Consider the following 55,303-nt stretch of genomic DNA (forward strand, 5'->3'; position numbering starts at 1 on the left):
GCAGCAGCATCGCCGCGAGGAACAGGTTCAGGTAGCCGAAGAAGCGGCGGCGCCGCTCGTCGTGCTCCATGTACCCGACCGAGTAGAGGTGGATCAGCGAGCCGACACCGGTGATCAGCAGGACGAACGTCATGGACAGCTGGTCGAGGCGGAAGGCGACGTCCGCCTGGAAGCCCTCGACCGGGATCCAGCTGAACAGGTGCGAGGTGAGGGTGCGGTGCTCGGCGTCCTTGCCCAGCAGGTCCGCGAAGAGGACCGCGCCGAGGGCGAAGGAGACGAACGCCAGCACCGTGCCGATCCAGTGGCCGACGGCGTCCAGCCGCCGGCCGCCGCACAGCAGGACGGCCGCTCCGAGCAGGGGCGCCGCGATCAGCAGCGCAATCAGGTTCTCCACTTCAGCGACCCCTTAGAGCTTCATCAGACTGGCGTCGTCGACCGAGGCCGAGTGGCGGGCACGGAACAGCGACACGATGATCGCGAGCCCGACCACGACCTCCGCGGCGGCGACGACCATCGTGAAGAAGGCGATGATCTGTCCGTCGAGGTTGCCGTGCATCCGGGAGAACGCGACGAAGGCGAGGTTGCAGGCGTTGAGCATCAGCTCCACGCACATGAACAGCACGATCGCGTTCCGCCGGATCAGCACGCCGGTGGCGCCGATCGCGAACAACAGAGCCGCGAGATACAGGTAGTTGACCGGGTTCACTTCGACGCCTCCTCGGTCCGCTTGAAGGTCGCCGGCTCGATCCCGGTCCGCTCCAGGCGCTCCTCCGCGCGCTGTTCCAGCGCCCGCAGGTCGTTGAGCGCCTCCGCCGAGACGTCCCTGATCTGGCCGCGCTCGCGCAACGTCTTGTTGACGGTGAGCTCCGACGGGGTGCCGTCGGGCAGCAGACCCGCGATGTCCACGGCGTTGTGCCGGGCGTAGACACCCGGCGCGGGCAGCGGCGGGAGGTGCTTGCCCTCGCGGACGCGCTGCTCAGCCAGCTCCCGCTGGGTCCTGGCGCGCTCGGTGCGCTCGCGGTGGGTGAGCACCATGGCGCCGACGGCGGCCGTGATCAGCAGGGCGCCGGTGAGTTCGAAGGCGAAGACGTACTTGGTGAAGATCAGGGCCGCCAGGCCCTCGACGTTGCCGCCCGCGTTGGCCGTTCCGAGGCCGTTGAATTCCTGCAGCGAGGCGTTGCCGATGCCGCCGATCAGCAGGATGCCGAAGCCGAGGCCGCACAGCAGGGCCAGCCAGCGCTGGCCCTTGATGGTCTCCTTCAGGGAGTCCGCCGCGGTGACACCGACGAGCATCACCACGAACAGGAACAGCATCATGATCGCGCCGGTGTAGACGACGATCTGCACGATGCCCAGGAAGTAGGCGCCGTTGGCGAGGTAGAACACCGCCAGGACGATCATCGTGCCGGCCAGGCAGAGCGCGCTGTGCACGGCCTTCTTCATGAAGACGGTGCACAGGGCGCCGATCACCGCGACCGTGCCGAGGATCCAGAACTGGACGGCCTCTCCGGTGGAGGTGGAGTAGGCGGCGAGCTGCTCGGTCATCGCCCGATCACCTTCTCCGACGCCGGTTCCGTCCCTCCGAAGGTGGAGTCGGCCTCCTGGACGACCTCGCCCTTGGAGTGGGCGACCTGGCGCTCGGTGCCGGGCGCGGCCTCCGTCACCAGGCCCCGGTAGTAGTCCTGCTCGTCCATCCCCGGGTAGATGGCGTGCGGGGTGTCGACCATGCCCTCTTCGAGGCCGGCCAGCAGCTGTTCCTTGGTGTAGATCAGGTTGGCGCGGCTGGAGTCGGCCAGGTCGAAGTCGTTGGTCATGGTCAGCGCGCGGGTGGGGCACGCCTCGATGCACAGGCCGCACAGGATGCAGCGGGCGTAGTTGATCTGGTACACCCTCCCGTACCGCTCGCCCGGGCTGTAGCGCTCCTCGTCGGTGTTGTCCGCGCCCTCCACATAGATGGCGTCGGCGGGGCAGGCCCAGGCGCACAGCTCGCAGCCGACGCACTTCTCCAGACCGTCCGGATGGCGGTTGAGCTGGTGCCGTCCGTGGAAGCGCGGAGCGGTGGTCTTCTTCTGCTCCGGGTACTGCTCGGTGAGCCGCTTCTTGAACATGGCCTTGAAGGTCACGCCGAAGCCGGCCACGGGGTTCTGGAAACCGGGCGACGTGTGCCCGGCCTCCTTCGGCTCCTCAGCCATCGGACGCCTCCTTTCCATCCAGAGATCCGTCACTCTGAGTATCGGGGCCACCACTGACAATCAGCTCCCGCTCGCGGCGCGAGCGGCGCCGCGGCACCGGCGGCAGTTCCTGTCCCGGCAGCGGCGGCACGGGGAACCCGCCCGCCATCGGGTCGAAGGCGGGGGCGGCCTTGGCGGGTGCCTCGGCCGGCCTGACGCGGTCGCGGAAGAAGTCCGCGACGAAGGAGAGCAGCAGCAGGGCGAGGACGCCGCCGCCCACGTACAGGGCGATGTCGGCGAAGTCGTAGTTCTCGTTCCGCAGCGTCCGCACGGTGGCGACGAGCATCAGCCAGACCACGGAGACCGGGATGAGGACCTTCCAGCCGAGCTTCATCAGCTGGTCGTAGCGGACCCGTGGGAGCGTGCCGCGCAGCCAGATGAAGAAGAACAGCAGCAGCTGCACCTTGACGACGAACCAGAGCATCGGCCACCAGCCGTGGTTCGCGCCCTCCCAGAAGGTGCTGACCGGCCACGGGGCCCGCCAGCCGCCGAGGAAGAGCGTCACGGACACGGCCGAGACCGTCACCATGTTCACGTACTCGGCGAGCATGAACATCGCGAACTTGATCGACGAGTACTCGGTGTTGAAGCCGCCGACCAGGTCGCCCTCGGACTCCGGCATGTCGAAGGGGGCACGGTTGGTCTCGCCGACCATCGTGACGATGTAGATGATGAAGGAGACCGGCAGCAGGATGATGTACCAGCGGTCCTGCTGGGCCTCGACGATCGCCGAGGTCGACATCGACCCGGAGTAGAGGAACACCGAGGCGAACGCGGCGCCCATGGCGATCTCGTACGAGATCATCTGCGCGCAGGAGCGCAGTCCGCCGAGGAGCGGATACGTCGATCCGGAACTCCAGCCCGCCAGCACGATGCCGTAGATGCCGACCGAGGCGACCGCGAGGATGTAGAGCATCGCGATGGGCAGGTCGGTCAGCTGCATCGTGGTCCGCTGGCCGAAGATCGAGATCTCGTTGCCGGCCGGGCCGAAGGGGATCACCGCGATCGCCATGAACGCCGGGATGGCCGCGACGATCGGCGCGAGGACGTAGACCACCTTGTCCGCGCGCTTGACGACGATGTCCTCCTTGAGCATCAGCTTGATGCCGTCGGCGAGCGACTGGAGCATGCCCCAGGGGCCGTGCCGGTTGGGCCCGATGCGCAGCTGCATCCAGGCGACGACCTTGCGCTCCCAGACGATGGAGAACAGCACGGTCACCATCAGGAAGGCGAAGCAGAAGACCGCCTTGATGACGACCAGCCACCAGGGGTCGTGGCCGAACATCGAGAGGTCTTCAGCGGCGAGGTACGGGCTCATGCCTCCACCTCCTGGGGGGCGTCGGCGGTCATCGTCGCCGGGCCGATGCGGACGAGGGAGCCGGGCAGCGCCCCGGTGTCGGAGGCGACGCCGCCGCCGGTGGAGTTCAGCGGCAGCCACACCACGCGGTCGGGCATCTCGGTGATCTCCAGCGGCAGTTCGACGGTTCCGGCGGGGCCGGTCACCGCGAGCGCGTCGCCGTTCTCGACGCCGGCCTCGGCGGCCGTGGCGGCCGACAGGCGCGCGTGTGCGGCGTGCCGGGTACCGGCCAGGGCCTCGTCGCCCTCCTGGAGGACGCCCTGGTCGAGCAGCAGCCGGTGCCCGGCGAGCACCGCCTCCCCGGCGGCGGGCCGGGGCAGGGGGGCCGCGGTCTCCAGCGGCTCGGTGGCCCGCGGGCCGTCCCAGGCGCCGAGCCGGTCCAGTTCCGCGCGGACCGTGCGCAGATCGGGCAGGCCCAGGTGGACGTCCATGGCGTCGGCGAGCATCTGGAGCACGCGCGCGTCGGTGGGCGCGAGGCGCCGGATCATCTGGTCGGGTTTGAGCGCGGCCTCGAAGAACCGCACCCGGCCCTCCCAGTTGAGGAAGGTGCCCGCCTTCTCGGCGACCGCGGCGACCGGCAGGACGACGTCCGCGTGCCGGGTCACCTCGCTGGGCCGCAGTTCGAGCGAGACCAGGAAGCCGACCTCGGCGAGCGCCTCACGCGCGCGTGCCGGATCCGGCAGGTCCGCGACCTCCACGCCCGCGACGACCAGCGCGCCCAGCTCTCCGATGGCGGCCGCCTCCACGATCTGGCCGGTGTCGCGGCCGTAGCGGTGCGGGAGTTCGGCGACGCCCCAGGCGGCGGCGACCTCCTCCCGCGCGCGCGGGTCGGTGGCCGGACGCCCGCCCGGCAGCAGCGACGGCAGCGCACCGGCCTCGACGGCCCCGCGCTCCCCCGCCCGCCGCGGGATCCACGCCAGCCGCGCGCCGGTCGCCGAGGCGGCCCGTACGGCGGCGGTGAGGCCTCCGGCGACTCCGGCGAGCCGCTCGCCGACGACGATCACCGCGCCCTCGGTGCGCAGCGCCTCGGCGGCCCGGGCACCGTCGCCCTCCAGGCCGACGCCGCTCGCGAGCGCGTCCAGCCACTCGGTCTCGGTGCCGGGCGCGGCCGGCAGCAGCGTGCCGCCCGCCTTCTCCAGGCCCCGGGTGGCGTGGGTGGCCAGCGAGAACACCTTCTGGCCGTGCTTGCGCCAGGCCTTGCGCAGCCGCAGGAAGACGCCGGGCGCCTCCTCCTCGGACTCGAACCCGGCCAGCAGCACCGCCGGGGCCTTCTCCAGGGAGGTGTACGTGACGCCCGTACCGTCCAGGTCGCGGCCGCGGCCCGCGACCCGCGCGGCGAGGAAGTCGGCCTCCTCGCCGCTGTGCACGCGCGCGCGGAAGTCGATGTCGTTGGTGTCGAGCGCCACGCGCGCGAACTTGCTGTACGCGTACGCGTCCTCGACGGTGAGCCGGCCGCCGGTCAGCACTCCGGTCCGGCCGCGCGCGGCCAGCAGCCCCTGCGCCGCCGCCTCCAGGGCCTCCGGCCAGGACGCGGGCTCGAGGACACCGTCGGCGTTGCGAACCAGCGGCGTCTCCAGGCGGTCGCGCTGCTGGGCGTAGCGGAACGCGAAGCGCCCCTTGTCGCAGATCCACTCCTCGTTGACCTCGGGGTCCGGTGCGGCCAGCCGCCGCATGACCTTGCCGCGCCGGTGGTCGGTGCGGGTGGCGCAACCGCCGGCGCAGTGCTCGCACACGGAGTGCGAGGAGACCAGGTCGAAGGGGCGGGAGCGGAACCGGTACGCCGCCGAGGTGAGCGCGCCGACCGGGCAGATCTGGATGGTGTTGCCGGAGAAGTACGACTCGAAGGGGTCGCCCTCGCCGGTGCCGACCTGCTGGAGGGCGCCCCGCTCGATCAGCTCGATCATCGGGTCGCCCGCCACCTGGTTGGAGAACCGGGTGCAGCGCGCGCACAGCACGCACCGCTCACGGTCGAGCAGCACCTGTGTGGAGATCGGCACCGGCTTCTCGTACGTCCGCTTCTTGCCCTCGAAACGGGAGTCGGCCTGCCCGTGCGACATGGCCTGGTTCTGCAGCGGGCACTCGCCGCCCTTGTCGCAGACCGGGCAGTCCAGCGGGTGGTTGATGAGCAGCAGCTCCATCACACCGTACTGGGCCTTCTCGGCGACCGGCGAGGTCAGCTGGGTCTTCACCACCATGCCGTCGGTGCAGGTGATGGTGCAGGACGCCATCGGCTTGCGCTGGCCCTCGACCTCGACGATGCACTGGCGGCAGGCGCCGGCCGGGTCGAGGAGGGGATGGTCGCAGAACCGCGGGATCTCGATGCCGAGCTGCTCGGCGGCGCGGATGACCAGGGTGCCCTTGGGCACGCTGATCTCGACGCCGTCGATGGTCAGCGTCACGAGCTCTTCCGGCGGGACCGCCGCCTCTCCCCCGTCGGTGGGAGCGCTGGTGGTCACGGTCATGCGTTCACCTCCGTGCGGTGATCGGCCCAGGCCGTCGACTTGGCCGGGTCGAAGGGGCAGCCGCGGCCCGTGATGTGCTGCTCGTACTCCTCGCGGAAGTACTTCAGCGAGGAGAAGATCGGCGAGGCGGCACCGTCACCGAGGGCGCAGAAGGACTTGCCGTTGATGTTGTCGGCGATGTCGGCCAGCTTGTCGAGGTCGCTCATCGCGCCCTTGCCGGCCTCGATGTCCCGCAGCAACTGCACCAGCCAGTAGGTGCCTTCGCGGCACGGGGTGCACTTGCCGCAGGACTCGTGGGCGTAGAACTCGGTCCAGCGGGTGACGGCGCGGACGACGCAGGTCGTCTCGTCGAAGCACTGCAGGGCCTTGGTGCCGAGCATGGAACCGGCGGCGCCGACGCCTTCGTAGTCGAGCGGGACGTCGAGGTGCTCGTCGGTGAACATCGGCGTCGAGGAGCCGCCGGGCGTCCAGAACTTCAGCCGGTGCCCGGGCCGCATCCCGCCGCTCATGTCGAGCAGCTGGCGCAGGGTGATGCCGAGCGGGGCCTCGTACTGGCCGGGGTTCGCCACGTGGCCGCTGAGCGAGTAGAGCGTGAAGCCCGGGGACTTCTCGCTGCCCATCGACCTGAACCAGTCCTTGCCGTTTTTCAGGATGGCGGGAACCGACGCGATCGACTCGACGTTGTTCACGACAGTCGGGCACGCGTAGAGGCCCGCGACGGCAGGGAAGGGGGGACGCAGCCGCGGTTGACCACGGCGGCCTTCGAGCGAGTCGAGGAGCGCGGTCTCCTCACCGCAGATGTACGCGCCGGCGCCGGCGTGCACGGTGAGTTCGAGGTCGAGTCCGCTGCCCAGGATGTTCTCGCCGAGGTAGCCCGCCGCGTAGGCCTCGCGCACGGCCTCGTGCAACCGCCGCAGAACGGGGACGACTTCACCACGCAGATAGATGAAGGCATGCGACGACCTGATGGCATAGCACGCGATGACGATGCCCTCGATGAGGCTGTGCGGGTTCGCGAACAGGAGCGGGATGTCCTTGCACGTCCCGGGCTCCGATTCGTCGGCGTTGACAACTAGATAGTGCGGTTTTCCATCACCCTGGGGAATGAACTGCCACTTCATCCCCGTCGGGAATCCCGCGCCGCCGCGCCCGCGCAGACCGGAGTCCTTGACGTACGCGATCACGTCGTCCGGCGTCATGGCGAGCGCCTTGCGGAGTCCCTCGTACCCCTCGTGCCTTCGGTAGACGTCCAGAGTCCAGGCCCGGTCCTCGTCCCAGAAGGCCGACAGCACAGGTGCGAGCAGCTTCTCGGGGCTGGTGTCCTTCAGTTCGGGTACCACGGTCATCACTCCCCCTCCTCGGCAACAGGCCCGCTGGGGTTGGCGGGGTCGGAGGCCGATGTGGACTGCGGCGCGTCGTGGGAGCTCAGGTGCTCCGTCGGCGACGGCTCGTGCGGGGGCTCGTCGCGGGGCGCCTCACCGCGCGGATGGACCACGCGCGCCGGTGCGGCCTCTCCCTTGGCCAGGCGGAGGCCCACCAGCGACGCCGGTCCCGCACTGCCGCTTGCCTCGACGGCCCCTGGCCGCTCGTCGGGGAAGCCGGCCAGGATCCGCGCGGTCTCCTTGAAGGTGCACAGCGGCGCCCCGCGCGTGGGCGTGACCGGCCGGCCCGCGCGCAGGTCGTCGACAAGGTGCCGGGCGCTGTCCGGGGTCTGGTTGTCGAAGAACTCCCAGTTGACCATCACGACCGGCGCGTAGTCGCAGGCCGCGTTGCACTCGATGTGCTCCAGGGTGACCTTGCCGTCGTCGGTGGTCTCGCCGTTTCCGACACCGAGGTGCTCCTGGAGCGCCTCGAAGATCGCGTCGCCGCCCATCACCGCGCACATGGTGTTGGTGCAGACGCCCACCTGGTAGTCGCCGGAGGGCTTGCGCCGGTACATGGTGTAGAAGGTGGCGACCGCGGTGACCTCGGCCGTCGTCAGGCCGAGCATCTCCGCGCAGAACCGCATCCCGGTGCGCGTGACATGGCCCTCCTCCGACTGCACCAGGTGCAGCAGCGGCAGGAGGGCGGACCGGGAGTCCGGGTAGCGGGCGATGATCTCCCGCGCATCCCGTTCGAGCCGGGCTCGAACGTCGTCCGGGTAGTCGGGCGCGGGCAGCTCGGGCATGCCCAGGCTGACGCCTCGCTCCGAAGAAGAGGTGGTCACCGGTCGACGCCTCCCATCACGGGGTCGATGGACGCGACGGCGACGATGACGTCGGCGATCATGCCGCCCTCGCACATCGCCGCCATGGCCTGCAGGTTGGTGAAGGACGGGTCGCGGAAGTGGACCCGGTAGGGACGGGTGCCGCCGTCGGAGACGACGTGCACTCCCAGCTCGCCCTTGGGCGACTCGACGGCCGCGTAGGCCTGTCCCGGCGGGACGCGGAAGCCCTCGGTGACCAGCTTGAAGTGGTGGATCAGGGCCTCCATGGAGGTGCCCATGATCTTCTTGATGTGGTCGAGGGAGTTGCCGAGACCGTCCGGGCCGAGCGCGAGCTGGGCGGGCCAGGCGATCTTCTTGTCGGCGACCATGACCGGGCCGGGCTGGAGCCGGTCCAGGCACTGCTCGACGATCCTGAGCGACTGGCGCATCTCCTCCAGGCGGATCAGGAAGCGGCCGTAGGCGTCGCAGCTGTCGGTGGTCGGGACGTCGAAGTCGTACGTCTCGTAGTCGCAGTACGGCTGCGCCTTGCGCAGGTCGTGCGGCAGGCCGGTGGAGCGCAGGATCGGGCCGGTGGCACCGAGGGCCATGCAGCCAGCCAGGTCGAGGTAGCCGATGTCCTGCATGCGGGCCTTGAAGATGGGGTTCCCGGTGGCGAGCTTGTCGTACTCCGGGAGGTTTTTCTTCATCTTCTTCACGAACTCGCGGATCTGGTCCACCGCGCCGGGCGGCAGGTCCTGGGCGAGTCCGCCGGGGCGGATGTACGCGTGGTTCATCCGCAGGCCCGTGATGAGCTCGTAGATGTCGAGAATCATTTCACGATCACGGAATCCGTAGATCATGATCGTGGTAGCGCCCAGCTCCATCCCGCCGGTGGCGATGCAGACCAGGTGGGAGGACATCCGGTTCAGCTCCATCAGGAGCACTCGGATGATCTTGGCGCGCTCGGTGATCTGGTCCTCGATGCCGAGGAGTTTCTCGACGGCGAGACAGTAGGCGGTCTCGTTGAAGAAGGACGTCAGGTAGTCCATGCGCGTCACGAACGTGGTGCCCTGCGTCCAGGTCCGGTACTCGAGGTTCTTCTCGATGCCGGTGTGGAGATAGCCGATGCCGCAGCGGGCCTCGGTGACCGTCTCGCCCTCGATCTCCAGGATCAGGCGGAGCACTCCGTGGGTGGAGGGGTGCTGCGGGCCCATGTTGACGACGATGCGCTCGTCGTCCGCGCGGGCCGCGGACTGGACGACCTCGTCCCAGTCGCCGCCGGTGACCGTGTAGACGGTGCCCTCGGTGGTCTCGCGCGGAGTTGCGTGCTGTGTGCTCATGAGTACGACCTCCGCTGGTCCGGAGCCGGGATCTGGGCGCCCTTGTACTCGACGGGGATGCCGCCGAGGGGGTAGTCCTTGCGCTGCGGATGGCCCTGCCAGTCGTCCGGCATCATGATCCGCGTCAGGGCCGGGTGACCGTCGAAGACGATGCCGAAGAAGTCGTACGTCTCGCGCTCGTGCCAGTCGTTCGTCGGATAGACGGAGACCAGCGACGGGATGTGCGGGTCGCTGTCGGGAGCGCTGACTTCGAGGCGGATCAGCCGGTTGTGGGTGATCGAGCGCAGGTGGTAGACGGCGTGCAGCTCGCGGCCCTTGTCGTTCGGGTAGTGGACGCCGCTGACGCCGGTGCACAGCTCGAAGCGCAGGGCCGGGTCGTCGCGCAGGGTGCGGGCGACGCGGACCAGGTGCTCGCGCTCGATGTGGAAGGTCAGCTCGTCACGATCGACGACCGTCTTCTCGATGGCGTTCTCGGGGAGCAGGCCCTGTTCCTCCAGCGCGCCCTCGAGTTCGTCGGCGACCTCGTCGAACCAGCCTCCGTAGGGGCGGCTCGCCGGTCCCGGGAGCCGGACCGAGCGGACCAGGCCGCCGTAGCCGGAGGTGTCGCCGCCGTTCTCGGCGCCGAACATGCCGCGCTGGACGCGGATCTCCTCGCCGCCCTGGCCGCGCTGGCCGGGGAGGTTGGAGGCGGAGAGGTCCTTCTCGGGGTTCACCCCGTTCGCCCCGTTCGCCCCGTGGGTGCCGTTCGCGTCGCTCACCGCAGCAGCCCCTTCATCTCGATCGTCGGCAGGGCCTTGAGCGCCGCTTCCTCCGCCTCGCGGGCCGCTTCCTCCGCGTTCACCCCGAGCTTGGAGCTCTGGATCTTCTGGTGGAGCTTGAGGATGGCGTCCATCAGCATCTCGGGCCGCGGCGGGCAGCCGGGCAGATAGATGTCGACGGGGACGACGTGGTCGACGCCCTGGACGATCGCGTAGTTGTTGAACATGCCGCCCGAGGAGGCGCAGACCCCCATGGAGATCACCCACTTGGGGTTCGGCATCTGGTCGTAGACCTGCCGCAGCACCGGCGCCATCTTCTGGCTGACCCGCCCGGCGACGATCATCAGATCGGCCTGGCGCGGGGAGCCGCGGAAGACCTCCATGCCGAAGCGCGCCAGGTCGTAGCGCCCGGCGCCCGTGGTCATCATCTCGATGGCACAGCAGGCGAGGCCGAAGGTGGCGGGGAAGACCGACGCCTTGCGCACCCACCCGGCGGCCTGCTCGACGGTGGTCAGCAGGAAGCCGCTCGGCAGCTTTTCTTCGAGTCCCATGACTAAAGGCCCCTCAGTCCCATTCCAGGCCGCCGCGCCGCCAGACGTAGGCGTAGGCGACGAAGACGGTGAGCACGAAGAGCAGCATCTCCACGAGCCCGAAAACCCCGAGGGCGTCGAAGGTGACGGCCCAGGGGTAGAGGAAGACGATCTCGATGTCGAAGACGATGAAGAGCATCGCCGTCAGGTAGTACTTGATGGGGAAGCGCCCGCCGCCGGCCGGCGTGGGGGTCGGCTCGATACCGCACTCGTAGGCCTCGAGCTTGGCGCGGTTGTACCGCTTCGGACCGATCAGCGTGGCCATGACCACGGAGAAGATCGCAAAGCCTGCCCCGAGGGCTCCCAGTACGAGGATGGGCGCATACGCGTTCACCGCTCCTCGCTCCTCTCAGTCGGCACTGACTGCTGGCGGTTGTGCATCGGGCTCACATCCGCCCCACCAGTCCCACGAACCCCGTTGGTCCCGGCGAAGATCGAGAACATGTGAAGCAGGTCACAAGCCCAACTGCCTCGCATCTTATGCCCGCCGCTCTGTGATCTGCGACACGGGGTATTCCACAAGCTTTGTGATCTCCACCACCTGACGAAGGATCATGAAGTCGTATGAGCGGTGATCTTCGTACGCGAAGCGTCAGACTGATCACCTCTGGTGACATTTTCGCTCGTCGGCGCAGCTCGCGAGGGGCGTCTCAATATCAAGAGACTTCCCGCGCATGCAAATTGGCGCTGGACTGGATCTCTTGATAGAGGGCGCCGTTCACACCTCGGAAGGAGACACGGGGCGAGGTGTGGACGCGTGCACGCGTTCACGAGCTCGCCGGCCGCCGATCCGCACGCGAGACGCACCCCCAGCGGTAACCGTTCCGTGACCTCCGCCACATTCATGAGAGGGTCCTGAGAAGCGGGCTTGGCCAACCACCCCAACCAGTGGTAGGCGGCGGGCAATTCGGGCGTAACAGCGAAAGCCCATGATCACAGGCTTGAGAGGGTGGGTCCGCAATGTCCGTTACGGCGTCAATAAGGAGTGTGACGCCGGGGTTTCAGAGGCCGGATTGAACAACTGTGGCGCAGACCACGTTTCTTGAAGGTATGAAGGAGCCCCTGATACCGGTTGTTCTCATGTCCCACACCGCTCACATACGCAGCCACCGGAAGCCCCGCCGCAGCGCGTCGAAGATCGCGATGCGGGCCGGAGTTGCCGGTGGCATCCTCAGCACCGTGGCAGTGGCCGGTGCCTCGGGGTCGGCGAACGCCGCCGAACCGGTGACGCAGACCATCGAACTGCCCACCCTGACGGACGACCTGGCCGCCCAGGTCGCCGAGTCCGCGGACGCCACGGAGCTGGCCGCCGCGAACTACGAGCTGCAGGCCGAGCGTGACGCGGCCGCCGCCAAGGCCGCCAAGGAGGCCAAGGCCGACCTCGCCGTGGCGAAGAAGAAGGCCGAGGCCAAGAAGAAGGCCGAGGAGGCCGCGCGCCGGGCCGCCGCCGAGCGCGCCGCGCGGGACGCCGAGCGCGCCACGCTCTCCGCGTCCGCCGACGTCTCCGCCGACGCCTCCGCCCCGTCCGTCTCCGCGCCCGCCAGCGGCAGCGTCGCGACGGTCATCTCCTTCCTCAAGGCCCAGCTGGGCGACGCCTACGTCATGGGCGCCACCGGCCCGAACGCCTGGGACTGCTCCAGCCTCGTCCAGGCCGCCTTCCGCCAGGTCGGTGTGGACCTGCCGCGCGTGTCGCAGGACCAGTCGATGGTGGGCACCGACATCCCGCTGTCCCAGATCCAGGTCGGCGACATCCTCTACTGGGGCGGCAAGGGCTCCGCGTACCACGTGGGTGTGTACATCGGGAACGGCCAGTACCTGGACGCCGCGAACCCCTCCAAGGGCGTCGTCATCCAGGACCTCTCCGGCTACCCGGCGTCGGGCGCGGTCCGCGTCCTGTAGTCCGGCTCCCTCGCCGTACGGAAGGGCCGCAGCCGCTCGGGGGCAGCGGCCCTTCCGGCACGCACGGTCGCGCCATGCACGGGTCCCGCCAATTCGGTTGAGCCCGGCACAGTCATGGCCTAGCGTGCCTCGCGTGATGAACCCCGAGTCCGACAGAGCGGAGCCGCCGGTCGCCCGGCGGCGGTCCGCGGGCTGAACAAGCCCCTCTCCTTCTTCGTCGACCCCGCCTCCGGCGGCCGGACACGCGCTCCGCGTGTGTGGGCCGTGGTCCCAGCGCGCGGATGCCCCTGCCCGCACGCTCACGCTGGAGTCGACTCCTTGCCTGTGTTCATCCATGTCCTGGGCCTCGCCGTCTTCGCCCAGGGAACCTCCGAGTTCATGTTGTCCGGTCTCGTCCCGGGCATCGCCCGTGACCTGTCCGTGCCGGTGGCCGCCGCCGCGAGCCTGACGTCCGCGTACGCGGTCGGGATGGTGGTCGGCGCGCCGGTGATGGCCGCCTGGAGCGCGCGCTGGCCCCGCCGCCGGGCGCTGGCGGGGTTCCTCGCGGCCTTCGTCGCCGTACATGTCGTCGGCGCCGTCACGGAGGACTTCGCGGTGCTGTTCGGCACCCGGATCGTCGCCGCGGTCGTCAACGCCGGTTTCCTCGCGGTCGCGATGTCCGTCGCGCGTTCCCTCGTCGTCCCGGAGAAGCAGGGCCGGGCGACCGCCGTTCTGCTGTCCGGGGTCACGCTCGCGTGTGTCGCCGGGGTGCCCGCGGGGGCGCTGCTCGGGGAGCGGGCCGGCTGGCGCGCGGTCTTCTGGGCGGTGGCCGCGCTGTGTCTGCCCGCGCTGGCGCTGGTGTTCCGTTCGGCGCCCGCCGGCGCGGCCGGCCACGCCGAGGTCTCCGTCCGCCGGGAGATTCGGGTGCTGGCGGAACGCCCTGTGCGGTCGGCGCTGGCGCTCGCCGCCGTCGTCAACGGGGCGACCTTCGCGACCTTCGCCTACCTGGCCGTCATCGCCACGGACGTCGCGCGGTTGCCCGACGTCGCGGTGCCCGGGCTGCTGGCGGCGTTCGGGGCGGGTGCCTTCCTGGGGGTGACCGCGGCCGGCCGCCGGGGCGACGGCCGACTTGTCCGTCGCGCCCTGGTCGCGCTGCCGGCCGGCTGGGCGCTGCTGGCCGTGGCCGGCGGCGCCGCCGTGCCGCTGTTCCTCCTGGCCGCCGTCCAGGGCGCGTTGTCCTTCGGGGTGGGCTCGGCGCTGGTGAACCGGGTGCTGCGGGTGGCCTCCGACGCGCCCGCGCTGGGCGGCTCGTTCGCCACCGTCGCGCTGAACGTGGGCGCGTTCGCCGGACCCCTGCTGGCCGGGGCGGCCACCGCGGCGACGGGCGAGCAGCGCGCCGCCGCCTGGGTCAGCGCCGCCCTCGCCGCGGTCGGTGTCGCGATCACCGCCACGGGGCGGCGCGGCAGGGTCAGGCCTTCGGCGCCACCCTCGACAGCCCGTTGATGATGCGGTCCATCGCGTCGCCGCCCGTCGGGTCCGTGAGGTTGGCGAGCAGCTTCAGGGTGAACTTCATCAGCATCGGGTGGGTGAGCCCGCGCTGGGCCGCGATCTTCATGACCTTCGGGTTGCCGATGAGCTTCACGAAGGCGCGGCCGAGGGTGTAGTAGCCGCCGTAGGTGTCCTTGAGCACGCGCGGGTAGCGCTGGAGCGCGATCTCCCGCTGGGCCGGCGTGGCCCGCGCGTGCGCCTGGACGATGACGTCGGCGGCGATCTGCCCGGACTCCATGGCGTAGGCGATGCCCTCGCCGTTGAACGGGTTCACCAGACCGCCGGCGTCGCCGACCAGCAGCAGGCCGCGCGTGTAGTGCGGCTGGCGGTTGAAGGCCATGGGGAGGGCGGCGCCGCGGATGGGGCCGGTCATGTTCTCGGGGGTGTAGCCCCAGTCCTCGGGCATGGACGCGCACCACGCCTTGAGGACTTCCCGCCAGTCCAGCTCCTTGAAGGAGTCGGAGGTGTTGAGCACGCCCAGGCCGACGTTCGACGTGCCGTCGCCCATGCCGAAGATCCAGCCGTAGCCGGGCAGGAGCCGGTCCTCGCCGGGGCCGCGCCGGTCCCACAGCTCCAGCCAGGACTCCAGGTAGTCGTCGTCGTGGCGGGGGCTCTCGAAGTACGTCCGGACCGCGACGCCCATCGGCCGGTCCTCACGGCGGTGCAGGCCCATCGCCAGGGACAGCCGGGTGGAGTTGCCGTCGGCGGCGACCACCAGCGGCGCGTGGAAGGTGACTTCGCGCTTCTCCTCGCCGAGCTTGGCGGTGACGCCGGTGATCCGGCCGGTGCGGTCGTCGATGACCGGCCCGCTGACGTTGCAGCGCTCGTACAGCCGCGCGCCCGCCTTCTGCGCCTGCCGGGCCAGCTGCTCGTCGAAGTCGTCGCGCTTGCGGACCAGGCCGTAGTCGGGGAAGGAGGCGAGATCCGGCCAGTCCAGCTGGAGCCGGACGCCGCCGCCGATGATCCGCAGGCCCTTGTTGCGCAGCCAGCCGGCCTCTTCCGAGATGTCGATGCCCATCGCGACGAGCTGCTTGACCGCGCGCGGGGTGAGCCCGTCGCCGCACACCTTCTCGCGCGGGAACTCGGTCTTCTCCAGCAGCAGGACGTCGAGCCCCGCCTTGGCGAGGTGGTACGCGGTCGTGGAGCCGGCCGGCCCCGCGCCTACGACGATCACGTCGGCGGTGTTGTCGGAGAGGAGGGGCTCGGTCACGGCGGGATCTCCCCAAGTTCGAAATCTGCGTGCCGACCGGCACTGGACATGGGCAGTCTATTCAGCAGAATTGATCAACCGGCTGAAGGGCTGCCCCGTGAACAGAACGCTCCCCGTGGTACGGCTGCGCGTCCCCACCGACGAGGACGCCGTCGCCTGGCACCGGGTCTTCGACCACCCGGACGTCATGGAGTTCCACGGCGGCCGGTCCGCCGAGCTGTCCGTCTACGAGGAGCTGACCGCCCGCCAGCGCAAGCACGACGCCGAACTCGGCTTCTGTCTGTGGACGATGCTGGACGAGGACGACCGGGTCATCGGCTTCACCGGCGCCCAGCCGTGGCCGCGCGAGTGGGGTCCGGCCGGGGAGATCGAGATCGGCTGGCGGCTGGGCCGGGAGCACTGGGGCCGGGGCTATGTGACCGCGGCGGCGCAGATGACGCTGGAGCGGGTCCGCGCGGCGGGCGTGCCGAGCGTGGTCGCCATGGTGAACGCCCGCAACACCCGCTCGATCGCGGTGACCCGGCGGCTGGGCATGCGTCTCGCCGAGACCTACACGACGCCCGAGTCGGAGCAGCAGGGCCACTGCTACCGCCTGGATCTGTGACAGAGAGTCATCTTCGGCTACGGACAGACACCTGACGCTTCCGGACGGCACCCCCGGGCGGTTACCCTTCGAGTACCGCTGGGGGTGACATCTGTGCGCATACCACCCATACCGCCCAAGACACCCGAAGCGCGCGTGCCCCGGCTCGTCGGTCTCATGGCCGTCGACGCCCGCGCCGCGGCCGAGGCCCACGGCGTACGGCTCGACGCGCCCGACCGGCCGGACTTCCACCGCACCGTCGTCGACTACGTCGTACGGCAGTACCCGCCGGCCGGTGCGGAGATCCCGCGCGGCGCCGTGGTCACCGTCTGGTTCGACTTCGGCGAGGGCGGCGGCGGTTCGGGCGTCCGCGAGCCCCGCGTCCCCGGCCCGCCGCACGGCGGCATGCGCCGCGAGCTGACCACACCGGAGGCTCCACCCGAGCTGAGTGCGCTCAGCTCTCCTTGAACCCGCGGTGCAGCGCCACCACACCACCGGTGAGGTTCCGCCACGCCACCCGCGACCAGCCAGCGCCCTTCAGCCGCTCGGCCAGCCCCGCCTGGTCGGGCCAGGCGCGGATGGACTCGGCGAGATAGACGTACGCCTCCGGGTTCGAGGACACCGCGCGGGCCACCGGCGGCAGCGCCCGCATCAGGTACTCGGTGTAGACGGTGCGGAAGGGCGCCCAGGTCGGCTGCGAGAACTCGCAGATCACGACCCGTCCGCCGGGGCGCGTCACCCGGTACATCTCGCGCAGCGCCGCGTCGAAGTCCTGGACGTTGCGCAGCCCGAAGGAGATGGTGACGGCGTCGAAGACGTCGTCCTTGAACGGCAGCCGGGTCGCGTCCCCCGCGGTCAGCGGCAGCCACGGGTTCCTGCGCTTGCCCACCTGGAGCATGCCGAGGGAGAAGTCGCAGGGGACGACATAGGCGCCGGCGCGGGTGAAGGGCAGGGACGAGGTCGCCGTACCGGCGGCCAGGTCCAGCACCTTCTGCGCGGGCCGCGCGTCGACGGCCCGGGCGACTTCCTTGCGCCACCCCCGGGCCTGACCGAGGGACAGCACGTCGTTGGTGAGGTCGTACCGGTCCGCCACGTCGTCGAACATCGAGGCGACTTCGTGCGGCTGCTTGTCCAGGGATGCGCGGGTCACGGCTTCATTGTGGCAGCAAGGGGTACGCCGGCCCGGAAGCGGCCCCGGAACGATCCCGGAAACGGCCCGCCCCGCAGACGGTCACCGGCGCCGGTGCACCAGCCGCCCGCCCAGCACGGTCGCCACGCACGTGGCGGCGCCCTGGCGGACCAGCGCCGCCCGGTCGGGCACGTCGAAGACGGCGAAGCGGGCGGGCCCGCCCGGCGTCAGCGGAGGCAGGAGGATCAGCGGGACCGGGGAGAGGGACGGCGGGCCCGGCAGCGACGGCGGTCGCTGCCCGACGGCGAGCCCGGCGCGCCGCACCGCGTCCAGCGCGGACCGTTCGCGCAATTCGCCCGCGATGGCGACGGTGCCGTGAGCGAGGAGGCGCTGCACACCCCGCCGGGCGCTGGCACCGCGGCGGGCGGGGTCCGCGCGGAACAGGGCCAGCGCGCGCTGCCCGCCGATGGGCTCCGTGCCCAGCGTGTCGGCCTCGCGCGGGTCCGGGTGGTACGTCCGCTCCAGCAGCTCCGGGCCGTACGGGTTGAGCAGTCCGGGGGTGAGGATGCCGGGCCAGCGCCGCACCCGCGCCCCCGGGTGGGCGGCGGCCAGTTCCTCGTACGGGCCGACGGCGGCGATGTACGCGCCGTCGACCAGGACGGCGGCCTCGGGCGAGGCCTCGGCGACGTGAAGGGTCAGCAAGGCGGGGTCAGTTGGACGCGAGGATCTTCAGCTCGGGGTGAGCCGTGCCGCCCTCGATCGCGGTCGACGAGATGTGGGAGACGACCCGCTCGTCGACGGGGTCGTTCGCCGGGTCGTCGTGGACGAGCAGGTGCTCGTACGTCGTGGAGCGCTGGGCGGGCACCCGGTCCGCGCCCCGGATCATCTCGATCATCTCCATGAGGTTGGAGCGGTGCTTGGCACCGGCCGCCGAGACGACGTTCTCCTCCAGCATGATCGAACCGAGGTCGTCGGCGCCGTAGTGCAGGGTCAGCTGGCCCGCGTCCTTGCCGGTGGTGAGCCAGGAGCCCTGGATGTGGGCGATGTTGTCGAAGAAGAGCCGGGCGACGGCGATCATCCGCAGGTACTCGAAGATGGTGGCCTGGGTGCGGCCCTTCAGGTGGTTGTTCTGCGGCTGGTACAGGTACGGGATGAAGGCGCGGAAACCGCCCGTCCGGTCCTGTACGTCACGGATCATCCGCAGGTGCTCGATCCGCTCGGCGTTGGTCTCGCCGGTGCCCATGAGCATCGTGGAGGTGGACTCCACGCCCAGGTTGTGCGCCGTCTCCATGATCTCCAGCCAGCGCTCGCCGCTCTCCTTCAGCGGGGCGATCGCCTTGCGCGGCCGCTCCGGCAGCAGTTCGGCGCCCGCGCCGGCGAAGGAGTCGAGGCCGGCGGCGTGGATGCGCTGGATGGCCTCCTCCACCGACACCTTGGAGATCCGGGCCATGTGCTCGACCTCGCTCGCCCCCAGGCTGTGGATGACGAGCTGCGGGAACTCCTTCTTGATGGCCGAGAAGTGCTTCTCGTAGTACTCCACGCCGTAGTCCGGGTGGTGGCCGCCCTGGAACATGATCTGCGTGCCGCCCAGCTCGACGGTCTCCGCGCACCGGCGCAGGATGTCGTCGAGGTCGCGGGTCCAGCCCTTGTCGCTCTTCGGCGGGGCGTAGAAGGCGCAGAACTTGCACGCCGTGACACACACGTTCGTGTAGTTGATGTTGCGCTCGATGATGTACGTCGCGATGTGCTCGACGCCCGCGTACCGGCGGCGGCGTACGGCGTCGGCGGCGGCGCCGAGCGCGTGCAGCGGCGCGTCGCGGTAGAGGTCCAGCGCCTCCTCGGGGGTGATCCGCCCACCCTCCGCGGCACGGTCGAGCACAGACTGGAGGTCGGCCTTCTCGGTCACCGGGGCGTCCCTTTCGTCAAGGGTTGTGGACGGACCGATCCAGCGTACGCCAGCCATTTGGACACGCCGACGTCAGGCCGCGTACGCGCCGGACAGCACCCCGAGGAAGGCCCCCGCGAGCAGGAACGGGCCGAACGCGATCGCCGTCCTGCGCCCGGCCCGCCCCAGGGCGACCAGGACACCGGCGTACAGCGCCCCCAGGAGGAACGCGGCGAAGGTGCCCAGCAACACCGCGGACCAGCCGTACCAGCCCAGCGCGGCGCCCATGCTCAGCGCCAGTTTCACATCGCCGAAGCCCATGCCCCCGGGGTTGATCCGGCACAGCACGTAGTAGCCGCCGCCGAGTGCGAGTGTGCCGAGCAGGGCGCCGGTCCAGCGGCCGGCGTGACCGGGCGCCAGTGCGGCGAGCCCGAGCAGCACGGGCGCGGCCCCCGCCAGCGGCAGGGTGAGCACGTCCGGCAGCCGGTGCACCCGCAGGTCGACCACCGCCAGCAGCACGCCGGCCGGCCCGAGCAGCAGCCAGACGGCCAGCTCGGGGCGGGGTCCGGTGGCGGCGGCGAGGGCCGCGCAGAGGAGGGCGGTGACGGTGGCGAGCGAGCGGGCGGAGGGGCCGTAGGAGGAGGACGGCCCGGTGCACGTGCCGCACCGGGCCGGGCCGAGCCAGCCCCGGAGCGGACCCGTGATCGGATGCCCGCCGGGACACGCCACCCGCCAGCCGAACTCCCGTGCCCGCTGCGCCTCGACGCCCCCGGAGCGCACGGCCCCCGCGTCTCCGTGCGGCACCGACAGCCGGTACGCGGCCCTCGGCAGCGCCGACCCGGCCGCCACTCCCCACACCACCGCGGCGGCGATCAGCCAGGCACCGGCCACGGTCAGCCCCGTCGCGCGCGGAACAGATCGCGGAGCAGGGCGATCTCGGCGCCGTGGTGCAGCACCTCCTGGTTGACCCACCACACGACTCCGACGAACGGCCTCTCGGGGTCGCTGCCGTGCGGATAGGTGCAGTACCCGACGGTGTCGAGCGCGGTGTCGTCCGCGCTCAGCAGCGCCTTCCGCCAGGCCGCCGCGCCCTGTTCGAAGGCGGCGACCGCCGCGGCGGTGTCCCCGGCGACCGGGTGGCCGTCCCGGGTGAGGGTGCGGCTGCCGGCCGGGGTGTGGTCGGCGCGGAGGGCCAGCATCTCGCTGAGGTGGCTCAGCCGCCAGGCGATCGTCGTGAACGGCGGCGGCGCGGAATGCGGATACGGCGCCGCGTCGCGCCCCCACTCCCCGGATCCGCTCAGCGACGTCGCCCGCGCGCCGGGCCCGTCCGCCCGCCGCCGCACCGACCAGCAGTCCGGCACCGGCTCCCAGAAGTACTCCTCGTCGGTCATCGGACCGACCTCGGTCCGCGATCCGTCCCCGCTGTCCATGACGGGTCCGGCCAGCCGCCCGACCAGCCGCCCGCACGCGAAGTCGAACTGCTCCAGCAACGGACTCAGGCGGGGCGACGGCATAGAACGCTCCTGTAAGCGGGGCGGACGGGCGGATCTGTCGACCCGTCAGTGTGTCAGCGTCCCCTCGTCCTTGGCGCCCCCTTTGCGGAACCGGTCGCTCTCAGGGGGCATGCCATGATCGGTGTCTTGCCGTGTGCGCGACACCCGAAGGATCACCCATGAAGCGAACCGCCCCGCGTACGGCACGGGCGTTCCAGGCGCCGATCGCCCTGTACGCGCTGTTCGCCCTGCTCGCCCTGCTCACCCTCGCCGCCCCGCCGGTCCACGCCGCCGAGAGGACCCCGGCCGCGCAGGCCGCGTACCTCGCCGAGCGGCTGCGCGAGGACCCGGTGTACGTCTCCGACCAACTCCCGCGCGAGATACCCAGGTCCACGGCCCCCGACTTCGCGCGGGCCGCCCAGCGGACCGGTGTCCCCACCTACGTCCTGGTGCTGCCCGCGGCGAGCGCCCACGGCGAGGCGCTGCTGGACTCGGTCCACGACCGGCTGGGGCGGGACGGGCTGTACGTGCTGCTCGACGAGTCGGGCGTCACGGACGCCGCCGCGTTCGGCGTGACCGCTCCCGCCGACGACGCCGCGACCGTGTCCCTCTACGAACTCCCCTACGACGCCGGACCGCTGCTCAGCCTCCGGCGCTTCGCGGACACCGTCGCGCAGGGCGCCGAGCGGGCCGCGGCGCGGGCGGAGGCCGCGCGCGAGAGGTACGAGGCCGGCGACGAACCGGAGCCGCTCTACATAGGCCCCTCCGACCGCGACGACCAGTCGCTCAAGACCGGGGCCGCGCTGTCCGGCGTACCGCTGTCGCTGCTGTTCCTGGTGCCGTACGCACGACGCTGGTGGCGGCGGCTGCCGGGCGCGCGGCGCGCCGAGCGGCCTGTGCGGGCACGGCGCTGGATGCTTCCGGCGATCGCCGTCGCCACGGCCGTCGCGATCGCCGCCGCCGCGCACGCCCGCTTCGACCAGACTCGCACCGGCGCCGCTCCCCCGCCCACCCCGGCCGACATGTCGGCGCGCGTCGAACGCGTCGCCGCGGGGCTGGCACAGGACCCGGTGTACGCGGACCCGGAGAGTCCGCAGCTGCTGACCGCCCGGCAGCGGGCCCGGCTGCACGAGCGGATCCGCGCCTTCGCCCGCTCGGAGGGCGGCGGGCCGGTGTACATCGCGCTGGTCCCGCAGCTGCCCGAGGACGAGTCGGCGGGCGACGACGAGCTGTTCGCCGCCGCCGTCCACCACCGGGTGGGCAAGGACGGCGTGTACGTCGTCGCCGACCCGGCCGACGGCACGATCGGCGCCTACAACCACGGCCTGCGCCTGGACAGCCTGAGCCTCACGTTCGACCTGCCGGAGGCCGTCGCGTACGGCGACGACGCGGCGGCCCAGGCCGGCGACCACCTCATGGCGGAACGCCTCGACCGGCTGATGACCTACCTGGACGAGGTCCCGCGCACCGAGGAACCGGAGTCCCTCACCGACCCCGCCCGGGCGCCGAACCCACGCGAGGAGGACACCCTCCAGCCGCTGTTCTCCGGGGAGTTTTGGCCCGGACTGGCCAGCGGCGCCGTGCTGGCAGGGCTGCTGTTCACGCTGGTGGCGGCGGTGCTGGCAGTGGTCGGGAGGCTGCTGCGGCGGCGCGGTCCGCAACCGGCGGAGACCCTGCCGTACACCCAGCCGACCGAGCCGTCGGAGGCGTTTCTGCGGCGCACGGCGCGTGCCGAACTCCGCGCCTTCACCCGCCTTTCCGGGGAGGCGGGCGGTGGCGGCTCCCGCGCCCGGGACTGCCGGGAGGCGACCCGCGCGCTGGCCGCTCGGGGCGACGACCCGGCGACCCTCGTCGCGCTGATCGTGCTCGCCCGCGCGGGCCGGGCGGCGCTGTCCGGCGACGGAGAGCCCGAGGACCGGGTGTGCGGCGTGAACCCGCTGCACGGCCCCGCCCGCAACCGCCGTGACGTCCGTGTCTCGGCGACCGAGCCGAACCGCAGACGCTGGACGCCGGTGTGCCCGCTCTGCCTGGACACGGCGACGGCCGAGCCGGGCGCGCTGCCCGGAATGCGCCTGACCCTGCCGGACGGCAGCGGCGGCCGGATCCCCTACGACGAGTCGGAGGGCCCGCTGCCGGCCGTACGGGAGGGGATTCGACAACTGATCGGCCGGGTGCGGCAGCCAGTCTGATCACTCGACCTCTCGACCCTCTCGACCCTGGAGGGGCGGCTCACTCGACCTTGGAGAGGCGGGCCTTCGGCCTGCCCGACTCCTCGCTGTCCGACTCGTACGTCAGGTCGTCCCCCACCGGGACGAGCCGCACGGTCGTCTTCGCCTGGCTGCACCCGCCGTGGTTGGACTCGGCACCCACGGACGTGGCGACGAGCCGCTTCTCGGTCACCTGCTTCAGGGTGAGGATGTCCGTGCAGACGCCGCCCAGCGCGTCCGTCTGGCGCACCCGGCCCAGCTCCTCGCCGACCCGCGCCTGCCGGACGGTGACCCGGAAGGTGCCGACGGGCAGCTTGCCGTCGAGGGCGGTGCCCTGGCCCTCCCAGGTGCCGAGGTAGCGCTCGGGCACCCCGGGCACGGGCTCGGGCGCGGTTCCGTCCCCGGGGTCCGCGGCGTCCCCGGGGTTGGCGGGGTTGGCGGGCTCCACCTCGGTGGGCGCCGGGGAGTAGGCCCCGGCACCGCCGTCCGCGGTGTCCCGGCGGCTCCCGGGCAGCAGATCGAACAGGAAGACGGACCCCACGGTCACCGCGGCCAGCGCCCCCGCGACCGCGAGCGCCACCGAACAGCTCAACCGCCGCCCCCGCCCGCCCTCCCCCGGCACCGCCGACGCCGCGACGGTGACGGAGACCTTGCCGGGCCGCCCTCCGGAGGCGGTGACGGCGTCGTGGGGAGCGGGGGTGTCGTGCGGCGGCCGGACGGGGGCGTAGGGCCCGGCGGTGCCCGGCCCACCCGTGTCCTGCGGTCCGGCGGCGGCGCCAAGCGGCCCCGACGCCTCGTACGGCGCCGCCTGTGCGGGCTTCGCGGTGGCCGGTGGCATGGTCGGTGGGGGGCCGAAGGAGCCGGACGTCGGGGGGACGCTCAGCGCGGGGGTGCTGAAGCCGACCGGCCCGGACGGTGTCTCCGGTGCCGGGGCGGCGGGCTCCAGGTTCAGGAGCTGGACGGCGCTCCGGCTCACGCCCTCCACGACCGGCCCCGGCAGCCAGCCGCCCGCGACCAGCCGGGCCGCGCCGTCGGGAGCCAGCCGGGCGGCCACCTCGGCGGGGGCCGGACGCGCGCCCGGCTCCTTCGCCAGGCAGGCGGCGACCAGGTCCCGCAGCTCGCCGTCGAGGCCGGTGAGCCGGGGTTCCTCGTGGACGACCTTGTAGAGCAGCGCGGCGGAGGAGTCGCCGGGGAACGGGGGCTCGCCGGTCGCCGCGTAGGCGAGGACCGAGCCCAGCGAGAAGACGTCCGCCGCGCCCGTGACGCCCTTGCCGAGAATCTGTTCCGGGGACATGTAGCCGGGCGAGCCGACCGAGACGCCGGTGGAGGTGAGGGAGGCCGTGCCGTCCGTGGCCCGGGCGATGCCGAAGTCGATCAGCAGCGGGCCGTCCAGGGTGAGCAGGACGTTGGACGGTTTCACGTCCCGGTGCACCAGGCCCAGCTCGTGCACCGCGGCCAGCGCCTCGCCGAGCCCGGCCCCCAGCACCCGTACGGTGTGGTCCGGCAGCGGGCCGTTGTCCGCGACCGCCGCGGCCAGGGACGGCCCGGCGGCGTAGGCCGTGGCGACCCAGGGCACCGGGGCCTCCGGGTCCGCGTCCAGGACCGGCGCGGTCCAGGCGCCGCCGACCCGCCGGGCGGCGGCGACCTCGCGGCGGAAGCGGGCCCGGAACTCCTCGTCGAGCGCGAAGTGCGGGTGCACGATCTTCACGGCGACCGTGCGCCCGCCGGCGCTGCGGCCGAGGTACACCCGCCCCATGCCGCCGGAGCCGAGCCGGCCGAGCAGCCGGTACGGCCCCACACTGGTGGGTTCGTCGACTCCGAGCGGCTGCATGGCGCGCCCCTTCCCCCGTGGACCTGTTCCCCCGTGGACCTGTCAATCTCCCAGCAGATTACGCAGGTTCGGGCGCGGTGCGCCGACCCGTGCTACGGCTGGAGCAGATCCACCTTCACATCCGCCGGGAAGCCCGTCGTCGGGCCGACCCGCCGGGCGAACTCGGCGACGGCCGCGAGCTGCGGCTCGCCGAAGCGGAAGTCCAGGGTGGTGAAGTAGCGCTCCAGGACCGCCTCGTCGAAGGCCTCCCAGCGGGCCGCCTGCTCGGCGACCTTGCCGACCTCCTCCAGGGAGAGGTTGCGGGAGGCGAGGAACGCCTCGTGGACCTGGCGGGTGATCAGCGGTTCGCGCTCCAGGTAGTCCCGGCGCGCCGCCCAGACCGCGAAGACGAACGGCAGGCCCGTCCACTCCTTCCACAGCGCACCCAGGTCATGCACGGCGAGGCCGAAGCGGGGCCCGTCGAGCAGGTTGGCCCGCAGGGCGGCGTCCCCGATCAGCACCGCCGCCTCGGCCTCCTGCATCATCAGGCTGAGGTCGGGCGGGCAGCTGTAGTAGTCGGGCCGGACGCCGAAGCGTTCCGCCAGCAGCAGCTGGGCCAGCCGGACGGAGGTGCGCGAGGTCGAGCCGAGGGCGACCCGGGCGCCGTCGAGCCGGTCCAGCGGGACCTGCGAGACGATCACGCAGGACATGACCGGTCCGTCGCAGCCGACCGCGATGTCGGGGAAGGCGACGAGGTCGTCCGCGTGCTTGAGGAACTCGACCAGGGTGACCGGTCCGATGTCGAGGTCTCCCTGCACCAGCTTCTCGCTGAGCTTCTCCGGGGTGTCCTTCGTCAGCTCGAAGTCGAGGAGCGTGCCCGTTCTCGCGAGCCCCCAGTACAGGGGCAGGCAGTTCAGGAACTGGATGTGGCCGACGCGCGGCCGGGTGCGAGAAATGTCCACATCGCGAGGCTAGACCCTGGGGAGTAGGCTTCAGCCCTCGACCCCCGGCGTCAGGCAGGCGTCGCGATCTTCAAACGTCCGGGTGACGTGATCTTGACCTCTATTGCTTTCGGGTGCCCGCGTGCTAGGCTCGCCGCAAGTTGCAGTTTGGTTTCCCTTGCAGTACAGAGCCTGCGGAGCATGTGACCGCGGGCTCTCGTCGTTTTCAGGCGGATGCAGTTGTGCAGAACTCGTCTTCACACTTGCTGGTTCTGGAGCAGGGCAACCCTTTGAGCCCAAGGAGGGCTTATGGCTACCGGAACCGTTAAGTGGTTCAACGCCGAAAAGGGCTTTGGCTTCATCGCCCAGGAAGGCGGCGGCCCCGACGTCTTCGTCCACTACTCCGCGATCAACGCGACCGGTTTCCGGTCCCTTGAGGAGAACCAGCAGGTGTCCTTCGACGTCACGCAGGGTCCGAAGGGCCCGCAGGCTGAGAACGTCACCCCGGTCTGATCTGATCCTCCGATCCGGATCGAGTGCAGTACCCAAGGAGCCCCGCGCCTTTCGGCGACGGGGCTCCTGCCCTTTTCTTCGGCGTCCATTCGGTGAACGCCGCGCGAATTCTCAGATGTGCTGCATGATCAGCACGAAGGTGGTGCCCGGCACCAGCGCCTCGTACGCGTGCGGCACGTCCCCGCGATACGTCATGTAGTCGCCCGGCCCCAGTTCCACGCCCTCCCCTCGCGGCCCCGCCTTCACCCGTCCGGTGCTCACGATCAGGTGCTCGACCGTGCCCGGAATATGCGGCTCGGATTCCCGCGCCGCGCCCGGTTCGGCCCGCAGGTGGTAGATGTCCCGGCGGGCGCCGGGCGGACACGCCGACAGCAGGGCCGCCACGTAGTTCGCCTGTTCGGAGGCGACCGCCGGCCCCTGCCCCGCGCGGATCACCTGCACGGCCGGCACCGGCGGCTCGACGAGTGCGCTGAACGGCACACCCAGCGCCACGCCGAGCGCCCAGAGCGTCTCCACACTCGGATTCCCGCTCGCCGCCTCCAGCTGGGACAGCGTCGACTTGGCGATCCCCGCCCGTTTGGCCAGCTCGGACAGGGACAGCCCGGCGCGGGTGCGTTCGCGGCGCAGGGAGGCGGCGATCCAGTCGAGGGGGAGGCGGGGCGGGGTGCCGTCGGTCATGTCGTTCGCTCCAGAAGTACGATCGTTCGGCTTGACGAACGCTGGGCTGTCTGTTCATTGTAGAAAACATGCGTTCGTTTCTCCGAACAGGCCGGACAGGCCGAGTAGACCGAACAGGCCGAACAGACCGAACCCCCACGGTCCGCTCCCTGGTCCGCGACGCGTCCCTCGTCTGGGTGGCCAGCGGCATCGTCGGGATCTCCTTCGGCGCGGTCTCCGTCGCCGGCGGACTGCCCGTGTGGGCCCCGGTGGTGATGTCGCTGGTGGTGTACGCGGGCTCCGCCCAGTTCAGCGCGGTCGGGCTGCTGCTCGCCGGGAGCGCGCCGTTCGCCGCGGCGGCCACCGGCCTGCTGCTCAACACCCGGCTGGCGGCCTACGGCCTGGCCGTCGCCGACGTCGTCGGCCGGGGCCGCACCGCCCGCCTCCTCGGCGCGCATCTGGTCACCGACGAGACCGTGGCGTTCGCGCTCGCCCAGACCGACCCGGAGCGGCGGCGCACCGCGTTCTGGGTCTCGGGGCTCGGCCTGTTCGCCGTGTGGAACGTCTCCGTCCTGGCCGGGGCGCTCGCCGGCAGCGCGCTCGGCGACACCGCCGCCTACGGGCTGGACGCGGCCTTCCCCGCCGTCCTCGCCGCCCTGGTGCTGCCCGCTCTGCGCGACGACGCCCGGATCCGCCGCTGCGCGCTGCTCGGCGCCTGTGTGGCGCTCGCGGTGACGCCGGCCGTCCCGGCGGGGGTGCCGGTCCTGCTGGCCCTCACCGGGCTGGCACTGTACGGCGGCGCCCGCAGGGAGGCGGTGGCGGCATGAGCGCGACGGTCGCGATGATCCTGGCGCTCGCCGTCGGGACGTACGCCCTCCGGCTGGTCGGTCCGGTGCTGCACGGGCGGGTCGAGGTGCCCGTGCGGGTGCAGGAGCTGCTGTCGGCGGGCGCGGTGGTGCTGCTCGTCGCCCTGCTGGCCACCGGTGCGCTCACCGAGGGCGACGGGTTCGCCGGGTGGGCGCGGCCCGCGGGAGTGCTGGTGGCCGTGGTCCTGGCGTGGAGGCGTGCGCCGTTCGTGGTGATGGTGCTGGGAGCGGCCGGTGTGACGGCGGTGTTGCGAGCGCTGGGCGTGGCGTGAACCGGGCGGTGATGTCAGTGCCGGCGCCTAAGGTCCGTCCCATGACGGACACCGACACGACCGACACGGACTTCCTCGCCACCACCCGCACCTTCTACGACGCCATCGCCGAGGACTACGCCGCCCACTTCGCCGGTGTGATCGCCAACGATCCGCTGGACCGCGCGGTGCTGGCCGCGTTCGCCGAACTCGTGGGCGGTGCCGGGGAAGTGGCGGACCTGGGCTGCGGGCCGGGGCGGGTCACGGCGTATCTCGCCTCGCTCGGGCTGCCGGTGTTCGGCCTGGACCTGTCGGCGTCGATGCTGGCCGTCGCCCGGCGGGAGAACCCGGGGCTGCGGTTCGAGCAGGGCTCCATGCTGGAGCTGGACCTCGCCGACGGGCAGCTGGCCGGGATCGTCTCCTGGTACTCCTCCATCCACACGCCGGCGGACCGGCTCCCCGCCCTCTTCGCCGAGTTCGCCCGCGTCCTGGCGCCCGGCGGGCACCTTCTCCTCGCCTTCCAGGCCGGTGACGAACCCCGCCGCCTCGACCGGCCCTTCGGCCACCCGGTCACCCTGGACTTCGAGCGGCGGCGGCCCGAGCGGATGGCCGAGCTGCTGGAGGGGGCCGGGTTCGCCGTGCGGTCGCGGACCGTGCGGGAGGCGGACGAGGAGTCGGGCGAGTCGACGCCGCAGGCGTTCCTGACGGCCGTAAGAAAGTGACCCGTGATCACGCGAAAAGTGACCCGTGATCACGCGTCGCCCAGCACGGCCCAGCAGTCCTTCCAGGCCGCCTCGCTGAGCAGCGGACGCAGCCGGGTGAACAGCTCCAGCAGCTCAGCGCCCCACCGGGCGCGGAAGGCGGGGCCGAGGGCGGCGAGGTCGAGTTCGTTGGCGGCGGTGAGTTCGGCGATGTCCCGGCGCAGCCGGGCGTCCGGGGGATGCGCGGTGCCGGTGAAGCGGTCGCGCACGGGGGCGCCGGGCTCGGCGAAGCGCGGATAACTGGCGCTCCGGTCGAGGCTCGCGTATCCGTACACGATCGCTTCCGCCTCCACGCCGATCACCTCGGCGAGTTCGGTACGCCGGTCCAGCGGCAGCAGCGCCACGGCGTAGCCGTCGGTGCCGTAGCAGGCGTGGCAGAGGCCGGCGAGCTGGAGGGCGGGGCGGGCGCCCCAGCCGGCGAGCCGGTCGCGGACGCGGTCGAGGTGGGCGAGGAGGGTGCCGCCGCCGGGGTGGCCGACGGCGTCGGCGCCGGAGCGGCGCAGCAGTTCACGAGCGTCCTGGACGGCGTGCGACACGAGCCAAGTCCCCTTGTCGGCAGGTGGTGTGGGTCGGCACCCGCCCCCGCCCCGCCTTCGGTCCGGACCCCGGCGGGGCCTGGAGCGGGTTGCCGCCCGGGCCCTGCGGAGATCGTCGTACACCCCCTGACGCCTAGTCAATCCTAAGGAATACTGCCCATATCCAAGCGATACCTTGGGTGTCATGACGCTCGACGACCTCCGTGTGTTCGTGGCCGTGTGCCGCGCCGGGAACCTCAGTGCCGTGGCCCGCGATCTGGGGTGTACGCAGTCGGCGGTGAGCCAGCACGTCAGACGGCTGGAGCGGGAGACGGGAGTGAGCCTGCTGGAGCGGCGCCCGCGCGGGGTGGTGCCGACGGCGGCGGGCCGGGTGCTGGAGGCCGCCGCGACGGAGGGCATCGCCGGGCTCGACCTGGCGCTGCGGCGGCTGCGGGACCTGGCCGACGGGGAGACCGGCTCCGTGCGGGTGGCGACCGGGGCGACGACCGTACGGCACTTCATGGCGGACGCCATCGTCGACTTCCGGCGCCGGCACGCCGGCGTCAGCCTGGAGTTCCGCACCGAGAGCTCCAGCCGCGCCTGCTTCGACGCGCTCACCGACAGCGACCTCGACCTCGCCTGGATCACCCTCGGCCCGCCGGTGCGCGGCATCGAACAGCGCCCGGTGGCCGACCTGCCCTGGGTGCTGGCGGTGAACGCCGACGATCCCCTCGCCGACCGACCCGCCCTCCCCCCGGAGGACCTGACGGACCTCCGCCTGATCCGCCTCCCCCCGAACTCCACCTCGGCGGCCCACCTGGACGCCGCCTGCGCCGACCTGGGCGTCCGCTGCGGCTACGACACCAGCGTCGCCGACTGGGACACGGCCCTGCTCCTGGCGGAACTGGGCCTGGGCCGCGCGCTGGTCCCCGCCCTGCCGGGGCCCCGGGGCACCACCGGCGGCACGGGCCTGCGCCTGGTCCCCGTCCCCGCCCTGCGCCCGCTGACCGTGGGCTGGGCAGTGCGCCAGTGGGACGCGCTCACCCCCCAGGCCAGAGCCTTCGCCGACACGGTCGCCGCGCGGTGCCGGGCAACCATGCCACCGGGCGCCTGAGCCCCGGCCCGCGCGGAGCCCGGGGCCCCTCGGTCAGGAGCCGTACAGCGCCTCCACCTCACCCGCGAAGTCGCGCAGGATCACCGCCCGCCGCAGCTTCATCGAGGGGGTCACATGGCCGGCCTCCTCCGAGAAGTCGACGGGGAGGATCGCGAACCGGCGGATGGACTCCGGGCGGGAGACCAGCTTGTTGGCCTCGTCGACCGCCCGTTGCAGGACCGCCCGCAACTCCTCGTCACGGGTGAGGAGTTCGGCCGGCACCGGGTGCCTGCCGTTCATCCGGCGCCAGTGCGTGACGCCGTCCATGTCGAGGGTGATCAGCGCGGTGACGTAGGGGCGGCGGTCGCCGACCACGACGCAGTGGGAGATCAGGGGGTGCCGCCGGAGCCAGTTCTCCAGCGGCGCCGGGGCCACCTGCTTGCCGCCGGCGGTGATCAGGATCTCCTTCTTGCGGCCGGTGATGGTCAGATAGCCCTCGTCGTCGAGGCGGCCGAGGTCGCCGGTCGGGAACCAGCCGTCCGGCGTCGCCGGGACGACCCCGCCCGCGTGCGGGTCCCAGTAGCCGCGGAACACCTGCCCGCCGGAGAGCAGCACCTCGCCGTCGGCGGCGATCCGCACCCGGGTGCCGGGCAGCGGCCAGCCGACGGTGCCGAGGCGGGGCTTGAGCGGCGGGGTGACAGTCGCGGCGCCGGTCGTCTCCGTCAGGCCGTAGCCCTCGTAGACCTCGATGCCCGCGCCCAGGAAGAACGCGGCGAGGTCCCGGCCCAGCGGTGAGCCGCCGCAGATCAGGTAGCGGAGCCGGCCGCCGAGCGCGTTGCGGATACGGCGGTAGAGCAGCGGGTCGTTGAGCGCGCGGGCCGCCTTCAGGGAGGCGCCGGGTCCCGGACCGGTGCCGTGCCGGCGGGCCTCGACGGCTTCCCCGTACCGGCGGGCCACGTTCACCGCACGGTCGAACGCGCCCACCTTGCCGCCCCGTTCGGCGGTGGCGCGCGCGCTGTTGAAGACCTTCTCCAGCATGTACGGGATGGCCAGCAGGAAGGTCGGCCGGAACGCGGCGAGGTCCGCCAGCAGGTCCTCGGCCTTGAGGCTGGGCGCGTGCCCGAGCCGTACCCGGGCACGCACGCAGGCCACCGCGACCATCCGGCCGAAGACGTGCGACAGCGGCAGGAACAGCAGAGTGGCGGGCTCCTCGTCGGTGCGCGCCTTGAAGACGGGGTAGAGGAGTTCGATCGCGTTGTCGACCTCGGCGAGGAAGTTGCCGTGGGTGAGCGCGCAGCCCTTGGGGCGGCCGGTGGTGCCGGAGGTGTAGACGAGGGTGGCGAGGGTGTCGGGGCTCAACACGCCCCGTCGTACGTCGACTTCCTGGTCCGGGACGGCCGCGCCCCGCTCGGCCAGACCCGCCACATGCCCCTGCTCCATGACCCACAGGTGCCGCAGACCGGGCAGCCGCTCCCGTTCGGGCCCGAGCGCGGCGGCCTGCGCGGCCGTCTCGGTGACGAGGGCGACGGCACCGGAGTCCTGGAGGATCCAGTGGGTCTGGAAGACGGAGGAGGTCGGGTACACCGGCACGGTGACCAGCCCGGCGGCCCAGGCGGCGAAGTCGAGCAGAGTCCACTCGTAGGTCGTCCGCGCCATGACGGCGATCCGGTCGCCCGGCGCGAGCCCCTCGGCGATGAGCCCCTTCGCCACGGCGAGCACCTCGGCGGCGAATCCGGCCGCCGTCACATCCGCCCAACCGCCGTCCGCGGTACGTCGGCTGAGCACCGCCTGCGCGGGCACCGCCGCCGCGTTCTCGAACGGCAGGTCGGCGAGCGAGCCGTGCGTCACGGGCGGCACCAGCGGCGGTACGGCCACCTCGCGCACCTCGCCGTCCAGCCGCCGTAGCTCGGGTTCGACGAGGACGGGGCCGCCGTCCGGGTCGTAGTCGAGGGCCGACGCGTTCGAGGCGGGCGGCAGCGGCTGGGACGAGTACGAGATGGGCATGCGGCTCCTCCGGGCGGCTCGTGGCGTTACCGCCGGTAGGACGGGGATCCTACGGCGCCCGCGTGAGGGGCCTGTGCGGGTTGTCGGGTGGTTCGGCGACGATCCCGGGCCGGGCGTGTAACGCCTTACCTGCGGTAACCTTACTCGAAAGTAAGCACTGCGCACCCGCCTCAGGGAGCCCCGCCCATGCCCACACTCGCCGGTTCCCTCGCCCGCGGCGCCCTGCTGTCCCCCTTCAAACGCCCCCGCCCCGACGCCGACTTCCCCCGCACCCCGCTCGCCCTCCCCCGGATCCGCATCGACCTGGCCAGGCTCGCGGCCTACGAGCGGATCTGCGGCTTCCCGACCGGCGACGACGCCCTGCCGCCGACGTATCCGCACGTCCTGGGCTTCCCGCTCGCCCTGCGGCTGATGAGCCGCCGGGACTTCCCGCTCCCGCTGCTCGGCCTCGTCCACACGTCCCTCGACCTCACCCGGTACGCCGCCCTCCCGGCCACTGGCGAGTACGGACTCACCGTCCACGTCGAGGGATTGGCGCCCCACCGGCGGGGCACGGAAGCGACCGTGCTCACCGTCCTCCGGGCGGGCGAGGACGTCGTGTGGGAGTCACGCAGCACCTATCTCGCCCGGCACCGCACCGACCACCCTGCCGGCAAGGCGACCGCTCCGGACGACGCCCCGCCGCCCGCGCTCGCCGAGTGGCGTCTCGGCGCCGACCTCGGCCGCCGGTACGCCGCCGTCTCCGGCGACCGCAACCCCATCCACCTCCACCCGCTCACCGCCCGCCTCTTCGGCTTTCCCCGGCCGATCGCGCACGGCATGTGGAGCGTGGCCCGCTGCCTCGCCGCGCACGGCACACCGGAGGCGGTGCTGGTGCGGGCACGGTTCCTGGCGCCCGTACCACTGCCGGGCACGGTGGAATACGCGGCGCGCGGCGGGCGGTTCGAGCTGCGCGGCGGCGGCCGGGTCCACCTCACCGGGGCAGTGGACCGCCTCGCCTCAAGCGGACCGCGGCGGTGACCACACCCGCCCCTCCAGCAGCCCGCCCAACCCCGCCCACGCGAAGTTCATCAGCGTCGCCGCCGCCTGCCGGGCGGTGACGCCGGGGGTGGCGTTGGCCCAGGCGGCGAGCGACTCGGCGGCGCCCACCAGGGACTCGGCGAGCCCGGTGATCTCCCGCTCGGGATGCGCCTCGGGGGCAGCCTCGGCGATCAGCCGGGTCACGAACGCCACCGCCTCCGCACGCATCGCGGTGACCTCGGCGGCGAACGCGTCCCCGTGGGTGCGGGCCTGGACATGCAGCACGGACCAGCCGTCGGGGTGGTCCGCGGTGTGCGTGAAGAACGCCAGCAGCCCGTCCCACAGTTGGCGGTCGGGCGGCAGCGCCGGGTCGATGCCGGCCCGGACGGCCGCGATCAGCGCCCGGGCCTCACGGCGGACACAGGCGCTGAACAGCTCGTCCTTGGAGTTCAGATACAGATACACCAACGGCTTGGACACGCCCGCGAGTTCCGCGATGTCGTCCATGGAGGCCGCCATGTACCCGCGTCGGCCGAAGATCTGTACGGCGGCGTCCAGCATCTGCCGCTCACGGACCGCACGCGGCATCCGCCTGGTCTTCACGGAACCCATGCGGACAGCGTACGGTCCGTGCCGCCGCGTTACTGACCCTTCGTTCAGGCCGCGGCCTTGACGGCCTGCGACGCGTCGGCCGGCTCGTCGACCGGAGAGCCGCCGCCCACCGAGTCGTACGCCGCGCGGTCGAGCAGGCCCTCCCGGGCGGAGACGACGACCGGGACGAGCGCCTGGCCGGCCACGTTGGTGGCGGTGCGCATCATGTCGAGGATCGGGTCGATGGCGAGCAGCAGACCCACGCCCTCCATGGGCAGGCCCAGCGTCGAGAGGGTGAGGGTCAGCATGACCGTGGCGCCGGTGAGGCCGGCGGTGGCGGCGGATCCGACCACGGAGACGAACGCGATCAGCAGGTAGTCGCCGACGCCCAGCTGGATGTCGAAGATCTGCGCGACGAAGATCGCGGCGATCGCCGGGTAGATGGCGGCGCAGCCGTCCATCTTCGTGGTGGCGCCGAACGGCACCGCGAAGGAGGCGTACTCCTTCGGCACGCCCAGCCGCTCGGTGACCTTCTGCGTCAGCGGCATGGTGCCGACGGAGGAGCGGGAGACGAAGGCCAGCTGGATGGCGGGCCAGGCGCCCTTGAAGAACTGGACCGGGTTGGCCTTGGCGGCGGTCGCGAGGAGCGCCGGGTAGACGCCGAAGAGGACGATCGCGCAGCCGATGTAGATGTCGGCGGTGAAGGTGGCGTACTTGCCGATCAGGTCCCAGCCGTAGGTGGCGATGGCGTGGCCGATGAGGCCGACGGTGCCGAGCGGGGCGAGCCGGATGACCCACCACAGGGCCTTCTGCAGCAGCTCCAGGACGGACTCGCTCAGGGCCAGGATCGGCTGGGCCCGGTCGCCGAGCTGGAGGGCGGCGACACCGGCGACGGCGGCCATGAAGACGATCTGGAGCACGTTCAGCTCGGTGAACGGCGTGATCACGTCGGTCGGGACGATGCCGGTGAGGAAGTCGATCCAGGAGCCGGTCTTCTCGGGCAGCTCACCGTCCTTCGGGGTGAGGCCGGTGCCGGCGCCGGGGTTGGTGACCAGGCCGATGGCGAGACCGATGGCCACCGCGATCAGCGAGGTGATCATGAACCAGAGGAGGGTGCGGCCGGCCAGGCGGGCCGCGTTGTTGACCTTCCGCAGGTTGGTGATCGAGACGAGGATCGCGAAGAAGACGAGCGGGGCGACAGCGAGCTTCAGCAGCCCGATGAAGATGTCACCGACCTTCTCCAGGGTGGTGACCAGCCAGGACACGTCCTGGCTGCGGGCTATCCAGCCGAGCGCGACGCCCAGGGCGAGGCCGGCGAGTATCTGGGCCCAGAAGGGCACCTTGAAGGACTTGGGGGACACGGACGGGGACATGCCTGCGACGTTAACACTTAAACTTTGGGAACCTCAAAGCCTGCCTTTGAGAGGCGGGGAGGCGAAATGACCCACGAAACGCAAAGTGCCCCGGTGTCCAGGGGATTCGGACACCGGGGCGCGACAGCTGTGTGACGCGTCTTACTCCTGTCAGGAGGTCTGACCCTGCGCGCGGGCCGCGTCGTCGGCGCGGTCCTCCTGGCTGCGGTTGGCCTCCAGGTTGGCCTTCACCTCGTCGACCTTGCGCACGATCCGCTCGGACGCCCGGTCCCGCTCGCCGCGCAGCACCACGAAACTGATCGGCGCGGAGATCACCAGGGCGAGGAGGACGATCCACAGGCCGTTGGAGTCACCGAGACCGCGGGGGGCGATGCCCGAGTAGACGAGGCCCCAGACGACCACCAGGCAGCCCGCGAAGATGCCGAGGCGCATCAGCGTGTATCGGAGCATCTCAATCCACTCTTTCGACTACGAACAGGGCCACCGTCCAGTGAAGCACGACGCCGCCCCGATCTTGCAGGCGGGGCTCAGCCGAGCGGCAGCAGCATGATGACGTCGTCCCGGTCGTCGCCCGGGGCCACCCGGATGCCGGCGGGGACCCGGCCGACCTCCTTGTAGCCGCAGGAGCCGTAGAAGCGCTCCAGGCCGAGCCCGCCCCGGCAGGTCAGCCGTATCGCCTCGATCCCGTCGAAGGCCCGCGCGGCCTCCTCGGCGGCGCCGAGCAGGTCACGGCCGTACCCCTTCCCCTGATGCCGGGGATGGAGCATCACCGTGTACAGCCACACCCAGTGGGTCATCAGCCGGTGGGTGTTGAAGTGGAAGAAGGCGGTGGCGGCGACCCGCCCGTCCTCGTCGTGCCCGACGAGCAGCCGGGCCCGTCCCTCCGCCATCGCCACCAGATGCCTGACCAGCTCGGGCCGGACCGTCTCCCGCTCCACCGGCGGCACGAAGCCGACGGCTCCGCCCGCGTTGGAGACATCGGTCCACAGATCGAGGATGCCGTCACGCAGGTCCGGGGTGACGGCGGGATCGAGCGTAAAGGTAAGGGGCATTCGGCAATATTAGCTGTTACCCATATGGACTCTACGCCAGCACCCGCGCCGCCACCTTGAGATCCGCCACCAGCCCCGCGTACGCGCCCTCCCGGTCGTCCGCGCGCAGCACCGACGACGGATGCACGGTCGGCACCAGCCGCTCCGCGTGCCCGTGGATCTCCCGCTCCAGCACCGTCCCGCGCACCTCGCCGACCCGGAACGAGGACCCCAGCAGCGCCTTGCCCGCGGTGGCGCCGAGGACGACGATCAGCTCGGGCTCCACCAGTGCCAGCTCGGCGGCGAGCCACGGCCCGCAGGCGGTCATCTCCCGCAGGCTCGGCGCCTTGTGGATCCGCCGCTTGCGCGGCTCGGCCTGGGTGAACTTGAAGTGCTTCACCGCATTGGTGACATAGGCGTCACCGGGATCGATCCCGGCCTCGGCGAGCGCCCGGTCCAGCAGCCTCCCGGCCGGCCCGACGAAGGGCCGCCCCTTCCGGTCCTCCTGGTCCCCCGGCTGCTCCCCGACGAGCATCACCCGGGCGTGCTCGTTGCCCGCCCCGAAGACGGTCTGCGTGGCGTTGCGATGCAGCGGGCAGCCCTGACACCCGGCGGCGGCACGACGCAGGGCGTCGAGGCTCCGGGCGCCGCCGGGGACGAAGGGTTCGGCGGTGTACTGGTCTTCGGGGGAGGCGGTGCGGGGACTCACGCGAGCCGAGTACCCAGGGCCGGTGCGCCTACCTGTCAGACCCGCATCGGCTGAGGCGCCTCCCGGCGCCCCGCGTCGGGCCCGTCGAACTCCCGAATGACCTCGTACCGAGTGTTCCGCTCCACCGGCCGGAACCCCGCGTCCCGAATGAGATCCAGCAGATCATCCCGGGTCAGCTTGTTCGGCGTGCCGTAGTTGTCCGCGTCGTGCGTGATCTTGTACTCGACCACCGACCCGTCCATGTCATCGGCCCCGTGCTGCAGCGCGAGCTGCGCCGTCTGCACCCCGTGCATCACCCAGAACACCTTGACGTGCTGGATGTTGTCGAAGAGCAGCCGGGAGACGGCGAAGGTCTTCAGCGCCTCGGCCGGCGTGGCCATGGTGGTCCGCGCCTGGAGCCGGTTGCGGACCTTCCCGTCCTTCATGTCCACGAAGTCGTGCTGGTAGCGCAGCGGGATGAAGACCTGGAAGCCGCCGGTCTCGTCCTGGAGCTCACGCAGCCGCAGAACATGGTCGACCCGGTGGCGGGGCTCCTCGATGTGGCCGTAGAGCATGGTGCACGGGGTCTTGAGACCCTTCTCGTGCGCGAGCCGGTGGATGCGGGACCAGTCCTCCCAGTGCGTCCGGTGGTCCACGATGTGTTGCCGGACCTCCCAGTCGAAGATCTCGGCGCCGCCGCCGGTGAGGGACTCCAGACCGGCGTCGATCAGCTCGTCGAGGATCTCCGACGCGCTGAGCCCGGAAATGGTCTCGAAGTGATGAATCTCGGTCGCGGTGAAGGCCTTGAGCGAGACGTTCGGCAGGGCGGCCTTCAGCTCGCGCAGCGAGCGCGGGTAGTACCGCCACGGCAGGTTCGGGTGCAGCCCGTTGACGATGTGCAGCTCGGTGAGGTTCTCCGACTCCATCGCCTTGGCCAGCTTGACGGCCTCCTCGATGCGCATGGTGTACGCGTCCTTCTCACCGGGCTTGCGCTGGAAGGAGCAGTACGCGCAGGAGGCCGTACAGACGTTGGTCATGTTGAGGTGCCGGTTGACGTTGAAGTGCACGACGTCGCCGTTCTTCCGCGTCCGCACCTCGTGCGCGAGTCCGCCGAGCCAGGCCAGGTCGTCCGACTCGTACAGCGCGATGCCGTCCTCGCGGGTCAGCCGCTCACCGGAGCGGACCTTCTCCTCCAGCTCGCGCTTGAGCCCGACGTCCATGCGATTCGCCTTTCTACGACCGACAGCTGCCGGAAACCGACCCGGCACCGAAACCGTACGCCTATACCTCTTCCGGCAATTCACCCACCCGGTTCTCCCACTTGGTGGAGAGCACGATGGTGGTACGGGTCCGGGAGACGCCCTTGGTCCCGCTGAGCCGCCGGATGATCTTCTCCAGCCCGTCCACGTCGGTCGCCCGCACCTTGAGCATGAACGAGTCGTCACCGGCGATGAACCAGCAGTCCTCGATCTCCGGCAGGTCCTTCAGCCGGCGTGCCACGTCCTCGTGGTCGGCGGCGTCGGAGAGCGAGATGCCGATCAGGGCGGTGACGCCGAGGCCGAGCGAGGCGGCGTTCACGGTGGCGCGGTAGCCGGTGATGACACCGGCCGCCTCCAGCCGGTTGATACGGTCCGTGACGCTGGGGCCCGACAGGCCGACGAGGCGTCCCAGCTCCGCGTAGGAGGCCCGGCCGTTCTCCCTCAGGGCCTGGATGAGCTGCCTGTCCACCGCGTCCATGCGATTCGAAGCCTTCCGCTGAAGAAATCTGAGAAATGAGAGCGTGTGGGGGGTCAGTCGTCACGGGAGCCGCCGCCGAGTTCCCCCTCCCAGCGGCGGTAGAGCGTGTGGCGGACACCGGCCGCGTCGAGGACCCGGCCCGCGACGAAGTCGACCAGGTCCTGGATGTGGGTCGCGCCCGCGTAGAAGGCGGGCGAGGCGGGCACGACGACGGCGCCGGCGTCATCGAGTGCGACGAGATGCCGCAGGGTCTGCCCGTTGAGCGGCGCCTCGCGCACGGCGACCACGAGGGGCCGGCGCTCCTTCAGCACGACACTCGCCGCCCGCTGCAGCAGATCCTTGGACAGCCCGAGCGCGACCCCGGCCACGCAGGCGGTCGACGCCGGCACGATGATCATGCCCTTGGCCGGATACGACCCCGAGGACGGCCCGGCGGCCAGATCCCCGGCGCTCCAGTAGCGCACCCGATCGAGCTCGACCTCGAAGGCATCCGGCTTCCCGTCCGCCCCCCGAGCCAGCCATTCCCCCAGGTCATCCCGCCACCGCGCGTCCCGGAAGGAAATCCCGGTCTCGTCGAGCAGCGTGAGCCGCGAAGCCCGGCTGACCACCAGATCGACGCTCTCCCCGGCATCCAGCAGCCCCCGCAGCACAGCCGCCGCGTACGGCGTCCCGGACGCCCCGGACACCCCCACGATCCAAGGCGTGCGCTGCGATTCTCCTGCGTTCACATCTTGAGCGTACCGGTGCGTCCGCCGGGGCTCAGGCCGGGTGGGAGGCCATGCGGTCCACAGGAAGCCCGTAGTCAGACCGTCAGACCCCGAACCAGAAGATCCAGCAGCGCACACACGAACAGGGCAATGCCGATGAAGCCGTTGACGCTGAAGAACGCCCTGTTCAGGCGGGACAGGTCATGGGGGCGGACGATCGTGTGCTCGTAGACGAACGCTCCCGCGACGATCAGCAGGCCCAGCCAGAAGAAGGGGCCGGCGTCGGTGGCGAGGGCGTACCAGGCGAACAGGGCCGTTGTCACCGCGTGGCACACCCGCGCGGCCCAGATAGCCGCCGGGATGCCGAAGCGGGCCGGGACCGAGCGGACGCCGATCTCGCGGTCGGTGTCGACGTCCTGGCAGGCGTAGATCAGGTCGAAGCCGCCGATCCAGATGCCGACCGCCAGGCCCAGGATCACCGCGTCCCAGGACCACTCCCCGGTGATCGCCAGCCAGCCGCCGACCGGGCCGATGGCCTGGGCGAGGCCGAGGATGGCCTGGGGGTAGTTGGTGAAGCGTTTGCCGTAGGGGTAGACGACCATCGGGACGACCGCCACCGGGGCCAGGGCCAGGCAGAGGGGGTTCAGGAGCGCCGCCGAGCCGAGGAAGATCACCACCGCGATCAGGGCGCCGGTCCACGCGTGCTTCACCGACATCGCGCCCGTCACCAGTTCGCGGTGCGCCGTGCGCGGGTTCCGGGCGTCGATCTCGCGGTCGATGATCCGGTTCACCGCCATCGCGAAGGTGCGCAGGCCGACCATGCAGATCGTGACCAGCAGCAGCCGGCCCCAGTGGATGTTCCCGTCCAGCTGGAACATCGCCGTCAGCGAGGCGATGTAGGCGAAGGGGAGCGCGAAGATCGAGTGTTCGATCATCACCAGGCGCAGAAACGCCTTCGTGCGGCCCGGCTGGGGCATCGCTGCCGACGCGGTGCTCACAGGCCGTACTCCTTCCACCGGCGGTCGACCAGCGCCGCGGTCTCCGGGTCGGACTCCACCATGTCCGGCCAGCCGCCGTCGCGCGTATAGCCCTCCTCGGGCCACTTCCTCGTCGCGTCGATGCCCGCCTTGCCGCCCCAGAACTGCTGGTAGGAGGCGTGGTCCAGGTGGTCGACGGGGCCTTCCACGACCGTCAGGTCACGGGCGTAGTCCGTGTTCCCCAGCGCCCGCCAGGCGACCTCGTGCAGGTCGTGGACGTCGCAGTCCGCGTCGACGACCACGATCAGCTTCGTCAGGGACATCATGTGCGCGCCCCAGATGGCGTGCATGACCTTCTGCGCGTGCTTCGGGTACTTCTTGTCGATCGAGACGATCGCGCAGTTGTGGAAGCCGCCCGCCTCCGGCAGGTGGTAGTCCACGATGTCCGGGACGATGATCTTCAGCAGGGGGAGGAAGAAGCGCTCCGTCGCGCGGCCCAGAGGGCCGTCCTCCGTCGGGGGGCGGCCCACCACGATCGATTGCAGCAGCGGGCGCTTCCGCATCGTCACGCAGTCGATCCTGAGGGCCGGGAAGGGCTCCTGCGGGGTGTAGAAGCCGGTGTGGTCGCCGAAGGGCCCCTCGGGCAGCATCTCGCCCGGCTCCAGCCAGCCCTCCAGGACCACCTCCGCCTGCGCCGGCACCTGGAGCGGGACCGTCTTGCAGTCCACCATCTCGATCCGCTTGCCCGCGACGAAGCCGGCGAAGAGGTACTCGTCGATGTCGCCGGGGAGGGGGGCCGTGGACGCGTACGTCACGGCCGGCGGGCAGCCGAAGGCGATGGCGACCGGGAGGCGCTCCCCGCGCCGCGCCGCCACCTGGTAGTGGTTCCGGCTGTCCTTGTGGATCTGCCAGTGCATGCCGATGGTGCGCTTGTCGTGGCGCTGGAGGCGGTACAGGCCGAGGTTGCGGATGCCCGTCTCCGGGTCCTTCGTGTGCGTCAGCCCCAGGTTGAAGAAGGAGCCGCCGTCCTTGGGCCAGGTGAAGAGGGCGGGGAGCCGGTCGAGGTCGACGTCGTCACCGTGCAGGACCACTTCCTGGACGGGCGCGTTGTCGGACTTCACCTTCTTCGGCGGTACGTGCGTCATCGCCCCGAGCTTGCCGAAGGCCTCCCGCACGCCCACGAACCCGTGCGGCAGCTCCGGCTTGAGCAGCCCGCCGATCTTGTCGCTGATCTCGCCGTACGACTTCAGCCCGAGCGCCTTCAGCAGCCGCCGGTCGGTTCCGAAGACGTTCATGGCGAGGGGCATCGACGAGCCCTTCACGTTCTCGAAGAGGAGAGCGGGGCCACCGGCTTTGTTCACCCGGTCGACGATCTCCCCGACCTCCAGATGGGGGTCGACCTCCACCTTGATGCGCTTCAGGTCTCCCTCGCGCTCCAGTGCCCTGAGCAGGGAGCGAAGATCGTCATAAGCCATGGGGTCAAGTATCCCCGAGGGGCTACCCTGGCCCCGTCACGGGGGCCGCGCGCGCGATTCCCGACCGCCGTACCACTGGGGGTGCACCGATGCTCCGGGTTCTGATGTTCGTCGTGCCACTGGCGCTGAGCGTGTACGCGTTCATCGACTGCATCAGCACGGACGAGCAGGACATCCGCCACATGCCGAAGCCGCTGTGGGCGATCCTCGTCCTGCTGTTCCCCCTGGTCGGGTCGATCTCCTGGCTGATCGCGGGCAAGAAGCGGGCGCTCGCCGCCGACGGCTGGTCCGGGGTCCGGACCAACCGCTCCCGGCAGTGGGTCGCCCCCGACGACAACCCCGAGTTCCTGAAGTCCCTCGACAAGGACGACCCCGACGAGGACGGCGGGAAGCGGAAGCGGGACGAGCCCTGACGTGGAGCTGCGGCTGCTGGTCACCTTCGAGAAGGTCGCGACCGTCCTGAGCTTCACCCAGGCGGCGGCCGAGCTGACGTACGCCCAGTCCAGCGTGACCAGCCAGATCCGTGCCCTGGAGTCCTCGCTGGGCACGGAGCTGTTCGACCGGCTGGGCAGCCGGATCCGGCTGACGGAGGCGGGTGAGCGGCTGCTGCCGTACGCCCGGCAGATCCTGGAGCTGACGGAGGAGGCGCGGGCGGCGGTCGCGGGCGCCGAGGAGCCGTCGGGTTCGCTGGTGGTCGGCACAATGGAGTCCCTGACGAACCATCGCCTGCCCCCGCTCCTGGAGTTCTTCCACCACCGCTATCCGAAGGTCCGCCTCTCCCTCCGCACGACGATCGGCGACGAGACCCGGCAGGCCCTCCGCCAGGGCACCTACGACCTGGGCTTCCTGATGGAGCGGGAGACCGAGCACCCCGGCCTGGAGACCGAGGTGCTGGCGGTGGAGCCGCTCGCCCTGGTCGCCGCGCCCGGTCATCCGCTCGCCGGCCGCCCGCTGACCACCGCCGACCTCACCGCCCAGTCCCTGCTCGCCACCGAGCCCGGCTGCGCCTACCGCGACCTCTTCGAGCGGGAGCTGACCTCACTGGCTCCCGTGACCTTCATGGAGTTCGGCACCATCGAGGCGACCAAGCGGGCGGCGGCGGCCGGTCTCGGGATCTGTCTGCTGCCCGAGATCACGGTCGCCGCCGAACTCGCCGGGGGCTCGCTGGTGCGGCTGGACTGGGAGCCGCCGTTCACGCTTCGGACGCAACTGGCGTGGCGGTCCGGGAAGCGGCTTCCGGCGCACGCCCGGCTGTTCCTCGAGCAGGCGCGGACGCTGGTGTCCGAGCAGGGCGAGCAGGAGCGGCGCCCTTCCCCAGCGTGACCTTGAGGCTCGCCAGCACGATCAGCGGCACGCCCAGCGCCTGCACCAGCCCGATGTGGTGGCCGTACACCGCCCAGTCCATCACCATCGCGACCGCCGGGTAGACGAAGGCCAGGACGGCGATCTTCGCGGTGGGCAGCTGGGCGTACGCGGCGTACATCAGCACGTACATCAGCCCGGTGTGGATGACCCCGAGTCCGACCAGCCAGCCCCAGTCGGCGCCGGTGCCGCTCATCGCGCCGAAGTTGGCGAAGGGCAGCAGCAGCGGGATGCCGACGAGGACCTGGACCAGGGCGATGAGGTGCGGGCGAACCCCGGTGATGCGCTTGGTCACCACGGTGGACAGGCCGTACAGCAGCGCGGCGAGCAGCGCCTGCCCGAGGCCGAGCAGATATCCGCCGCCGCTCGTGAAGTCGCCCGGGGTGACGCCGGAGACGAGGATCAGCCCGGCGAAGGCGAGGGCGATCCAGCCGACCTTGGCGGCGGTGAGCCGCTCCCGGAAGAACAGGGCGCCGAGCAGCACCACGTAGAACGGCTGCGTGTGGTAGACGACCGTCGCGACGGAGATGGACGTGGTCTCGTACGACTGGAAGAGGAACACCCAGTTGAAGACGATGAACACGCCGCCGAGCACCGCGAGTCCGAGAGTGCGCGGAGTGAAGCCGTGGTCCCGGAGCCAGCCGCGGGCGAGGACGTAGCCGCCGAGGGCGAGGGCGCCGAACAGGACGCGGAAGAAGACGACGTTGAACGGCGAGGCGCCGGACTCGACGACGAAGACGCCGAGGGTGCCGGAGAGCACCATGGCGGCGGTCAGCTGGGCCGTGCCCTTGCGCTGCGAGGGGGTCTGTGAGGTCATGCCCATGAAGCTACGAGCGGGCATCCGCCCTGGTCCACGCGCCAGTGGGGCGTCCTGCCGATGGGCCCATCGGCCGCGGCGATGACCTCAGGTCGTGGCCGTCTCGTCCCGCAGGACCAGCTCCAGCAGTCCCGGGAAGCGGGCGTCGAACTCGGCCCGCCGCAGCCGGTTGACCCGGCGCGGTCCCTCGTCGCGCTGCTCGACGAGCCCGGCGCCGCGCAGCACGGAGAAGTGGTGGCTGAGGGCCGCCTTGCCGACGGGCACGTCGAAGCTGCCGCAGGCCCGGCTCCACTCCGGGGAGCCCGCCAGTTCCCGGACGAGGGTGAGGCGTACGGGGTCGGCGAGGGCGGCGAGCGCGGTGAGGACCGGCACGTCGTCGGGGTGGGTGTGCTCGGGAGCGGCCCGATGACTGGTGCTGGTGGTGCGCTGCGCCATGCCGTTTCTCCCGTCTCCCGTCCGCCCCTTGCCGAGTGTTCGATCAGAACCATACACTCAGCGACTGTTCGCTTTTGATTGAACAGTCGGCGGGAGTGTGCCATGCGTGCGGTCGAGTTCCAGGAGTACGGCGGTCCGGAGGTCCTGAAGACGGTGGAGGCCGCCGCACCCGAACCCGGCCCTGGGCAGGTGACCATCGATGTGGCGTACGCCGGGGTGAACTTCGCCGACCTCAAGGCCCGCGCGGACGGCTACCGCGTGCCGAGCCTGCCCTACGTCCCGGGCCTGGAGGTCTCGGGCCGGATCCGGGCGGTCGGCGCGGGGGTCACCGATCTGTCCGTCGGCCAGGAGGTCACCGCCCTGACCCAGAGCGGCGCCTACGCCGAGGTGGCGGTCGCCGAGGCGGCAGCCGTCTTCCCGCTCCCCGAGGGCGTCGGCCTGCGCACCGCCGCCACCCTCCCGACGGTCCTGCCGACGGCGTACGCCCTCGTCCACACCGTGGGCCGGCTCCAGCCCGGCGAGACACTGCTCGTGCAGGGCGCGGCGGGCGGCATCGGCACGGTGGTGGGGCAGTTGGCGCGGGCGGCGGGCGCGGGCGCGGTGTGCGGCGTGGTGTCGTCGGCGGCGAAGGCGGCGTACGCGCGTGAGTACGGCTACGACGAGGTGTTCGTCGGCGAGTTCGCGCAGGCGGTGCGGGAGGCGACCGGCGGGCGGGGCGTGGACCTGGCCCTCGACCCGGTGGGCGGGGAGACCCTGAAGGCCTCCCTCGCCTCGCTCGCCCCCTTCGGACGGCTCGTCTCCTTCGGCAACGCGAGCGGCGCCGAGCCCTGGGCGGTCGGCCAGGCGGACCTCGCCGGGACGGGCCTGACCGTCTCCGGCTTCTCGGTCCTCAGCCTGGCCCGCACCGCCCCCGCCGAGCTGCGCTCCCTCGCCGCGAAGGCGTTCGCCGCCGTGGCCGCCGGGACGGTCTCCCTGCCGGTCACCGCGGAGTTCCCACTGGACCAGGCGGCGGAGGCGCACCGCCTGATGGGCAGCCGGTCCAGCACGGGCAAGCTGCTGCTGCGGGTGGCGGTCGACTGAACCATGTATTGAAACGCCTGATCCAAAACAGTAGCCTTCACCGTATGGCCCGACCACGGAACTTCGACGAGGGACGGGCCCTGGACGCGGCGATGCGCACATTCTGGGAGAAGGGCTACGAGGCCACGTCGACCCAGGACCTGTGCGACGCCACCGGACTGGGCCGCAGCAGCATCTACAACACGTTCAAGAGCAAGCACGACCTGTTCGAGCGTGCGCTGGCCCACTACATCGACACCACGACAGCCACCCAGCTGGGCATCCTGGAGGACACCGGCCGCAGCGCCGCTGACCGCATCCGCACCCTGCTCGCGGTGATCGTCGACAGCGAGACGGAACACAAGGCGGGCGGCAGGAGCCTCGGCTGCCTCACCGTGAACACCACGGTGGAACTGGCCGGACGTGACCCCCGGGCGGCGGAACTACTCGAACGGGACACCGCCCGCCGCCTGGCGGCCCTCCGCACGGTTCTCGAACAGGGCCGCCGGGACGGCAGCATCACATCCTCCCGAGACCCCGGGGCCCTCGCCCGCTTCGTCAACGCGGCGATCGGCGGCATGCGAATCTCCAGCCAGGGCGGCGCCGACCGGGCCACGCTGGAGTCGATCGCCGACGTCACGATGGACGCGCTGACCCCCTGAGAAGCACGCCGCCCACCGGCGGCACCTTCTCATGCCCGAGTTTTGTACTGACCTATCCATAACCCATCCATAACCAGCTACGCCCCCTGAAGGAGACCGACCCGTGCCTCGTGCCGTTTACGTCCTGGCGCTCGGCATCTTCGCCATGGTGACCAGTGAGTTCGTGGTCGCAGGGCTGATGCCGCAGATGGCGGACGGACTGGACGCGACCGTCCCGCAGATCGGCTACCTCATCACCGCGTTCGCGGTCGCCATGGCGGCGGGCGGCCCCTTCCTGACCGTCGCCGTAATGAAACTCCCGCCCCGAACGGCCCTCATGACCCTGTTCGCCGTCTTCCTCGCGGGCAACGTCCTGGCCGCGACGGCCACCGGCTACGGCGTCATGCTCGCCGCGCGCATCATCACCGGCATCGCCTCACAGGCCTTCTTCGGCGTCGCCATATCGCTGTGCGTGCAGCTCACCCGACCCGAGGTCCGAGGCCGTGCGATCGCCGTCGCCATGAACGGCCTCATGCTCGGCACGCTCCTCGGCCTGCCCCTGTCCACCCTCGTCGGCGACCACTACGGCTGGCGCGCGGCGTTCTGGGCGATCACCGTCATCGCCGTGGTCGCGGCGGCGGCGACGCTGTTCGGCGTACCCCGCCTCGACCGCACGGAGGCCGGCGGCGGCTTCCGCAAGGAGGTCCGCGTCTTCCGGCGACCGCGACTGCTGCTCGCCCTGTCCACCAGCACGCTCATCATCGGCGCGACCTTCTCCGCGTTCAGCTACTTCAACCCGATCCTCACCGAGGTCACCGGGTTCTCCACGGGAACCGTTCCCGTGCTGCTCATCGCCTACGGCGCGGCGACCGTCGTCGGCAACACCGTCGTCGGCCGGCTCGCCGACCGCCACACCCTGCCCGTCCTCGCCGTCGGCCTGCTGCTCAACCTGGCCTTCCTCACCGGTTTCGCCGTCCTGGCCGACGTGCCCGTCCCGGCGGTCGTCTGCATGCTCGGCATCGGGCTGGTGGGTGTCACCATGAACCCCGCGATGGTCACCCGCGTCCAGCGCGCGGGCAACGCGGGCCCACTGGTGAACACCGTCCACTCGTCCTTCATCACCCTCGGCGTCATCCTGGGCTCTTCCCTGGGGGCCGTGGCGATCGACGGGTGGGGCTTGCGGGCACCGTTGTGGCTGGGGGCGGCGATGGCCGTCGCCGGGTTGGTGACGGTTGCGCCTCCGCTTATCCGAGCGACGCGGTGAAGTCCGCCCAGGCGGCCCGGGTTATCAACAGCACCGGGCCGTCAGGGTTCTTGCTGTCGCGGACGGGGACGGCGTCGCTGGGAAACTCGGGGGCCACTTCGACGCAGTTGCCGGCGTCGTCGCCGCTGTAGCTGCTCTTGATCCAGGAGGCTGTGCTGAAGTTGTGACTGTTCATGGTCGCGCCCATACCCTTCCATCGCCTCTCTGATCAGGGCGGCAGACTCCGGAGCGGACGGAGCATCAGCCCTGAGAGCATCATAGATTCGGCTCAACTCAGCGACACTGTTTGGGTCGTTGTTGAAGTAGCCATGGCTCAGCGACTCCGAATAGAGCCACCGCTCGCTACTGGGCAGGGTGATCAGCAACATGGGGCCGTTGGGGCGGCGCACCCGGTAGCTGTTGATCGGGACCACCTGGATACGGATGTTCGGACGCTGGCCCACGCTCAGCAGGTGCGCGCACTGATCACGCATCACGGCAGGGTTGCCCACCGTGCGCCGCACACAGCTCTCGTCCAGTACGGCGACGTACATCGGTCCGCCCTCGGCGAGGAAAGGCTGTTGCCGACTCAGGCGGGCCCGAACCCGGTCTTCCAGCAGATCCCCGCTGGCCCTTTGGGCGAGTAGCGCCCGGGCGTACTCCGGTGTCTGCAACAGACCCGGCACGACCATGTCCTGGTACTCGTACAGCGCGGCAGCCTTCCGCTCCATATCGACCCTGCGCGCGAACCAATCCGGATGCTCCACCTGCGGATACCAGTCCACCTTCCCCCACAACCGCACCAACACCCCACCGGTCCGGAGGACTTCATCACACTTCTTCGCGAACGTGTCCGTCGGGACCCGCGTCCCCGCCTCCACCCGCGCCACATGGGACCGATCGCACGGGATCTCCCTCGCCAGCCCTTCCTGCGTCAGCCCCGCCATCTCCCGGAAGTGGCGCAGGACTTCGCCGAACATCTCGGCACTCGTAGCGCCGGAGGCCCCCTCCGCATTCCGCCTGGTCACAGCTTCCCCCTCGTGACAAACAGCCAGTCGCACGCGCCCGGCATTGATACGGGCTGTTCCCCTGCGCAACGCTCGATACACCCAGAGTTACGAAAGGTGCAGGGATGGAACCGGGAACGCTCGTCTACGACCCCCAGACGCGCAAAGTTGGTGAATTCCAGGCCAGGCAGGGCCCCTACGCCCTGCTGCGCCCCGTCGGCGGCGGCCGGGAGTGGGAGGCGGACCCGGCGAGAATCAGGCCCGCGACGCAGGAGGAACGGCTCAGCGCCGGCGTAAGGGCGGCGAACGAGCGGTCCATCGGGCGCCGCATCTTCCGGTACGTGCCGTACTCGATCGTCCAGGACCCCTCCGCGCAGCCGGAGTACGAGGCGTACTGCGTGTCCGGCGAGGACGCGGACTGCGGGGCGACATCGGGGCCGTGCCCGCACCCGGCGGACGTCGAGGAGTGGCAGCGCAAGCACACCCAGGAGACCCGCCACACCCGCTACCGGCGCAGCTTCGCGGACTACGCCGTACTCGAGAGGCAGTAGCCGTCGGGCGGTGAGGGGAACCTTTGGGCCATCGGCAGGTCGCTCGAACGGGCCAGGCCAGACAGCCGACGGCAGGAGCGCGTGATCGGCTGGCTCCAGTGCCCCAGGTCGACGGCCCAAAGAGGAGTCTCCCTATGTCCTGGCAGAACTTTCGAGCGAAGGATCCGGTCCCCGGTGGCCAGGGCTGGTCCCCGGGCCGACTGCCGGCCGTGGCCGGGCTGGCGGCCCTCACCGCGATGGCGCTTCCGTCCCCGTTCGCCCACGCCACCGATGCCGTGCACGTGCGATGCTCGGTCCGGTCTCTCGTCGAGGCGATCGAGGAAGCCAATGGTTCACCGGGCGCCGACACCCTCCGCCTGGCCCGCAAGTGCACCTACAGGCTGACGGCCCCCGCCCCGGACAACGCCGCCAACGGCCTGCCGGCCATCACCAGTGAGATCACCATCGACGGCAACGGTGCGACGATCACACGCGTGCGGTCCGCCCCCGCCTTCCGAATCCTCTTCGTGGACGACACGGGCAACCTGACGCTCAACAGGACCACCATCAGCGGTGGCAAGGCGACCGACTGCCCCAACTTCCCGGGAGGCGGCGTCTGTGGTGGCGGCATTTCCAGCCTCGGCCCGCTGACGGTGAACCACAGCCGGGTGATCCACAACACCGCGGAGTCCGACGTCTTCGCCGAGGGCGGCGGCATCGAAAGCGGTACCGCAGAAGGCACCGGCACGGCGACCTTGAACGACACCGAGCTCAGCGGGAACGCCGCGGTCTACAACGGCACCGTGCAGAGCAGCGCCGCAGGGGGCGGGATCCTCAGCAACGGACCGCTGAGGGTGAAGCACAGCCGCTCGACCGGCAACACCGTTCGGGTCACAGAGAACACCGACAGCTTCGCGTTCGGCTCCGGCATCGCCGGCTTCGCCCAGGCAACGATCGAGAAGACCACGGTCGCTCGCAACCAGTCCAGCGCCCCGGGCGGCTTCGCACGCGCCGCTCTGACCACCGGCGCCGTGCCACCGGACACGATGACCGTGATCGACAGTGTCATCCGCGGCAACAGGTCAAGTGCCCCGGGCGGCTTCGCCCAGGGCGGCGGAGTCGCGAGCAACGCCCTTCTGTCGATGACCGGCACCCGCGTCACCGGCAACCACGCCACCGCCCCGAACGGCGGCACCGCGTGGGGAGGCGGAATCCAGGTCGGCGCCAACGGCGACGTCACCCTGCGCAGCAGTACGGTGCGCGGCAACACCGCCGAGGCCTCCGGCGGCGGCAGCGCTCAGGGCGGCGGCATCAACAACGCGGCCGGCGGCACCGTGGAGATCGATCACTCGAAGATCAGGGAGAGCGCGGTCCGCGCCCCCGGCGCCGGCACCGCCCGCGGCGGAGGTGTGTTCAACGCCGTCGGCTCCACGACCCTGAACAACAGCTCCGTCACCGGGAACAGAGCCGAGGACGGGGGCGGCATCTTCGAAGAGTCCGGCACGGTCACGCTGAACGACACCTGGGTACAGCGCAATCACCCGAACAACTGCGCCCCGCCCGGCCGCGTCCCCGGCTGCACCGGCTGAGCAATCGCGTCGTGGTGAAACCAGTCACTACCTTGCCCCTTGTCCCGGCGGCCCTTGCCGTGTGAGCTGTCCGCCTCCCGCCCCGCCCTCCGGCCCGAGGTCGATCAGCCAGTCGGAGGCGCGTATCACCTCCTCGTTGTGCTCGATCGTCACCACGGAGTGCCCCGCGTCGACGAGCCGTTGGAGGACGTCCAGCAGGCGGGCGGTGTCGGCGGCGTGGAGGCCGGTCGTCGGTTCGTCGAGGAGGTAGAGGGTGCGGGCCGTCGCCCGGCGGCCCAGTTCCTTCGCCAGTTTGATGCGTTGGGCCTCGCCGCCCGACAGGGTCGTCGCGGGCTGGCCCAGGGGCAGGTAGCCGAGGCCCACGTCCGACATGCGGCGCAGGCGCGTCGCGATCGACGGGATGTCCGCGAAGAGCCGCAGTGCCTCGTCGACCGTCGCCTCCAGGACCTCCGAGATGTCATGGCCGTCGTAGCGGACGGACAGCACCTCGCCGCGGAAGCGGCGGCCCTGGCAGGCGGGGCAGCGGACCTCCACCGCGGGCAGGAAGTGCATGTGCACGGTGAGCACCCCGGCCCCCTCGCAGCGCTCGCAGCGGCCGCCCGGCACATTGAAGGAGAAGTGGCCGGCGGTCAGGCGGCCGTTCGAGCGCGCCGCGAACGCCTCGCGGATCGGAGTGAAGGCCTCCGAGTACGTCGCCGCGTTCGAGCGCGGTACGCGGCTGATCGGCTCCTGGTCGATGGTGACGACCTTGCCCAGGTGCTGCCAGCCGTCGATGCCGTCGTGCACGCCGGGCAGGTCGCCGGCGCCGTAGAAGTGGCGGCGGGCGGCGCGATCGACGATGTCCAGCAGGAGGGTCGACTTGCCGGAGCCGGACGGGCCGGTCAACGTCACGAGACGGCCCAGGGGGATCCGTACGGTGATGTCCTTCAGGTTGTGCTCGCGCGCGCCCCGGACGAGGAGGGCCCGTTCCGCGTCTCCCCGCCCCTTCGACGCCGGCGCGGGCAGCCGGCCGGACAGGTACGCCCCGGTCACCGAGCCCTCCGTCCGCCCCACCTGCTCCGGCGTGCCCTCGGCGACCACCCGGCCGCCGTCCCGGCCCGCGCCCGGTCCGATGTCCACGACGTGGTCGGCGGCGCGCAGCACCTCCAGGTCGTGCTCGATGACGAGGACCGTGTTGCCGAGGTCGCGCAGCCTGCGCAGGACGTCGATCAGGCGGGCGGTGTCCGCCGGGTGCAGGCCGATGGTCGGCTCGTCGAGGACGTAGAGCACGCCCGTCAGTCCGGAGCCGAGCAGTGCGGCGAGGCGCAGGCGCTGGGTCTCGCCCGCCGACAGGCTGGGGGTGGGCTGGTCCAGGGTGAGGTAGCCGACTCCGACGTCCACCAGGCGGCGCACCCGCTCGGTGAGGTCCGCGACGACGGGCTCCACGAACAGCCACTCGTCCCGCGTGGAGCGGTCCTCCAGCCCGGCCAGCCAGGCGGCCAGTTCCGTCAGCGGCAGGCGGGTCGCGTCCACGATGCCCAACCCGTGCACGGTCACCGCCCGGCTCTCGGGCCGCAGCCGCGCTCCCGCGCACGACCCGCACGGCTCCTTCACCATCAGGCGTTCGGTCTTCTCCCGGTACTCGACGTCGTCGATCCGCTCGGCGTACCGCCGCATCAGCGCCGTGACCACGCCTTCGAAGCGGCCGGCGGTGACGGTGGCGGGCGGTTCGGTGTCCGGGAAGTGGGTGCGGAACTCCTCGGATTCCACGCCGTGGAGCAGCAGGGTCCTGGTGAACGGGGCCAGTTGGCGGATCGGGGTGTTCGCGGAGAAGGCGAGGCCGTAGTGCTCCGCCGCCGCCCGCAGCAGCGCCACGTTCCGCTCGGTCGCCCTGGGGTGCCAGCCCAGCACCGCTCCGTCCGCCACCGACCGGTTCTCGTCCACCAGCTGCCGTACGTCCGCGCGGATCACCTCGCCCAGGCCGGTGCACTCGGGGCAGGCCCCGGCCGGCTTGTTGAAGGAGAACGTGCCCATCACCAGCTCGGGGACCGGGGTGCCGCAGTGCGGGCAGGGCACCGACTCCGGCTCGGCGTCCTCGTCGTGGGAGAAGGCGTACGCGTGCGCGGGTGGGATGCGCTTCCCGCAGGACGGGCACGGGCGGACGCCGATCCTCGACCACAGCAGGCGGAGATAGGTGAAGACCTCGGTGACCGTGCCGACCGTGGAGCGCGGGCTGCGGTTGGTGTGGTGCTGGTCGACGCTGATGGACGGGGACAGACCGCTGATCGAGTCCACGGAGGGACGGCTGACGAAGCCGGTGACCATGCCCAGCGACTCCATGTACTGCCGCTGGCCCTCCCGGTGGAGGGTGTCGAAGGCGAGCGTGGACTTTCCGGAGCCGGACAGGCCGGTCAGGACGACCAGCTTGTTCTTGGGGAGGGAGAGGGAGACGTTCTGGAGGTTGTGGAGACGGGCGCCGTTGACGCGGATGAAGTCGTCCATGGCTTCAAGTCTTCCATTGAAGTTCCTGTTGGGACTTTCCGCCGGAAAGCCCATCCTGGGTGCGCGTAACCTTCAAATCCGTGAGTGAAAGCAAGCGGCTGCGCCCGGTCGACCTGGCCCGCCTCGCCGGTGTCTCGACCCAGCAGGTCCGCAACTACGAGGATGCCGGGGTGCTGCCGCCGGCCGCCCGCACCGAGTCCGGCTACCGCGCCTTCGGGCCCGTCCACCGGCAGGCTCTGCTGACCTACCGGGCGCTGTCGAAGGGGTACGGGACGACGGGGGCGGCCAGGATCATGCAGACCGTGCACGCCGGTGATGTGCCGGGCGCTCTCGCGCTCGTCGACGCCGCGCACGCCGCGCTGCACGCGGAACGCGTCACGCTGGAGGCCGCCCGCCATGCCCTGGAGACGCTGGCGGGGCAGGAACCGGCGGAACTGCCGCGAGCGGGGCTGCGCATCGGCGAGGTCGCCGCTCTGATCGGCGTACGGACGTCGGCGCTGCGGGTGTGGGAGGCGGCCGGGCTGATCACGCCGGAGCGTGAGCGCGGCACGGGATACCGGGTGTACCGGCCCGTCGACGTCCGGGACGCCCGGCTGATCCACACGCTGCGCCGCAGCCACTACCCGCTGGACCAGATCCGCCCGGTGCTGGAAGGGCTCCGCCGGGAGGGCAGCAGCGAGGCCCTGCGGGCGGCGGTCGCGGCGCGCGGCGAGACGCTGACGGCCCGTACCCGGGCGATGCTCGGGGGTGCGGGCCGACTGTACGAGTACCTCGACGCCTGGGTGCGGGGAACCGCGCCCGCGCCCCCCGGTAGCTGACGTTCCGACAATTTCGTAACCCAACGGACACCACGCGACCTAGTCCGAACCAACTCCCTCTCCTTAACCTGAAGTTGGGGACCGCGTCGGACGGGGGAGGTGCGGCGGTGCACAGACGGTTGCACGGGCGCGGGGCGCTGTTCGGGACGGATCCGCCCGGTCTCGTTCCCCGGCTGGTGGGGCTGCGCCCGCACCAGCACCGTGCGGTGTCCGTCGAGCATCCGCGCGAGGTGCCGTTCGTCGTGCTCACCGGCGCACGCGGGCTCGGCAAGAGCGCCGTACTGGAGGAGTTACGCGACGCCTACCGGGGGCACACGCCCGTCGCGCTGGTCGACTGCGCCGCCCCCGAGTTCGCCGCACCGCCCTCGGGGCGGCCCGCCGACGCCTGGTCGCCGCTCGCGCAGGCGCTGCTCGTCGTCGCCGAACAGCTGGCCGCGCCGGTCACCGGAGCCGGGCGGATCCAGTTCCCGCGGCTGATGTCGGGGCTGGTCGCGGTCGCGGCCGGCGGCTGGGGCGACGCCGACTCCGAGCGCATCCGCAGCGAGGTGGAGCGCATCCTGCTGCTGAACGAGAGCGGGTCGTGGCTGTCGGGCCTCGCCGGGCGGTGGGCCGGGCGGGTCGCCGCCAACGTGGTGACGGCGGTGTCCGGCACCGGGCAGCTGCTGACCGCCGCCATCGAGGCCACCCTCGACTCGCTGTCCGAGGGGTTCGGCAACCGGCGGCACCAGCGGGCCTCCCTCTGGTACCAGGACTATCCCAACGCGGGCGGGCACGCGCGGCGCGGGCTGATGCTGCTCTCCGGCCACTTCCGGGCCGGCGGCACCTCCCGGCAGCACGCCGAGCGGTACCTGGTCCGGGCCCTGCTCGCCGACCTCACCGACGCCTACGCGGGGGTGCTGCCGCGGATGCAGCGCATCGGGCGGCCGATCGTCCTCGTCGACAACGCACAGCACCCGCCCGGGCCGGGTCTGCTGGACGCCGTACTGCGCGACCGCGCCGAGGGCTTCGCCGACCAGGTGGTGTTCGTCGCCGGGCTGCGCGGCACCGGCGAGTTCCTGCGCAGCGCGGTCCGGCGGGAGCTGTCCGAGCTGGCGCGGCGCACCGACTGGAGGCCGGACGCGGGGGCGCCCTCCTCGCGGGCCCTGCTGGTGTCGCTGTCGCCGCTCAGCCCGGACGACACCCTGCACATTGTCGGCGCGGCCTGCGGCGAGCTGCCCGTGCCGCCCCAACTGCCGCACGCGACCCACCGGTTGACCGGCGGGAACCCTCTCGGCATCACCGTCCTCGCCGAGGCCGCCGCCCAGCGGCTGCCCGGACCCGCCTCACCGGCCGAGCTGCTCACCGGCGAGGTACGGCTGGCGCAGGACCAGCCGGGTGCCCCCGCCTACCGGGAGCTCCTCGACCGGCTCGTCCCCGCCGACCGCCTCGGCGAACTCACCGTCCTCGCCGCCGCCC

At 71.4% G+C, this 55,303-nt stretch carries 57 protein-coding genes and 1 pseudogene (2 of these 58 cut by a window edge); 20 read left to right on the forward strand and 38 right to left on the reverse strand.

What is annotated here, in order from left to right:
- The 12 genes in view from nuoL to ACZ42A_RS09980 are tightly spaced (at most 13 nt apart) and all read right to left on the reverse strand, a layout consistent with a single transcriptional unit that may run on beyond the window.
- Positions 1-394: the beginning of an NADH-quinone oxidoreductase subunit L gene (gene nuoL / locus ACZ42A_RS09925; RefSeq protein WP_468526645.1), read on the reverse strand. The gene continues 1,547 nt to the left of window position 1, outside the view; the window shows 394 of its 1,941 coding nt (coding positions 1-394); it begins with the start codon at positions 392-394; its stop codon lies beyond the left edge, outside the window.
- 12 nt (positions 395-406) lie between these two features.
- Positions 407-706, reverse strand: coding sequence for an NADH-quinone oxidoreductase subunit NuoK (gene nuoK, locus ACZ42A_RS09930; RefSeq protein ID WP_043503202.1), 300 nt, complete (start codon positions 704-706; stop codon positions 407-409).
- Positions 703-1,545: an NADH-quinone oxidoreductase subunit J gene (locus ACZ42A_RS09935; protein WP_468526646.1), complete on the reverse strand. Its 843-nt coding sequence runs from the start codon at positions 1,543-1,545 to the stop codon at positions 703-705. The genes nuoK and ACZ42A_RS09935 overlap by 4 nt, the downstream gene beginning before the upstream one ends.
- The gene (gene nuoI / locus ACZ42A_RS09940) at positions 1,542-2,192 is read right to left on the reverse strand and encodes an NADH-quinone oxidoreductase subunit NuoI (protein ID WP_468526647.1); all 651 of its coding nucleotides are present in this window, start codon (positions 2,190-2,192) and stop codon (positions 1,542-1,544) included. Before nuoI ends, ACZ42A_RS09935 begins: the two co-directional genes overlap by 4 nt.
- Positions 2,185-3,549: an NADH-quinone oxidoreductase subunit NuoH gene (gene nuoH / locus ACZ42A_RS09945; protein WP_468526648.1), complete on the reverse strand. Its 1,365-nt coding sequence runs from the start codon at positions 3,547-3,549 to the stop codon at positions 2,185-2,187. Before nuoH ends, nuoI begins: the two co-directional genes overlap by 8 nt.
- Complete coding sequence (locus ACZ42A_RS09950; RefSeq protein WP_468526649.1) at positions 3,546-6,050, reverse strand: NADH-quinone oxidoreductase subunit G; 2,505 nt, start codon at positions 6,048-6,050, stop codon at positions 3,546-3,548. Before ACZ42A_RS09950 ends, nuoH begins: the two co-directional genes overlap by 4 nt.
- Positions 6,047-7,396, reverse strand: a complete 1,350-nt coding sequence (nuoF, locus tag ACZ42A_RS09955; RefSeq protein WP_468526650.1) for an NADH-quinone oxidoreductase subunit NuoF — start codon at positions 7,394-7,396, stop codon at positions 6,047-6,049. Before nuoF ends, ACZ42A_RS09950 begins: the two co-directional genes overlap by 4 nt.
- Complete coding sequence (gene nuoE / locus ACZ42A_RS09960) at positions 7,396-8,256, reverse strand: NADH-quinone oxidoreductase subunit NuoE (protein ID WP_468526651.1); 861 nt, start codon at positions 8,254-8,256, stop codon at positions 7,396-7,398. Before nuoE ends, nuoF begins: the two co-directional genes overlap by 1 nt.
- Complete coding sequence (locus tag ACZ42A_RS09965) at positions 8,253-9,575, reverse strand: NADH-quinone oxidoreductase subunit D (RefSeq protein WP_468526652.1); 1,323 nt, start codon at positions 9,573-9,575, stop codon at positions 8,253-8,255. The genes nuoE and ACZ42A_RS09965 overlap by 4 nt, the downstream gene beginning before the upstream one ends.
- On the reverse strand, positions 9,572-10,333 hold the full coding sequence (locus tag ACZ42A_RS09970; protein ID WP_468526653.1) for an NADH-quinone oxidoreductase subunit C: 762 nt from the start codon (positions 10,331-10,333) through the stop codon (positions 9,572-9,574). The genes ACZ42A_RS09965 and ACZ42A_RS09970 overlap by 4 nt, the downstream gene beginning before the upstream one ends.
- Entirely contained in the window at positions 10,330-10,884 is a 555-nt protein-coding gene (locus ACZ42A_RS09975) for a NuoB/complex I 20 kDa subunit family protein (RefSeq protein ID WP_030174336.1), read from the reverse strand. The genes ACZ42A_RS09970 and ACZ42A_RS09975 overlap by 4 nt, the downstream gene beginning before the upstream one ends.
- Before the next feature lie 13 nt (positions 10,885-10,897).
- The gene (locus ACZ42A_RS09980; protein WP_007383963.1) at positions 10,898-11,257 is read right to left on the reverse strand and encodes an NADH-quinone oxidoreductase subunit A; all 360 of its coding nucleotides are present in this window, start codon (positions 11,255-11,257) and stop codon (positions 10,898-10,900) included.
- A gap of 716 nt (positions 11,258-11,973) precedes the next feature.
- On the opposite strand from ACZ42A_RS09980, the gene ACZ42A_RS09985 reads away from it, so the two are divergent.
- Positions 11,974-12,822, forward strand: a complete 849-nt coding sequence (locus ACZ42A_RS09985) for a C40 family peptidase (protein ID WP_468526654.1) — start codon at positions 11,974-11,976, stop codon at positions 12,820-12,822.
- Between the two features lie 318 nt (positions 12,823-13,140).
- On the forward strand, positions 13,141-14,304 hold the full coding sequence (locus ACZ42A_RS09990) for a Cmx/CmrA family chloramphenicol efflux MFS transporter (protein WP_468526655.1): 1,164 nt from the start codon (positions 13,141-13,143) through the stop codon (positions 14,302-14,304).
- Here the strand turns inward: ACZ42A_RS09990 and ACZ42A_RS09995 are convergent.
- Positions 14,270-15,559 carry a geranylgeranyl reductase family protein gene (locus ACZ42A_RS09995; RefSeq protein ID WP_468526656.1) on the reverse strand — a complete coding sequence of 430 codons (1,290 nt, stop codon included), beginning with the start codon at positions 15,557-15,559 and terminating at the stop codon, positions 14,270-14,272. The two genes, ACZ42A_RS09990 and ACZ42A_RS09995, sit on opposite strands and share 35 nt — an antisense overlap.
- Before the next feature lie 97 nt (positions 15,560-15,656).
- Between ACZ42A_RS09995 and ACZ42A_RS10000 the strand changes: the two genes are divergently transcribed.
- Both ACZ42A_RS10000 and ACZ42A_RS10005 read left to right on the forward strand, forming a co-directional pair.
- The gene (locus ACZ42A_RS10000) at positions 15,657-16,163 is read left to right on the forward strand and encodes a GNAT family N-acetyltransferase (RefSeq protein WP_468526657.1); all 507 of its coding nucleotides are present in this window, start codon (positions 15,657-15,659) and stop codon (positions 16,161-16,163) included.
- Positions 16,164-16,247: 84 nt separating this feature from the next.
- A complete protein-coding gene (locus ACZ42A_RS10005) occupies positions 16,248-16,610 on the forward strand; it encodes a PASTA domain-containing protein (RefSeq protein WP_468526658.1) in 363 nt (120 codons plus the stop codon).
- Here ACZ42A_RS10005 and ACZ42A_RS10010 read toward each other — a convergent pair.
- The 5 genes from ACZ42A_RS10010 to ACZ42A_RS10030 all read right to left on the reverse strand — a co-directional run bounded on the left by ACZ42A_RS10010 (position 16,597) and on the right by ACZ42A_RS10030 (position 20,670).
- Positions 16,597-17,292: a demethylmenaquinone methyltransferase gene (locus ACZ42A_RS10010; RefSeq protein WP_468526659.1), complete on the reverse strand. Its 696-nt coding sequence runs from the start codon at positions 17,290-17,292 to the stop codon at positions 16,597-16,599. The two genes, ACZ42A_RS10005 and ACZ42A_RS10010, sit on opposite strands and share 14 nt — an antisense overlap.
- A gap of 81 nt (positions 17,293-17,373) precedes the next feature.
- Positions 17,374-17,973: an imidazolonepropionase-like domain-containing protein gene (locus tag ACZ42A_RS10015; protein WP_468526660.1), complete on the reverse strand. Its 600-nt coding sequence runs from the start codon at positions 17,971-17,973 to the stop codon at positions 17,374-17,376.
- Positions 17,974-17,980: 7 nt separating this feature from the next.
- Positions 17,981-19,177: a cyclic dehypoxanthinyl futalosine synthase gene (gene mqnC / locus ACZ42A_RS10020; RefSeq protein ID WP_468526661.1), complete on the reverse strand. Its 1,197-nt coding sequence runs from the start codon at positions 19,175-19,177 to the stop codon at positions 17,981-17,983.
- A gap of 72 nt (positions 19,178-19,249) precedes the next feature.
- Positions 19,250-20,047 (reverse strand): prepilin peptidase, encoded by a 798-nt coding sequence (locus ACZ42A_RS10025; protein ID WP_468526662.1) that lies wholly within the window; start codon positions 20,045-20,047, stop codon positions 19,250-19,252.
- Between the two features lie 2 nt (positions 20,048-20,049).
- Positions 20,050-20,670 (reverse strand): DinB family protein, encoded by a 621-nt coding sequence (locus ACZ42A_RS10030; RefSeq protein WP_468526663.1) that lies wholly within the window; start codon positions 20,668-20,670, stop codon positions 20,050-20,052.
- Between the two features lie 158 nt (positions 20,671-20,828).
- Here ACZ42A_RS10030 and ACZ42A_RS10035 point away from each other — a divergent pair, with 158 nt between their 5' ends.
- The gene (locus tag ACZ42A_RS10035; protein WP_468526664.1) at positions 20,829-22,838 is read left to right on the forward strand and encodes a hypothetical protein; all 2,010 of its coding nucleotides are present in this window, start codon (positions 20,829-20,831) and stop codon (positions 22,836-22,838) included.
- A gap of 40 nt (positions 22,839-22,878) precedes the next feature.
- Here the strand turns inward: ACZ42A_RS10035 and ACZ42A_RS10040 are convergent, their stop codons facing one another.
- Positions 22,879-24,687, reverse strand: coding sequence for a serine/threonine-protein kinase (locus tag ACZ42A_RS10040; protein WP_468526665.1), 1,809 nt, complete (start codon positions 24,685-24,687; stop codon positions 22,879-22,881).
- Positions 24,688-24,779: 92 nt separating this feature from the next.
- A complete protein-coding gene (locus ACZ42A_RS10045; RefSeq protein WP_468526666.1) occupies positions 24,780-25,628 on the reverse strand; it encodes a menaquinone biosynthetic enzyme MqnA/MqnD family protein in 849 nt (282 codons plus the stop codon).
- A gap of 288 nt (positions 25,629-25,916) precedes the next feature.
- Between ACZ42A_RS10045 and ACZ42A_RS10050 the strand changes: the two genes are divergently transcribed.
- Positions 25,917-26,120: a cold-shock protein gene (locus ACZ42A_RS10050; protein WP_004984723.1), complete on the forward strand. Its 204-nt coding sequence runs from the start codon at positions 25,917-25,919 to the stop codon at positions 26,118-26,120.
- A 111-nt stretch (positions 26,121-26,231) separates the two neighbouring features.
- On the opposite strand, the gene ACZ42A_RS10055 is transcribed toward ACZ42A_RS10050, so the two are convergent.
- Positions 26,232-26,798: a helix-turn-helix domain-containing protein gene (locus ACZ42A_RS10055; protein WP_468526667.1), complete on the reverse strand. Its 567-nt coding sequence runs from the start codon at positions 26,796-26,798 to the stop codon at positions 26,232-26,234.
- A gap of 68 nt (positions 26,799-26,866) precedes the next feature.
- Between ACZ42A_RS10055 and ACZ42A_RS10060 the strand changes: the two genes are divergently transcribed.
- The 3 genes from ACZ42A_RS10060 to ACZ42A_RS10070 are packed head-to-tail and all read left to right on the forward strand — an operon-like array spanning position 26,867 to position 28,616.
- Positions 26,867-27,604 (forward strand): AzlC family ABC transporter permease, encoded by a 738-nt coding sequence (locus tag ACZ42A_RS10060; RefSeq protein ID WP_468526668.1) that lies wholly within the window; start codon positions 26,867-26,869, stop codon positions 27,602-27,604.
- Positions 27,601-27,915 carry an AzlD domain-containing protein gene (locus ACZ42A_RS10065; protein WP_468526669.1) on the forward strand — a complete coding sequence of 105 codons (315 nt, stop codon included), beginning with the start codon at positions 27,601-27,603 and terminating at the stop codon, positions 27,913-27,915. Before ACZ42A_RS10060 ends, ACZ42A_RS10065 begins: the two co-directional genes overlap by 4 nt.
- Positions 27,916-27,956: 41 nt before the next feature.
- The gene (locus tag ACZ42A_RS10070; protein WP_468526670.1) at positions 27,957-28,616 is read left to right on the forward strand and encodes a class I SAM-dependent DNA methyltransferase; all 660 of its coding nucleotides are present in this window, start codon (positions 27,957-27,959) and stop codon (positions 28,614-28,616) included.
- A 29-nt stretch (positions 28,617-28,645) separates the two neighbouring features.
- On the opposite strand, the gene ACZ42A_RS10075 is transcribed toward ACZ42A_RS10070, so the two are convergent.
- Positions 28,646-29,191: a DUF6817 domain-containing protein gene (locus ACZ42A_RS10075; protein WP_468526671.1), complete on the reverse strand. Its 546-nt coding sequence runs from the start codon at positions 29,189-29,191 to the stop codon at positions 28,646-28,648.
- 184 nt (positions 29,192-29,375) lie between these two features.
- Between ACZ42A_RS10075 and ACZ42A_RS10080 the strand changes: the two genes are divergently transcribed.
- Positions 29,376-30,284 carry a LysR family transcriptional regulator gene (locus ACZ42A_RS10080; protein WP_468526672.1) on the forward strand — a complete coding sequence of 303 codons (909 nt, stop codon included), beginning with the start codon at positions 29,376-29,378 and terminating at the stop codon, positions 30,282-30,284.
- A gap of 33 nt (positions 30,285-30,317) precedes the next feature.
- On the opposite strand, the gene ACZ42A_RS10085 is transcribed toward ACZ42A_RS10080, so the two are convergent.
- Complete coding sequence (locus ACZ42A_RS10085) at positions 30,318-32,267, reverse strand: AMP-dependent synthetase/ligase (RefSeq protein ID WP_468526673.1); 1,950 nt, start codon at positions 32,265-32,267, stop codon at positions 30,318-30,320.
- A 186-nt stretch (positions 32,268-32,453) separates the two neighbouring features.
- Here ACZ42A_RS10085 and ACZ42A_RS10090 point away from each other — a divergent pair, with 186 nt between their 5' ends.
- A complete protein-coding gene (locus tag ACZ42A_RS10090; RefSeq protein ID WP_468526674.1) occupies positions 32,454-33,287 on the forward strand; it encodes a MaoC family dehydratase in 834 nt (277 codons plus the stop codon).
- Here the strand turns inward: ACZ42A_RS10090 and ACZ42A_RS10095 are convergent.
- From ACZ42A_RS10095 to ACZ42A_RS10140, 10 genes are all read right to left on the reverse strand, one after another.
- Entirely contained in the window at positions 33,267-33,899 is a 633-nt protein-coding gene (locus ACZ42A_RS10095; RefSeq protein ID WP_468526675.1) for a TetR/AcrR family transcriptional regulator, read from the reverse strand. The genes ACZ42A_RS10090 and ACZ42A_RS10095 overlap by 21 nt on opposite strands.
- A gap of 44 nt (positions 33,900-33,943) precedes the next feature.
- Positions 33,944-35,251, reverse strand: a complete 1,308-nt coding sequence (locus ACZ42A_RS10100) for a dicarboxylate/amino acid:cation symporter (RefSeq protein ID WP_468526676.1) — start codon at positions 35,249-35,251, stop codon at positions 33,944-33,946.
- Positions 35,252-35,401: 150 nt separating this feature from the next.
- On the reverse strand, positions 35,402-35,701 hold the full coding sequence (locus ACZ42A_RS10105; protein WP_468526677.1) for a DUF4229 domain-containing protein: 300 nt from the start codon (positions 35,699-35,701) through the stop codon (positions 35,402-35,404).
- A 77-nt stretch (positions 35,702-35,778) separates the two neighbouring features.
- On the reverse strand, positions 35,779-36,303 hold the full coding sequence (locus tag ACZ42A_RS10110; protein WP_468526678.1) for a GNAT family N-acetyltransferase: 525 nt from the start codon (positions 36,301-36,303) through the stop codon (positions 35,779-35,781).
- A 31-nt stretch (positions 36,304-36,334) separates the two neighbouring features.
- Positions 36,335-36,991, reverse strand: a complete 657-nt coding sequence (locus tag ACZ42A_RS10115) for a UdgX family uracil-DNA binding protein (protein WP_468526679.1) — start codon at positions 36,989-36,991, stop codon at positions 36,335-36,337.
- A gap of 35 nt (positions 36,992-37,026) precedes the next feature.
- A complete protein-coding gene (gene mqnE, locus ACZ42A_RS10120) occupies positions 37,027-38,190 on the reverse strand; it encodes an aminofutalosine synthase MqnE (protein ID WP_468526680.1) in 1,164 nt (387 codons plus the stop codon).
- 61 nt (positions 38,191-38,251) lie between these two features.
- Positions 38,252-38,707: an Lrp/AsnC family transcriptional regulator gene (locus ACZ42A_RS10125; RefSeq protein ID WP_365761028.1), complete on the reverse strand. Its 456-nt coding sequence runs from the start codon at positions 38,705-38,707 to the stop codon at positions 38,252-38,254.
- 53 nt (positions 38,708-38,760) lie between these two features.
- Positions 38,761-39,435 carry a UbiX family flavin prenyltransferase gene (locus tag ACZ42A_RS10130; protein WP_468526681.1) on the reverse strand — a complete coding sequence of 225 codons (675 nt, stop codon included), beginning with the start codon at positions 39,433-39,435 and terminating at the stop codon, positions 38,761-38,763.
- Between the two features lie 74 nt (positions 39,436-39,509).
- The gene (gene mqnP / locus ACZ42A_RS10135; protein WP_468526682.1) at positions 39,510-40,412 is read right to left on the reverse strand and encodes a menaquinone biosynthesis prenyltransferase MqnP; all 903 of its coding nucleotides are present in this window, start codon (positions 40,410-40,412) and stop codon (positions 39,510-39,512) included.
- Positions 40,409-41,866 (reverse strand): menaquinone biosynthesis decarboxylase, encoded by a 1,458-nt coding sequence (locus ACZ42A_RS10140; protein WP_468526683.1) that lies wholly within the window; start codon positions 41,864-41,866, stop codon positions 40,409-40,411. Before ACZ42A_RS10140 ends, mqnP begins: the two co-directional genes overlap by 4 nt.
- 89 nt (positions 41,867-41,955) lie before the next feature.
- On the opposite strand from ACZ42A_RS10140, the gene ACZ42A_RS10145 reads away from it, so the two are divergent.
- Together ACZ42A_RS10145 and ACZ42A_RS10150 are read left to right on the forward strand one after the other, a co-directional pair.
- Positions 41,956-42,279, forward strand: a complete 324-nt coding sequence (locus ACZ42A_RS10145) for a PLD nuclease N-terminal domain-containing protein (RefSeq protein ID WP_468526684.1) — start codon at positions 41,956-41,958, stop codon at positions 42,277-42,279.
- A 1-nt stretch (position 42,280) separates the two neighbouring features.
- Positions 42,281-43,156 (forward strand): annotated as a pseudogene (locus tag ACZ42A_RS10150) (LysR family transcriptional regulator); the annotation flags it as partial.
- On the opposite strand, the gene ACZ42A_RS10155 reads toward ACZ42A_RS10150, so the two are convergent.
- On the reverse strand, positions 43,059-44,045 hold the full coding sequence (locus ACZ42A_RS10155; protein ID WP_468526685.1) for a DMT family transporter: 987 nt from the start codon (positions 44,043-44,045) through the stop codon (positions 43,059-43,061). The pseudogene ACZ42A_RS10150 and the gene ACZ42A_RS10155 overlap by 98 nt on opposite strands.
- 87 nt (positions 44,046-44,132) lie before the next feature.
- Positions 44,133-44,480, reverse strand: a complete 348-nt coding sequence (locus ACZ42A_RS10160) for an ArsR/SmtB family transcription factor (RefSeq protein WP_468526686.1) — start codon at positions 44,478-44,480, stop codon at positions 44,133-44,135.
- Positions 44,481-44,582: 102 nt separating this feature from the next.
- Here ACZ42A_RS10160 and ACZ42A_RS10165 point away from each other — a divergent pair, with 102 nt between their 5' ends.
- The 3 genes from ACZ42A_RS10165 to ACZ42A_RS10175 all read left to right on the forward strand — a co-directional run bounded on the left by ACZ42A_RS10165 (position 44,583) and on the right by ACZ42A_RS10175 (position 47,444).
- Entirely contained in the window at positions 44,583-45,560 is a 978-nt protein-coding gene (locus ACZ42A_RS10165) for a quinone oxidoreductase family protein (protein ID WP_468526687.1), read from the forward strand.
- Between the two features lie 44 nt (positions 45,561-45,604).
- The gene (locus ACZ42A_RS10170; RefSeq protein ID WP_468526688.1) at positions 45,605-46,201 is read left to right on the forward strand and encodes a TetR/AcrR family transcriptional regulator; all 597 of its coding nucleotides are present in this window, start codon (positions 45,605-45,607) and stop codon (positions 46,199-46,201) included.
- 103 nt (positions 46,202-46,304) lie between these two features.
- Complete coding sequence (locus ACZ42A_RS10175) at positions 46,305-47,444, forward strand: MFS transporter (protein ID WP_468526689.1); 1,140 nt, start codon at positions 46,305-46,307, stop codon at positions 47,442-47,444.
- On the opposite strand, the gene ACZ42A_RS10180 is transcribed toward ACZ42A_RS10175, so the two are convergent.
- Both ACZ42A_RS10180 and ACZ42A_RS10185 read right to left on the reverse strand, forming a co-directional pair.
- Entirely contained in the window at positions 47,425-47,541 is a 117-nt protein-coding gene (locus ACZ42A_RS10180; protein WP_468526690.1) for a DUF397 domain-containing protein, read from the reverse strand. The genes ACZ42A_RS10175 and ACZ42A_RS10180 overlap by 20 nt on opposite strands.
- On the reverse strand, positions 47,486-48,403 hold the full coding sequence (locus ACZ42A_RS10185; RefSeq protein WP_468526691.1) for a helix-turn-helix domain-containing protein: 918 nt from the start codon (positions 48,401-48,403) through the stop codon (positions 47,486-47,488). Before ACZ42A_RS10185 ends, ACZ42A_RS10180 begins: the two co-directional genes overlap by 56 nt.
- A 152-nt stretch (positions 48,404-48,555) precedes the next feature.
- Here ACZ42A_RS10185 and ACZ42A_RS10190 point away from each other — a divergent pair, with 152 nt between their 5' ends.
- Together ACZ42A_RS10190 and ACZ42A_RS10195 are read left to right on the forward strand one after the other, a co-directional pair.
- The gene (locus ACZ42A_RS10190; protein ID WP_468526692.1) at positions 48,556-48,981 is read left to right on the forward strand and encodes a DUF7848 domain-containing protein; all 426 of its coding nucleotides are present in this window, start codon (positions 48,556-48,558) and stop codon (positions 48,979-48,981) included.
- A gap of 134 nt (positions 48,982-49,115) precedes the next feature.
- Positions 49,116-50,549 (forward strand): hypothetical protein, encoded by a 1,434-nt coding sequence (locus ACZ42A_RS10195; RefSeq protein WP_468526693.1) that lies wholly within the window; start codon positions 49,116-49,118, stop codon positions 50,547-50,549.
- A 27-nt stretch (positions 50,550-50,576) separates the two neighbouring features.
- Here ACZ42A_RS10195 and uvrA read toward each other — a convergent pair whose 3' ends face one another.
- Positions 50,577-53,030: an excinuclease ABC subunit UvrA gene (gene uvrA, locus ACZ42A_RS10200; protein WP_468526694.1), complete on the reverse strand. Its 2,454-nt coding sequence runs from the start codon at positions 53,028-53,030 to the stop codon at positions 50,577-50,579.
- 80 nt (positions 53,031-53,110) lie between these two features.
- Here uvrA and ACZ42A_RS10205 point away from each other — a divergent pair, with 80 nt between their 5' ends.
- Entirely contained in the window at positions 53,111-53,848 is a 738-nt protein-coding gene (locus ACZ42A_RS10205) for a TioE family transcriptional regulator (protein WP_468526695.1), read from the forward strand.
- Between the two features lie 107 nt (positions 53,849-53,955).
- On the forward strand, positions 53,956-55,303 hold the 5' portion of the coding sequence (locus ACZ42A_RS10210; RefSeq protein ID WP_468526696.1) for a hypothetical protein. Its footprint extends 749 nt past the window's final position; only the first 1,348 of its 2,097 coding nucleotides appear in the window; the start codon lies at positions 53,956-53,958; its stop codon lies beyond the right edge, outside the window.

This window comes from Streptomyces sp. NPDC030838 (assembly GCF_055572035.1).

Coding starts and splice junctions, on each gene's coding strand:
- ACZ42A_RS09935 (WP_468526646.1), bottom strand. CDS start 1,545: ATGACCGAGCAGCTCGCCGCCTACTCCACCTCCACCGGAGAGGCCGTC.
- nuoI (WP_468526647.1), bottom strand. CDS start 2,192: ATGGCTGAGGAGCCGAAGGAGGCCGGGCACACGTCGCCCGGTTTCCAG.
- nuoH (WP_468526648.1), bottom strand. CDS start 3,549: ATGAGCCCGTACCTCGCCGCTGAAGACCTCTCGATGTTCGGCCACGAC.
- ACZ42A_RS09950 (WP_468526649.1), bottom strand. CDS start 6,050: ATGACCGTGACCACCAGCGCTCCCACCGACGGGGGAGAGGCGGCGGTC.
- nuoF (WP_468526650.1), bottom strand. CDS start 7,396: ATGACCGTGGTACCCGAACTGAAGGACACCAGCCCCGAGAAGCTGCTC.
- ACZ42A_RS09965 (WP_468526652.1), bottom strand. CDS start 9,575: ATGAGCACACAGCACGCAACTCCGCGCGAGACCACCGAGGGCACCGTC.
- ACZ42A_RS09975 (WP_030174336.1), bottom strand. CDS start 10,884: ATGGGACTCGAAGAAAAGCTGCCGAGCGGCTTCCTGCTGACCACCGTC.
- ACZ42A_RS09985 (WP_468526654.1), top strand. CDS start 11,974: ATGAAGGAGCCCCTGATACCGGTTGTTCTCATGTCCCACACCGCTCAC.
- ACZ42A_RS10030 (WP_468526663.1), bottom strand. CDS start 20,670: ATGCCGTCGCCCCGCCTGAGTCCGTTGCTGGAGCAGTTCGACTTCGCG.
- ACZ42A_RS10035 (WP_468526664.1), top strand. CDS start 20,829: ATGAAGCGAACCGCCCCGCGTACGGCACGGGCGTTCCAGGCGCCGATC.
- ACZ42A_RS10040 (WP_468526665.1), bottom strand. CDS start 24,687: ATGCAGCCGCTCGGAGTCGACGAACCCACCAGTGTGGGGCCGTACCGG.
- ACZ42A_RS10050 (WP_004984723.1), top strand. CDS start 25,917: ATGGCTACCGGAACCGTTAAGTGGTTCAACGCCGAAAAGGGCTTTGGC.
- ACZ42A_RS10055 (WP_468526667.1), bottom strand. CDS start 26,798: ATGACCGACGGCACCCCGCCCCGCCTCCCCCTCGACTGGATCGCCGCC.
- ACZ42A_RS10060 (WP_468526668.1), top strand. CDS start 26,867: ATGCGTTCGTTTCTCCGAACAGGCCGGACAGGCCGAGTAGACCGAACA.
- ACZ42A_RS10065 (WP_468526669.1), top strand. CDS start 27,601: ATGAGCGCGACGGTCGCGATGATCCTGGCGCTCGCCGTCGGGACGTAC.
- ACZ42A_RS10070 (WP_468526670.1), top strand. CDS start 27,957: ATGACGGACACCGACACGACCGACACGGACTTCCTCGCCACCACCCGC.
- ACZ42A_RS10080 (WP_468526672.1), top strand. CDS start 29,376: ATGACGCTCGACGACCTCCGTGTGTTCGTGGCCGTGTGCCGCGCCGGG.
- ACZ42A_RS10085 (WP_468526673.1), bottom strand. CDS start 32,267: ATGCCCATCTCGTACTCGTCCCAGCCGCTGCCGCCCGCCTCGAACGCG.
- ACZ42A_RS10090 (WP_468526674.1), top strand. CDS start 32,454: ATGCCCACACTCGCCGGTTCCCTCGCCCGCGGCGCCCTGCTGTCCCCC.
- ACZ42A_RS10095 (WP_468526675.1), bottom strand. CDS start 33,899: ATGGGTTCCGTGAAGACCAGGCGGATGCCGCGTGCGGTCCGTGAGCGG.
- ACZ42A_RS10100 (WP_468526676.1), bottom strand. CDS start 35,251: ATGTCCCCGTCCGTGTCCCCCAAGTCCTTCAAGGTGCCCTTCTGGGCC.
- ACZ42A_RS10105 (WP_468526677.1), bottom strand. CDS start 35,701: ATGCTCCGATACACGCTGATGCGCCTCGGCATCTTCGCGGGCTGCCTG.
- ACZ42A_RS10110 (WP_468526678.1), bottom strand. CDS start 36,303: ATGCCCCTTACCTTTACGCTCGATCCCGCCGTCACCCCGGACCTGCGT.
- mqnE (WP_468526680.1), bottom strand. CDS start 38,190: ATGGACGTCGGGCTCAAGCGCGAGCTGGAGGAGAAGGTCCGCTCCGGT.
- ACZ42A_RS10125 (WP_365761028.1), bottom strand. CDS start 38,707: ATGGACGCGGTGGACAGGCAGCTCATCCAGGCCCTGAGGGAGAACGGC.
- ACZ42A_RS10140 (WP_468526683.1), bottom strand. CDS start 41,866: ATGGCTTATGACGATCTTCGCTCCCTGCTCAGGGCACTGGAGCGCGAG.
- ACZ42A_RS10145 (WP_468526684.1), top strand. CDS start 41,956: ATGCTCCGGGTTCTGATGTTCGTCGTGCCACTGGCGCTGAGCGTGTAC.
- ACZ42A_RS10155 (WP_468526685.1), bottom strand. CDS start 44,045: ATGACCTCACAGACCCCCTCGCAGCGCAAGGGCACGGCCCAGCTGACC.
- ACZ42A_RS10160 (WP_468526686.1), bottom strand. CDS start 44,480: ATGGCGCAGCGCACCACCAGCACCAGTCATCGGGCCGCTCCCGAGCAC.
- ACZ42A_RS10165 (WP_468526687.1), top strand. CDS start 44,583: ATGCGTGCGGTCGAGTTCCAGGAGTACGGCGGTCCGGAGGTCCTGAAG.
- ACZ42A_RS10170 (WP_468526688.1), top strand. CDS start 45,605: ATGGCCCGACCACGGAACTTCGACGAGGGACGGGCCCTGGACGCGGCG.
- ACZ42A_RS10185 (WP_468526691.1), bottom strand. CDS start 48,403: ATGTTCGGCGAAGTCCTGCGCCACTTCCGGGAGATGGCGGGGCTGACG.
- ACZ42A_RS10190 (WP_468526692.1), top strand. CDS start 48,556: ATGGAACCGGGAACGCTCGTCTACGACCCCCAGACGCGCAAAGTTGGT.
- ACZ42A_RS10195 (WP_468526693.1), top strand. CDS start 49,116: ATGTCCTGGCAGAACTTTCGAGCGAAGGATCCGGTCCCCGGTGGCCAG.
- uvrA (WP_468526694.1), bottom strand. CDS start 53,030: ATGGACGACTTCATCCGCGTCAACGGCGCCCGTCTCCACAACCTCCAG.